The following is a 57,671-nucleotide window of genomic DNA, read 5'->3' as shown; positions in this document are numbered from 1 at the left end:
GAGACTTTTGAAGCCGTGCAGCAATTGGTAGACCAAGGGAAGGTGCGCTATGTGGGGGTATGTAATTATAATGCGGCTCAAATGGCGGAAGCGGAGAAAACCATTGCTTTGGTTTCCAATCAGATTCCTTACAGTATGGTGAATCGGGGAATAGAAGAGGAAACCTTACCCTATTGCATCAAACATGAACATGCTATCCTGGCCTACAGTCCTTTAGAGCGGGGTTTGTTGACGGGTAAAATCCATCCGGGCTATACCTTTCAGGAAGGCGATCACCGGGCGTCTCATGCACATTTCCAGCCTGATTTTATCGAGAAAACGAATAATCTGTTGGAGCGTATTAAGCCATTGGCGGACGATAAAAATGCAAGTTTAAGCCAATTGGTATTGCGATGGACCCTAGCACGGCCTGGTATTACAATTGCGCTAGCCGGTGCTAGAAATGCCGAGCAGGCGATACAGAACGCCAAGGCTATGGATATTCAATTAAATGCTGATGAATTGGAATTTGTGAACGCCGTAGTTGATGCTTTTTAAGGAGCAGGCTAACTGATGTCGAGCAGTTTCTCGATTTTATAATCCGTATTGAAGGTGAAAATGGACTTGCCCTGCAGGTTTATCTTTTCACCTTTTTTAATGGATCCTGGAAAGTCGATCGCCAGCGTTGCTTCGTAATCGATATCTATTTCCACGTAATCTTCTTGAAGTTTTATGGCCTTTATGGTTTGCTTTCGCTGAGAAAAGAAATCCTTGGCTTGTTCCGCTTGTTCCCGAAAGGCCTCTTTTCCGGTTAAGGAATCTGTGGTTACCTGATTTTGAATATTCTCAAATATAATATCCTCGGTAAAGTCGGCTAACATGCCTTCCACATCAAAGTTGTTGTAGGCCTTTATATAATTGCGGATGATTGCTTCTCTTTTTTCCATAGCCATCGAATATACGAAAGATCTGTAATATGTTGATAGGGGATGGTATGCATCAAAAAAAGCGGCTTTTTGGAGCCGCTTTCACTTAACTAAACAATGAAACTATTTACTTGCTCAACCAGGAGTTGATAAGTTCTTTTAATTTCGGATTTGATGGTCTAGGGCTGTCAGCAGCGATAATATTTCCTTGTTTATCGATTAAGATGTAACGAGGAATACCGGTTACTTTATAGGCCGTAGAAAGCATGTTATCTGGGCCAGCATGTAATTGTAAGCCTTTTAGGGCTTTTGTTTTTACATACTCTTCCCATTTGTCTTTTTCCTGATCGACAGAAACTCCTACAAAGGCAACATCTTTCCCTTTGTACTCTTCATTTAATTTTTCCCAATGCGGTTCTTCCGCACGACAAGGGCCACACCAGGTTGCCCACATATCTACAAGGACTACTTTTCCGCGCAGGTCTTTTAAGCTTGTTGTTTTTCCGTTGATATCGTTGTATGCAAAGTTTACCGCTGGGGCTCCACCTTTTGTTTCGGCAAGTTTTGCCTCTACTGCGGCTACACGTTCAATTTGTTCCGGTAAAGTAATGTACTTCTGGTACATGTCTTTGGCTACCAATAGCTCTTCCATCGAGCGAATGCGCTCCATTTTAGCTACCACATATTGTCCTTTAAGTTTGTCGGAAGGAATGCTAGCTACAACTACATCTTCTTTAGGGAAACCACTTTTACCCATGTTTTTGTTAATCACCAGGTTGTTTAAAAAGCGATCGCCGTAAGGTAAGTGAAGCAACTCCTCCGTCATGAACTGGTCGGCATTAAACTGTTGGTAATATGGGCTCATTTCATCGGCATCTGGATGTGCAGAACGTGGCATCAAGTTGTAGGAGATTGCATAATACGCGAAATCATAATCTACCAAGGTTGGGAATTTCGCATCGAATACTTTATTTCCTGTTTTTACGCCTTTTTTCAACGCCGGCAATTGTTGGTAAAGGCTTTCTACCTGCGGGAAGAAATCTACATAGGTTGACTGTGTTCCTGGGGAAGTTGATTTTAAGGCAATTTCTGCGCTGGCCTTGTTCCATTTGTCTAAAGCCTTATTTTCTGGGCTATTGCTGCTGATCAATTCACAAGAGTTACGTCCTAATTTAATGGTCAGTTCTTCATTTCCTTTGAAATAGAATTTATATTTATTCATCCCTGTTAAAGGGCTGCCTATTCCAACCACATAAAACCCTTCGTATTCGGGTGTGAAACGGAATGCGAATCGTCCCTCAGCATCGGGGCGACTGGTTGCTACTTCTTGTAAGCGTCCGTTCAGGACTTTATATAGGGATACATTTTCGATAAAGACTTTATCGGCTGTACCGGTAATATTACTGGCTTGTGCAAAAGCTGCAACAGCCGTAAATAGGGTCATCAATAAACTGAAGAATTTTTTCATGCTTGTTTTTCGTTAAAATGTTTAGATGCTGATCGCTTGATTATCGTTGAATTTTATTTCTAGTTTTTCTGTTTTTGCCTGTTCGATGAGGGCAGGGATCAATTTTGGATTCTTGCTGAGTTCTGCTGCTTTTTTGCCATTGATGGAATCAATACCCTTTCCTTTATAGGCGATGGCTGCCATATCTATACTGCTAAGTAGGGTTAACTGACCTTGGTTATTCCAACCTATCAATTGTTCTTTCAGCATAAAATCTTCGGGCAGTTTGCTTAAGGCATTGGGCTGTAAGCTGATTTCGTTTTCGGCAAGGTTGATCCGGATATTATAGCGACTCAATAAGCGGACGCCAATGGAACCATCGGCTCCTGGATCCCAGTTTTTATTGGTATTGTTTCCCCCCATAAGGGTGACCAACATATTTTCCAAGGCTGGCAAGCCTGTCAGTTGGAACGATTTGCTGTAGCCTGTAAACGTAGGGCTCGCCATGCCAAGGCTTACCGTACTTCCCTGTGATTCGGGTTTAAATCCGGAGACCAACAGTTTGTGTTGTTTCACAAAGGGACGGAAGCAGATGAGGCTATAGGCTGCACCTGTATCAAAAATAAATTCGCCTTCGTTGTTTCCTTCATTTGCTACCTGCAAATTGCCTTTGAAATGGGCGACGCCGGAAGGGAAGGTGAAGTCTATTACCTTGGCGTCTTTCGGGTGGTCTAAGGGCCCAAAATCGTAAAGGCGGAGCAGGTTATTGTCGTAGTCTATTTCTGTGATGTAACGGCGAAATAAGGTGTTTCCTAAGATACCATCGCTATAGTCATCACTGCGATTGGGAAAGATGGCGATGCCCATATCCTTCAATTCCAGCTCTTGGATCTTGATGGTATTGTTGTCGGATACTTTAATTTGTTGGGAGCCACCAACCACCGATGCTTTATTCTCGCGAGTAACTTGCAGGCCTATGGCATCCGCTAGCTCTTGGCTAACCGCCATACCATCGGCACCGGTATCAAATAGCATGCGCAATGGCTTTTCATAGGCATTGATCTTGAGTTCCAAAATGATGGAACCATGCTGGTTTTCAAAAGGAATAGTTGCCCGAAGGTTTGCTTTTTCCTTGCGTTGCATGCCGTAGAACTTATCGAATAAGCTGATGTAGCGAATTTTTCCTGCTTCGTTTAATTGGATATAAGCGGTATCTCTATTGTCTTTTTCGTCTTCAAAAAGAACTGCAATTTTGTTTTTATCTTTTGATTGGCCTTCAATGGCGTTTATGTGTTTTGCCGGATAGCGCTGTACGATTTGCTGTAAGCAGAAGGCCGCATTTTTTCCGGTTTGTCCGGCAATGGCAAAGTTATCGGCCAAGATAGGGTTGAGGATGGCCGTGTCTCTTTTTTTGAAGGTTTCTTGAAGCAATCGGAGCTGTTCCTGCGCGCTTGTAGGCTGTATGCAGGAAAGCAAGCCAATGGCTAAGCAAGAGGAAAATAATCCTTTTCTCATTGATTTTGTTAATAGCGTCGTGTAAAGCGTATAGTTAATTGCATAATTAACTATACGCATATTTGGTGAACTAGGCGTTATCTATATAGACAGCGTCTACAATTTTCCCCATGCCCTCGAAAGGTTTAAAGGATTCTTTTAATGGTCCCATTAACGGACTTACGCGTAATACTTCCAGTTTACCTGAATTTGTAGGTGCGCTCTCCGTATTGGATCCTACCAGGATGCTAAATAAGATTGGCTCTAACCGTTCTTGGTATTTGGTAAAGGTCGGCGTGCCTGGTTTTAAAGCAGCCTGATGAGGAGCTTTAAGCAGGGTGATTTTTCTACCGGCATAATCCTTGGCCAATTTTAACACCTTAGCATCTAGGTCATATTGATAGAGTTTATTGTCGGTTGCATAGAAAAAGTACCCATACAGATTATCAACTGCAAAATGTTTAGCCTGATTAATATCGGTAAATGTAGCGTCCAGTTCGGTTAATGATTCCACGCGAAACACCGCATTGGCAGTGTAGGTCATGCGCAATAGGAATAATTTGCCGGCTTTATCTTTCATCACGGCGATAGCTTGTCCATCAAAAGCTAAGGTATGGCCCATCCAAACCAAATCCATTTGTGTATCGGTTACATCGATAGCTTGTCCTTCCGAACTTAAGGCTGCGGCACGTGCAGAGCCATGTTTGTAAGTCATGAATCTTTTTGCTTCACTGTCGAAAAGCAGGATATTACCACCTCCGTTACCCATAGGCAGAGCTACAAAAGGAGAGAGTTTATAGGTTTTTCCAGAAGCTTCGTTATTAACAGGGACGTTATAATAGGTCTGCATTGTATATTGCATGCTGTATAAATCTCCGTTTTTCATGGCCATGGCACTTCCCGCTGTAAAAACAAACTCCCTGTCTGCCGAGGTCGGATTACCGGATGCTGTTTCATTGAGGAAGGTATATTTTGATGGGTTGTATAACATACCATCCGAAACGTTAATAAGGGTTGTGCCCTCACTTGTATTGATATACAAGTAGTTTTTAGCGGCTCTAACGACTGCATTCATGTTGGTATGATTCACCAAGGACTTTGGTTTCCCGTTAATTGCTAAAGGTGAACCATCCAGCTCACTGAAGAGGACGTTTTGGAAATCATGGTACGTTTTCGGATAGGAATTCCATTTTTCTGGATTATCTTCAATGAACGATAAATGGCCTTTGTCTGCAATGTCTGACAAAACAAACCAACCATATTTCTGATAGGCTCCTTTAATATTTAAGGTAAAAGGATAGGTCCAGATGCTACCGGTTTCATTATCAGTAATAGAAAGGTAAACAGGATAAGTTCCTATCGTTAATACCGGTAATACGTCAATATCTTTTTTCGTGCTTAATATTTTACGTTTTTGGCTAGCTTCTACTTGTGATTTATCATAAGCAACCCATTCAAAAGATAAGTTTTCTTGATTGATTTGGTTTGTTTTCGATGCTAGGTTCGGTGTTATTTTTAAGTTTTCGCCGAGTTTAATATCAATGGTATCTTTCAAATTCGTAACCAGTAGCGAATCCGCTTCTATATAATCGTAATTTCCTAAATCTTTATTACAGCTACTAAATAGTGCAATAAAGAAACATAATATAAGTGTTGATGATGTTTTCATTGTTTTTAGTTTGCTGATAATCCCATGGTAATTTCTTTTCCGTTTTCGTCGTATTGCGTACGTCCTTCTGATTTTTCTTTGTTCAGCCAGTATTTCATATACGAGGAATAGCTAATTAATTTTGCAATACTTAAAGGCACATCCGGGTTATAGAAGAACTCGCGGTCAGCGTCTAAGACTTCGAAAAATAATTCCACCTTCCGTTGAGAATAGGGGCCAAAAAATCCGATTACGGTATTTTTTCCAGAGAATGTTGTCCATAAATAAGGAATAGGGAACTGATCTGATAAGGAAAAGGAATAATTCACAATATTTTGCTTCACGTTTAAATTAGTTTTGGTCAAAATATTTGTTTTGAAATATTCATTAGGCTGCAATTCCAGATTTACATAAACCGTTTTGTCGTAGATATCTGCTGTGCGAAAAAGCTGCACATACAGGGTATCGATGGTTCTATTGGCGCGGATCATGGGTGGCGTTTTAAATTTGAAGTGTACCCCCTCCTTCATCGTGGAGGTATCACTCGGTTTTACGCGAATTAAACGATCTTTGTTTATCGCACTTCCTGTAATAGCTACAGGAAGTTTAAGCAGACTATCTTTCTTGCCATCTTCAGCACGGCCGAAGGTGATGATTTGGATTAAGGAGTCCGCAAGTCTACGTTCGTATTTCTCTACAAAGTAAATATTGTTGCCTGCCTCTTCATCAGAATACATCAACAGTTTATCTTCTTTGCAGGCGTACATTAATGCCGTTGCAGCGAATAGTATACTTAGTATTTTAAAAGTTTTCATATTTTCTAATGCTTAGCGAGGTGTAGTTTCTACAAGAGGTAATTTAAACTGATAATGCGAAAGAGGAATGGTCATATTTCTCCAAGCATTGTTTGTTGTTGGAATGCTGGTCATTTTATTACGCTTGTAATAATACCAGAGCTGTCCTTCGCCGAAGAATTCTTTTTGATACTCTTTGGTTAATTCAGTTCTTAAGGAATTTGCATTCGTAATATCGACCATAATATTGCGGTGTTGCCTTACCGTATTTAAATAGCTTAAACCTTCTTTAGGATCTTCGGAAGACTCGGCCGCTATATAATACATTTCAGAAATACGCATGACAGGAACCATAAAGCGTGATAAGTTTTTAATGTCACTAAGTTCCAGGTATTTTGTGAAGGTGCGCATACCGGTTGTAGAAATAGGCCATAGATACACATATCGATAGTCAGAGGTGTTGTTTTCATACACTTTTTCTATGATATTATCTTTTGAGGTAGATAGAATCTCTGATTCTAATAAGTTCGGGTTAAAATAACGATTGTATAGGTCGTTTAATTTAGAGTTGAACACCGAAAATAAATTCTCGGAAAAGAATTTACGATCCGTATTTGGGCCTGAAATGGTAATGGCTGAATGACTAACCCAAGGGAATTTGTCTTGAGCTGCAATCACTTCTTGCGCTGCAGCCAAGGCCGCAGGCTTGTCATTGATCCATTGGTATACCCGTGCTTTTAAGGCTTTAACAGCATAGATGTTAAATCGGTTATTGTTGAAATTCTTCATGCTGCCTTCCGTTATAATAGGATCTTTAGCCAATAGTTTTTCAGCCTCAGCGATATCTTCCAGGATTTTAGCGGCAATTTGTTCGCTACTTTCAATCGGAGAAGCATCGGTAGTTAAATTCCGGTAGTAAGGAATTGCCGGTTCGGTTTTAGAAGTTTCATCATAAGGTTTGCCGAACATGCGAAGTAAATCGAAGTGAATAAACGCACGTAAGCCAATGGCCTCGCCGATATACTGGTTTTTTTGATCCTGGGTCATGCCGTTTTCTACGGTAGGTAAAATCCTAACCATATCATTTATGTTAGCAATGACGTTATACATTTGTGTCCATACTGACGCAATCCCGTTTTCTACAACTCTTTCAGCAAAGCTGAAGTTGTTGTAATAATAATAAGGGTGTTTGTCGGAGGAAATGCGATAGCGTTGCGCCAATACGTCTAACATGGTAGAGGAGAGGTTGGAGCCATATAAGGCATCTGTTCCAAGCTTTACATAAAATCCATTGACGATTTCTGCAACTCCTTGTGGGGTGCTATAAAGATGCTCCTCTAAGAATTTATCTTCAGGTTTTACATCGAGCCATTTCGAACAAGAGGAAAGGCCTCCCAACAAAATGAAAGCAAGCAGGATATATAAGTTTTTGTTAGATTTTAATGATTTCATTTGTTTAGAATTTTGCATTTACACTAATCGAATACATTTTGGCGTATGGGTAATCAATACCACGCTCACGTTTTACGGTAGACCAGCGGAACACTTCATTCGTTAACCCGGTTACCCTTAAGCTTGATAGTCCCATTTTGCTGATCCATGGTTTATCCCTGAAGTCATAGCCTAAAGAGATAGATTCTAATGAAACGGTGTTCTCTTGTTGGATAAACCGAGAAGAAATTGGCGTGTTATCCGTGATACTGATTGCGCGGAATTGGGAAACATCACCAGGGTTTTTCCAGCGCTCGTACAAGGCACGTTTATCTTGGTTGTAGTTGGTAATGTCTTGTTTCGAGATGTTTTCCACTTTGTTGAATAGTGCGGAGTTTAGCACATCTTGATCCCAGATATAACGCATGTAGGCAGCAAAAGTAAATCCTTTATAATTCAGGTTTGTACTTAAAATACCTTGTAAGGTTGGGTTACCATTTCCTATTGCAACAATGTCTTGCACATTGTAGTCAAAAGTTTGTTGGCCATTCTTTTTCAGGAATACTTCGCGACCAGTTGTTGGATCGATTCCGTTTGATACCACCGCCCACAATGTATTTGGTGAATAACCATCGCGATAACGGATTAATGAATTTGAATTTTGAAGGCTTTTATTTAAGCCGGCAAGCAAATCATTAAAGTTCTCATAGATCTGATTGCTTCTTGCTCCGGTTAAACCGATATTCCAAACAATTTGATCATGCGGTCTGTGAATGACATTGTATTTTGCGGTTAATTCAACACCTCTTACATTTAAGTCGCCGGCATTGAACGGATAGGCTAATAATCCTGTTGAAGCAGGAAGGTCAACGGCTACCGCTAAGTCATTGGTGATTTTTTGGTAGGCATTTAAGGTTAAATTCAAGCGGTTCTCAAAGAGGGTCGCATCAATACCTGTACTCCATTGATTGGTTTTTTGCCAGCGTAAATTTTCGTTGGCAAAGGTGGCTAAAGCAACACCTTGTCCGCCATAATTGTAAGCCGACAAGTACTGGTAAGTTGAAATAGAAGTACTGGAGTTGAAGTTTTGATTTCCTGTAACCCCGTAGTTAGCACGAAGACGTAATAAATTAACGGTTGGATTCCCTTTCAAGAAGGCTTCGTTGTGAATATTCCAGCTGGCACCTAAGGCAAAGAAAGGAGAATATAGGTTTTGGCGACCAAAAGAAGTCGATCCATCGTAGTTAAAGGAAGCATCGACGTTATAACGGTTGTCATAACTATAGTTGGCCGTAGAAATTAAAGAGTTTCTACGACGAATAGATTTAGATGCGGACGGTTTTCCGTCTTTCTCATAGCCGAAGGCAAAGCTTGGTGATCCGTTGCTCGAGGTTGGGAAGCCGACGGATATAAAGCCGTTGGAGGTAAAACTTTCTTCCGAAAACTCGATTCGCGCATTAGCATTGAAGGAGTGCTTGTCGATCACTTTGGTGTAACCAACCATAGCATTCGCGGTATACGACATCAGATCTTGTGATTTGGCCGTATAGCGACCTTTTAATAAAGGGTTCTGATCGATAAATTGCGAATGTAATGGTGAAACAAAGGCATTTCCTGAAATGGATTCCCGATTTACTTGCATCGACGATTGTACACGCCATTCTTTATTGATGTCAAAAATCAATTGCAAGTTATTGGTTATTCCCCAGCTTTTTGTGTAATCAAAACTGTTTAAACGGGTGTTGTAAAGTGGATTACGCACCACAACTTGTGTTCTAGAGCCTTCGTCTAAGAAGTTCTCGAGGTAAACAGATTGATCACGGTCTTTCTGGTAATAAGGTTTCATATTAGCCCAAGTAGCAAAAGAACCGTAAATAGATTGATCGGCATCATAGCCATGGATCGTCAAGTTATTATTGACGTTTAATCTATTTTTACGATAGGTAAGATTGGCACGCGCACCCCAGTCTTCACGGCCTGAGCCTTTCATTACGGCACTGTTATTCTTGTAATTACCGCCTACATTGAAGATGAAGTTTTCAGATCCTCCTTCTGCATATAGGGCATGGCGATGTGCAAAACCTGTCTTAATGGGTTCCTTCAACCAGTAGGTATCAATACCACTCAATACGCGCTGCTTACGCATATTGTATAATGGATCGTAAAAAGAATGCTGCGTTTCTGGGCTACCAACCGGAGCTGTATATAAGCCGGAAAGACGTTCGAATTCTAAGATCTCAGCCGCATTCATCATGTTGTAGCTTCCTAAATCGGCAATCTCCAAGTTTAAGTCGGCCGAGTAACTTAAGAGTACTTCGCCCGGTTTTGGTTTGATTGTTTCAACAACAACCACCCCATTGGATGCGCGGGAACCGTAGATAGCAGTTGAGGCCGCATCTTTATGGATACTGATGGACGCAATACGGTTCATGTCCAAATCCATAATGGTTCTTAAGGAAGTTTGAAAACCATCCAAAATAAAGAGTGGTTGGTTTGGATCATTGGTGAATTCGTCTCTCAAGTTATCACTCGTGATACTGGTTTGACCACGTAGTTCAATGGTTGGTAACACGTTCGGATTGGCACCCGCTAAGTTATTCTCCATCACTAAGAAGGATGGATCCAAGGATTTTATAGCTTGAATAACGTTGGTATTTGCTACTTGTTTTAGTTCTTCTTGTTCAAATCTTACCGTTGCACCGGAGAATGTTTCCTTCTTAAAGGTCATCATACCCGTTACCACGACTTCGTCTACCGTATTGTTTTGTTTCGTCAATACGATGCGCATATCTTTTTGATTTAAACTGGCTTTCACTTCGCGGCTTTCAAACCCTAGGTAACTAATCACTAAGATTTCGTTTAAGGAGGTAATCGGTAGCACAAATTCCCCGTTTTGTGAACTGCTTACCGCATTTTTAGGGTTGGATTTAAGCCGGATGGAAGCACCTACGATGCCGTTTCCATCTTCATCGAGAATGACACCACGTACCATTTGCTGCTGAACGATTTGTTGAGTCAGCACCGGGGTTTTAACGGGTTTATCATTAATAATTTTATCTGCTTTCTTGATAACAATTGTTTTATCAAAGAAATCAAAGACTAAGGGCTGTCCTTTTAAAACTTCTGTTAATACATTTCTCAAGGGTTCAGCGTCTGCATGAATAGAAATCTTGCGGTTGGTATTCACCTCGCTTCTGTTGTAGAAAAAGGTGTATCCTGACTGTTTTTCAAGATCTTTCAATATAGACTCTAAACTGCTGTTCTTTTTGTTCAAGCTTACTTCTTGCGCCAAAGAACGGGCATTAGCCTGGGATAAAAGTATCCCCAATACGAGTATCACGATGTTTAACTTCATGAATAAGTTGGCAATAGTTCTTGAAGATGCTGCCGGGAAGTTTTGCCAATCAATAGGTTGTATTGATTTTTTCGAACGGGTAGATGCCGAAGAAATTTCCCCTCCATTCTTCAAGAATGGAAATAAATAAAAATTCATTAAATTAGATGTTGGGTTGTTAATGATTAAAAACTGATAACTTTTCTCTAATTCAGCCCGCTATTTAACGGATCCTGCGCCAACAGGGTTCGTTTTTTTATGGGCTATCCGTTGCTTTACGGGATGTTGTCTGTTTGTTTCATAAGGTCATTTGTTTGGTTAAGATATATGTAATTTAATTCGGTTATTTTTTACTACCCTCGCTTCAACGGTTAACTCGGCATATTTCAGCAAGTCTATGAGTTTATCTAAAGGCAGGTTTCTAGGAATTTTACCTAAATACTGATCTATTTTTAGGCTCTGTTGGTATTCGATTTCAATATCATACCAACGCCCTATTTCTTTGAAGGTATCGTGGTTATTGTCGCCGTCGAAAATAAATTGGCCATTGGTCCAGCCTAATACTTTCTCTACATCGACTGTTTTTACAGAAAACTCCGCTCCTTTTTGTTGGAATGCTTGTTGGCCCGGTTTTAAAATACCTTCTTTTAAGCTTTCTTTATTGCGAACTTTCACCGATCCTTCGGCCAAGGTGCTGAAATTCTCATCATCAAAATCAAAAGCTTTGATATTAAACTTGGTGCCCAGCACTTCGATTTCCTGAAGGTCGGTTTCCACAATAAATTGTTTATGATCGGCTGTTTTTTGGATCTCAAAATAAGCTTCCCCTTCTAATTTCACTTTGCGAACCTGCCCCTCAAACTGGCTAGGGTAAGACAGCTTTGACTCGGAGTTTAAGGTTACTTTACTGCCATCACTAAGGGCTAGGGTATAAATTGAGGCTTTCGGTACGCGAATGCTGTTCATTTGCGGTTCACCAGTTTTGCTGTTGATATAGGATACCTGGCCTTTGCTATCTTTGATAATGATGATATCGCCTACATGCACCTGCTCGTTAATCGCTAATTGGTCCAAGTCGATTTCTTGTCCATTCTCTAGCGTAATAATTGCACGTTCCTGTGCTGGCTTAATAGCAGCCAGTTGTGTAGCACTTGCAAGTTGAGGTATTTCTTCCTTTTGGTATTGCAGCCAGCCAAAATAACCCACAATAAGAAGAACAGCTGCCGCAGCAATTCGAAGCCAATAGTTGTTTAACACGCGCTTCGGCTTTTCATTGATGCTATTCATCAGTTTTTTCTTCGCTCTTTTTTTAGTCTTAGCAACAGTATTTTGCGCGATAGGGGCATTCGTCGATAGATCGTCATACCAATGAATAATCCCTGCTTTCTCGGCATCAGATTCTTTATTAGCTAAAAACTTAATTGTTTCCTTTGGTAACTGGTTTTTCTGCATTAGGATTTAGTTCTGGTCATCCATTATAATACAAGTGATGTAAAATGACTGCAGCTTCTACTCGGAAATGAAAAAAAATTAAAAAATTAAGGTGAAGGCCTTGGAGGCGATGCGTAATCGACTGATAGCCTTATTGATATGCTTTTCTACCGTAGATTCAGAAATTTGTAGTTTTTCTGCGATTTCCTTATTGGAAAGGAATTCAAAGCGACTCATACGGAATACTTCCCGACATTTTTCAGGGAGTTTCTCAATCTCATTGGCAATAAGATCTAAGGTGTAGCGGTAATACAGCCTGTCCTCAATGGTGATTTCCTCATCAATAACATCGAGGTTGGTCAAGTCTAAGGACTGAATGTTTTCTTGCTGCTGTTTCCGGTAATAAGCTAAAATGAGGTATCGACAGGAGGAGTATAAATAGGCCGGCACCGATTGGATTTGCGGGAGCCGTTCCCTGTTCTTCCAAAGCGAGAGAAATAAATCATGGAGTATGTCTTCCGCGATTTGCTGATCTTGAACTTTGGAAAGAATATGCTTAATGAGGTCGCTGGCAAAAATATCGTAAAATGTAGAAAAAGCACGCTCATCACCATGACTGATGGCGTCTAATAATTGAAGGTATGAATGAGCTTCCTTGTTCTGCATTTTTAATATTGGTAAAAATAGGGATAAATAGTTTCCGATTTCATAGGGTAACCCAAAAAATACAAGCAATCTCTCAATTTGATGCTTATATAAATGGTAGATTTTGAATAGAAATGATACTTTTTGCCCTAATATTTCCTCTTGTATATATATTGTAGATAACTGGTTTCGGGAAAAAAACGATGGTTTTATTACTTTTATAGAACACACGACTACATGTACGAAAGTACTATAATTTAATTAATTATTTAAATAGATAAGTTGTTATGAAAAACATCCTAAAGTATCTAAGCCTGATCCTATTCGTAAATCTACTGTTTGCTTGTTCTGGAGAAAGTCCTGATAAAGTTCTCCAGCGTGCCACCTTGAATGCTAATAACGCCTCTACAGCTTATCGCCCGATCTATTTCCGGGAAATCATAGAGCAGAAATCCCGTGGAGCACTTAACGAGAGTGCCGAGGATTATGTTAAAAGCCGTACAATTAAAACCATCGATGAGGCCATTGAGAAAGTGAAATCCTTGAAGAAAACAACGGATAATACCGATTTAATTGATGCTTCACTGTCTTATTTGGAAGCCAGTCAACAAGTATTCGAAAAGGATTACTTGGATATTGCCAGAATGATAGACAAGGGAGCTCCCGGTGAGGAAGTGGAGATTGCGATTGACCAACTATTTGAACGGACGGAATCTTCATTGCTAGACAAACAAGAGAAATTGACCTCGGCTAGTAAAGCCTATGCTGAAAAACATAACATCGACTTCCGTGTAATGTAGCATAAACCGTCCCCATTGCCTGAATACAATTATAATTGCTATTTTAGGCCAAGGAGATCCGGCATGAGCAATATAACCCTAAAAGAATTGGCTAGGAAGCTAGGTATTTCAGTATCTACTGTTTCCAAGGCTTTAAACGATAGTTTTGAGATAAGTGATGAGACCAAGCAGCGTGTTCGGGAAATGGCGGATGCGCATCAGTACCGTCCTAATATCTTAGCCAAGAGTCTGAAAACGGGCCGTAGCAATACCTTAGCGGTGCTGATTCCTTACCTTTCCAATCCTTTTCAATCCCAGGTGTTGGAGGGAGCCCATCAGGCGGCATTCGAGCGGAACTACAAATTGGTCTTTATGCAGAGCAGGGAAAATGAACAGTTGGAACAGGAGTCGCTGAACGTGCTACAGCAACAGAATGTGGATGGCGTTATTATCAGCCCTTCTGCAAACAGTGACCTTAAATTCCTGAAGCAATTTCATCAGCAGTGCCCTTTGGTGCTGGTCGATCGGATAGACTTTGAACTGGACACCTTTAAAATCGGCGTGAGTAATGAGAAGGGGGCATTCGATGCGACTCAGCATTTAATTGATACCGGGCGTAAGGATATCTTTCTGTTGGTGGGGCGTAATATTGGGGTGAACCAAAAGCGTATTGCTGGTTATAAAAAGGCCCTGATGGCGAATTATATTGATGTTAAAGAAAGCAATATCATCCAGGTGGAATATGGGCAATCTCGCGAGGTGTTGGTTAAAAACCTGTCGCTCATTCTCAAAGAACGGATAGGAAAAGATGCACATAATGTGGGATTATTAGGAACGACTGATACATTGACTGTTAGTAGTCTGGGTATTTTATCAAACCTTGGAATCGCTGTTCCAGAGCAGGTTGCGGTCATTGGTTTTGCCAATACCGAGGCTGCTGAATCGCTCAATCCATCGCTTTCTACCATTGTGCAGCCAGCCTATGATATGGGCTATCAAGCCGTGGAGAAATTGATCAGTCTACTCCAATCGAAAAACAGATTCGATATGGAGTTCGATACCACGATACTTGATAGCAAGATGATCCTTCGGAATTCGACTAGAGTTTAACCGGCTTCATTTTAGGTACTAACAACTTCATGATGAACCATGCCAGTAAATAAGCTACTGCACAGAAGCTAAACACAATCATATAGCCTTTATCGATTCCATTGACAATAGTAGCCCCGTTGTTGGCCAATTGCTTCAGGAATTCTTCAATATTGGCAACGCCATGTTGCTCAAAGAAGGCGGCTTTAGTGGCCGGGTTTGCAATTTCAGGGTATTTCGTCAATAAAGATTCCCCATCCACAAGGCTCCAGTTTTTTTCCGAATAATCGAATAACTTTCCAGAATAGATATTGATAAAGAAGGAACCCAATCCGCCTGCTAAACCGCCAATACCTGTCACGGTAGCAATTGCTTTTTTAGGGAACATATCGCCTACGGTAGAGAAGATATTCGCAGACCAAGATTGATGGGCTGCTGCACCTATACCGATTAATATTGTCGGTACCCAGAAGGAGATGTGGCCAAGCGGTTGTGCTAGTAATACTAATAAGGGGAAAAAGGCGAAGATCAGCATGGCACGCATGCGGCCAGCATAGGCATTCATGCCTTTATTAATAAAATAGCTTGGTAACCAACCCCCAATAATGGAAAGTAAGGTGATGGCATACAAAACGAAGAGGGCTAACTGACCATTCAAGTCGGATGATTTAATACCATATACAGAACTTAAATAGGCTGGCATCCAGAACAGGAAGAACCACCAAACGCCATCAGTCATAAACTTACCAACGGCAAAGGCCCAGGTTTGATTATACTTTAAGCAGTTCATAATCGTCACTTTCCCTTCAGGTTGTATGGCATTCGGATCCGCTTGCTGCGCCTCGAGAATATCATCTTGTTGAATATAAAGTAGTTCCGCTTCATTCACCTTCGGATGAACCTCTGGTTTGTCATAGAGGAAAATCCAGAATCCCATCCAAACGAAACCTAAGGCTCCGATAATAATAAAGGACATTTCCCAGCCCCACCATTTAGCAATCACCGGAATGGTTAAAGGTGCCGCTAAGGCTCCGATTGTAGAGCCAGCATTGAATATACTGGTGGCTAAGGCCCGATCTTTCTTCGGGAAGTATTCGGCGGTCGTTTTAATGGCTGCAGGGAAGTTACCGGCTTCACCAATAGCCAACACGAAGCGGGCGAAAATAAACAGGACAACAGAAACATTGACCACCCTGGCAACATCGTGCACTTTTGCAATGGCCTCTTTGGCTCCTTCAAAGCCTACAAACCATTCTCCTGCTAAAATACCTGAGGTGGCAATCCCACAGAATGCATGCAGTACCGCACCGATAGACCAAATACCGATTGCCCAAAGGAACCCCTTTTTGGTATCCATGATATCGATAAAGCGCCCTGCGAATAGCATGCCCACGGCATAGAATATGGAGAATAAGGCTGTAATTAAGCCGTAATCATTGTTTGTCCAATGGAATTCAGGGGAGATAAAGTCTTTCCAGGTAAGCGATAAAACCTGTCTATCCAGGTAATTTACAGTGGTTGCGAAAAACAACAAGGCACAAATGGTCCATCTAAATTTTCCTGCTTTTTGTTCGATCATTAGTTTTATGCTATTGGTTAAGTATTCCTGGTAGTTTAGCTAAGTTCCTTTTGGTTATAGGGTTTTAGGTAGATTTAACTAGCTTACCTCCACTACTTAGGGTTTATAATATCCCAATTTTATTAAATATCTCTGGAAATAAAAAGCAATAGTTACGCTATCGTTTTCGGAGTGTTCAGGACGTGCTGAAAAAGGGCAAAAGCATTCCGCATGTAAAACTCATAGGGCTTCCTGTCTGACAGTCTCTGAAAGGAGCTATCAGCCGGATTATGCGCAATCGATTTCGAAGATTAAAGGTCTTTATCAGGACAAGTAGTGTTAACTTAAGCCAAATAAAATGCATGATATTATGGAAATTACCTTTGAGAGCAGGTATGCTATCGGACCCAATGAAACCAAATCATTAGACAGCCAAGGCCTTCGGGACAACTTTTTAATCGATCAGCTGTTCTGGGAGAATCGGATCCATTTTGTTTATAGCCATTTCGACCGCTATATGGCTGGAGGCGCCATGCCTGTAACAGAGAAAGTGAAATTAGAAACCATTGACGCCTTGTTGAAGGAGGAAACCTTCCTGAGCCGACGCGAACTAGGGATGATTAATGTTGGTGGCCCCGGACAGGTAGAAGTGGATGGTGAAGTGTATGACCTAGAATATAAAGAGGCTTTATATATTGGTAAAGGAGCAAAGGAGGTTTATTTCTCCAGTAAGGATGCGCAAAATCCGGCGAAGTTTTATCTGAACTCTACCCCGGCGCATCATAGCTATCCGACCAAGAAAGTAACCAAAGCCGAAGCTAAGAAGATTGAGCTAGGTTCATTGGAAACAGCGAATCATCGGGTCATCAATCAGATGTTATTGCATACGGTGATCCAAACCTGTCAGCTCCAAATGGGGATGACCGAATTGAAACCAGGATCCGTTTGGAATACCATGCCAGCGCATACCCACGACCGTCGGATGGAAGTTTATTTCTACTTCGACTTACCAGAAGGCCAATCTGTTTCCCATTTTATGGGGCCGGTTGATGAGACCCGCCATATATGGATGCAAAATGAGCAGGCTGTTATTTCGCCACCTTGGTCTATCCATGCGGGTGCCGGAACCAGCAACTATACCTTTATCTGGGGAATGGCCGGTGAGAACATGGATTACGATGATATGGATAAATGTCCGATAACTGAATTACGATAAGATGAAAAAGTTATTCCTTGCAGGTTTTCTGTTGTTAGGAACTGCATCCTTAAGTCTTGCGCAGCAGATCCGCGTCAGCAACCCGACGAATCATGCCCGCACAGAATTGATTGCTATTCCGTATGCGAAGTTTAATGCCCATTTTAAAATGGACAGCTTATTTACGGTGAAAGATGCATCGGGACAAGTATTGCCGGTTCAATTGGAAAAGCTTGGACAGGCAAATCCGGTAAATGTATTGATTCAGGTGGCTGTGCCAGCAAAAGGACAGCTAGCTCTGCAGGTAGAAAAAGGAAGGGCAGCAGCTATTCCATCGAAAACCTATGCCCGCTATGTACCGGAGCGCTACGATGACTTTGCTTGGGAAAACGATGTGGTGGCTTTCCGAATGTATGGCAAAGCCTTGGAAGGCAGACCAGACGATGCCCAAGGAATAGATGTGTGGGCAAAACGCACAGATCAACTCGTAATTAACCGCTGGTACAAAACCGACGATTACCATAAGGACCATGGCGAAGGTTTAGACTATTATTCTGTCGGCCAGACCTTGGGCGCCGGTGATATGGGCTATTATTTCCAGGACGACTTACAGTTCGGAAAGCATTATCGCCGCTATCAAGTACTGGATAACGGACCATTACGTACCAGCTTTCGCCTTGATTTCGATCCGGAAACCATAGCAGGACATGAAGTTCAACTTAGCAAGACCATCAGCATAGATGCGGGCAGTCATTTTAATAGAATCCAGTTGGATTTAAACAATTCGAAGGCCGCTACAACGCCTATTGCCATTGGCATTGTCAAGCGCAAAGAGGCTAGCCCACAACTCAGCGTAGGCAAGGGAAATAATAGCCTTGCTTATTGGGAGCCTGAGATTAACCAAAGCGGACACACGGCTGTAGCTGTGCTATTGCCAAAGCATAAGGTGTCTTATCGCAATGATAAACCTGAACAAGCCTTGTTAATCAGCAGCGTAAAGAATGGCAAACCCTTTGTCTATTACAATGGTGCTGCTTGGGATAGGGCAGGACAGGTGAAGGATGCTGCGACTTGGAACAAGCTGGTAGAAGAAGAAAAAGAGAATATTCATAAGCCACTGAAGGTGGTGTTAAAATAAAAGAGCATGTCAGTATTAGGATCATTTGATTTAAAAGGAAAAGTAGCACTGGTAACAGGCTGTAAGCGGGGGATAGGTAAGGCGATGGCTGAAGGATTAGCGGAAGCAGGTGCCGATATCATCGGGGTATCTGCCAGTTTGGAAACAGCAGATTCGGATGTAGCCAAAGCTGTAGAGGCATTGGGAAGAAAATTCTCTGCTTATCAATGTGATTTCTCCGATCGGAAAGCGCTGTATGCTTTTATAGCAGAAGTGAAAAAGGATCATCCACAAATCGATATCCTTTTCAATAATGCGGGCAATATTCTGCGCAAGCCAGCGGCAGAACATCCGGATGAATATTGGGATGAGATAATTGAAATCAATCAGAATGCCCAGTTTATTTTAACGCGTGAGCTAGGTAAGGAAATGATTGCCCGCGGAAGTGGGAAGATTGTTTTTACCGCTTCCTTGCTATCCTTTCAGGGCGGCATCAATGTACCAGGCTATGCCGCATCAAAGGGCGCTATCGCATCCTTAACCAAGGCATTCGCGAATGAATGGGCTAGCAAAGGAGTAAACGTCAATGCGATTGCTCCGGGCTATATTGCCACCGACAATACGGAAGCCTTACGCAACGATGCGGGTCGCTCGGCCTCCATTTTAGACCGTATTCCTGCAGGAAGGTGGGGGGAAGCCGAAGACTTTAAAGGTCCGGCGGTCTTCTTGGCCTCGGCAGCATCCGATTATGTGCATGGCACCATATTAACGGTCGATGGCGGTTGGATGGGTCGCTAAAAAAGAGCTTTATTAAAACGTTTATAATACCAAACGCAGCATCATGATTGATTGCTGCGTTTTTTATTAGCCTATTGCAGGCTATTTCTTTAGCCAGTCTGTTAATAATAACTTAATATGTGATATTTTCCATTTTACTTTTTTATCCTTGCGAATAGCCCTATTTTTACGCCTTCATAAATTATTATCCTAGGGAAAACAATAGCCAGGCTACTGGCAGTATCCCCCATTTTATTATCATATGAATACCCTGCTAAAGCTGCTTTTAGTTTTGTTATGCAGTTTCATCTTCCACGCACAGGCTGCAGAATCCTGGTCGCCCGCGGAATTGAAACGCGAAATCTCCAAATTGAACGATCAACATGCGTATGAGAAGTCCATTGTGCTGTTGGAGGATATCCTGAACAATCCTAAGGCTACAGCTTATGAGCGGGCGCATGCCTATCTGCAAAAATCCTTAACCTACAAGCGGCTATACAATTATGCTGTTGCCTTAAAGAACTTGGATCTTGCCTTAGCAGAGGCGAAGCGCAGCGGAAAGCAATTTGAAGAAATGGAAAGCTTGGTGATGATGCAACGGATGTTTATCAATTTTGATCTGCAACGTTTTGAAGAGTTTGAGGAACTCTTTAAGCAGATTGATGAACGTCGCTTAAGATATGTTGATACGGAAACCAAAGCCGTTTATACCTCAACTTTAGGCATTCTGGCTATGAATAAGAAAGCCTATGCGCAGGCGGATACCTACCTCGATCAAGCGATTGCCCTGTTGTTATTAGATAATCCGAAGCACTTACCCAATGTGTATCGCGTCAAAGTATTATTATACGGTGAGCAGGGCGCGATGGATAAAGCGATGGAAGCCTTTCACAAAGGCTTAGCCTATGCCGATCAATATAAGATGGATATTTACCGCATTATCATGTATGAAACCATGACCAAATTATATAAAGATCGGGGGGATTATAAAAACGCTTTTGCCTATCAAATGCAGGTGAGTGATGCCCGAACGAAATATAATGCGAATAATGTGAGTGGTACCTTGACCGAGTTGGAGAAAGAATTGTTATTCAACCGGAAGGCGCAGGAAGTAGGGAAGGAAAAGCAGCAAAAGATTTACTTGAGCATCATTTCTGTTATTCTTTTACTCTTGTTAGGTACTTTTGCGCGCCTGTTTGTCGTTAGCCGGCAGAAAAGGGAGCTCATGGAAAAAGAAAACAGCTATATCCGCCAAGAGGTGGAGGTGCTAACCCATGAACTTAGCCAATTAGGGCCGTCAAAGATAGACTTGAAATCATTTTCTTTAACAAGTCGACAGTTAGATATTATTCGTTTGGTACAGGAAGGGAAAACCAACAAGCAGATTGGTGAGTTCTTGTTTATTTCGGAGAATACCGTAAAATATCACCTCAAACAAATCTATGAGACGCTAGGTGTGGTCAGCCGAACCGAATTGAGGAGTCAGTGCAGCTCAAGTTTGAACGTGTGAAAGGCCTTCAAGTCAATCTTTCGATTCCACATAAACAAGAAGGCCAGGAATTCAATTCCCCTATTTCACGTTCTCAAAGGTAGAAGGGTCCTCATTCTTAATTTTGGCAGGACGCCTATGTCTTGGGACTTCACACGATCCCGAAGCACAGGTGCTGATATTCAATAACGGTAAAACAACAAACAAAGCGCCTAAGGCAACAATAAGCCAATGCCCTGCTTGAATTCCCTGTACCGTAATGATGATCCCCATGACCAATCTTAAAATCCGGACCACATTCCAATTTTTTAAATACTGCATCATATCCTTTTCTCTCTTTTATATTTTATGCTTAATTAAATTATAATAGGGTAGAAGGGCATACATAATCGCTAACCTGGAACTTTCCAGCAGCTTTTATGGCTTTAAACCCACCTTGCACATCAATCAGGTTTCTATACCCACGTGCCCGTAAAATGGAAATGAAAATCATCGAGCGGTAGCCGCCTGCGCAATGCACGTAGTAGGTTTTATCTTTATCCACTTCCGCAAGCCGCTCGTTGATGTAATCCAAAGGGATATTCTCCGCAGCAATTACATGCTCTGCATAATGCTCACTTCTCTTCCGCACATCCAATATACTTAAGTTGGGGTCTGCCGTTAAGCGTGTTGCAAGTTCGCCAACAGAAATAGACTCGATTTGGTCCACTTCCTTACCGGCTTGCTGCCAAGCTTCAAATCCACCTTTCAGATAGCCCATGCTTTGGTCATAACCTACGCGTGCTAATCTCGTCACCACTTCCTCTTCGCGTCCATCCTCCGTAATAAGGAGTATCGGCTGTTTAATATCCGGAATCAAGGCACCCACCCAAGGGGCAAAGCTGCCGTCAATACCGATGTTAATGGCATTTGGAACAAATCCTTTGGCAAATTCCTGCGGATCACGCGTATCCAGAATCAAAGCGTCGATATCATTGGCGGTAGCTTCAAACTCTTCCGGCGTTAGCGGCTGCATTCCTTGTAATAATACCTGGTCGATGCTCTCGTATCCTTTGATGTTCATCAATACGTTCTCCGGGAAATAAGTCGGTGGCGGCATTAATCCATCGAGTACCTGATCAATAAACTCCTGTCTTTCCATAGGCTGTAGGGCATAGTTTGTTCTTTTCTGGTTTCCCAAGGTATCGGATGTTTCTGCGCTCATGTTTTTACCACAAGCCGAGCCAGCACCATGTGCCGGATAGACAATGATATCATCGGATAGCGGCATAATCTTATCGCGCAAAGAGTCGTAAAGATGGGAGGCCAACTTTTCCTGGGTCAACTCCGCTATTACCTTTTGTGCCAAGTCGGGGCGCCCCACATCCCCAATAAACAGGGTGTCGCCCGTAAATAAAGCATGCGCTTTCCCTTGTTCATCTGTTAATAGGAAACAGCTGCTTTCCATGGTATGGCCTGGCGTATGAATCACCGTGATGCTGATATCACCTACTTGCAGCTTCTCCCCATCGCTAGCCACATGGGCCTCAAAACCCGGTTGGGCTGTAGGGCCATAGACTATCGTTGCGCCGGTCTTTTTGGCTAGATCCAAATGACCGCTGACAAAGTCAGCATGGAAATGCGTTTCCAAGATATACGTAATCTTCGCCTGATCTTTTTCTGCTCGGTTGATGTAGGGTTGAACTTCCCGTAAAGGATCAATAACGACTGCCTCGCCCTTGCTTTCTATATAATAAGCACCTTGCGCTAAACAGCCGGTATATATTTGTTCTATTTTCATGGTATATAATTTTAATGCCTTAATACAGTCAAAATTAACAAGCCTTTTCCAGCAGAACGGTAACATCTGTTACACGCCAAGGGCAGTCTATTAAAATTCAATTCCTTTCATCATTTTATTCCAATATAAATTGGGCAACAGATACTTCTTCAGTAGCCATAAGCGCCAATGTTCTTTGGCACTGTTAAATACCAGCAGCTGTTTTAGTTTCGGATCTGGGATAAACTCGTTTTTATAATTGAATTCCGCCAATACCATTTTTCCATAGCCGGTCACTAAAGGGCAGGATGAATAGCCCTCGTAGGTGTAATTATCGACCACTTCACCCGCCATTAGTTTCTGGATATTATCCAACATAACGGGCACCTGCTTGCGGATGGCGGCTCCTGTTTTGGCGGTAGGCAATGCCGCCGCATCGCCAATACCGAAGATGTTCGGGTATTTTGCATGCTGCATGCTGTTGATATCTACCTCCATCCAACCGTCAGCATTGGCCAGGCCTGAAGCTTTTATAAATGTTGGAGCCACCTGTGGCGGTGCCAGATGCAGTAAATCAAATTCCACCTCAATCAGTTCCTCGGCAGCAGCGCTGTCGGATGCTTCGTCCTCCTTAGGACGAATATTTTTGAAGTAAGCAATCTTCCGATCGGCATCTATCTTTACCGGATCATTGAAGGGTCTAAAATCTACCCCGTACTTATGAATAACCTGCATGAGGCTTTCAGCAATTACTTTCACCCCGAAAATAACCGATCCCGGCGTCGCAAATATGACCCGAGATTTATCCGCCAGGCCCGTTCTACGGAAATAATCCGCCGCCAGGTACATAATCTTTTGGGGCGCCCCACCGCATTTTATGGGCGTATTTGGCTGTGTAAACAGCGCTGTGCCTCCTTTAAACTCCTGTATACAATTCCAGGTATAGTTTGGATTCAGGTAATTACTACAGACCACGCCTTTGTCGATGGCTTCCTGCAAGCCCTCAATTAATGACAGGTCATATACCAAGCCAGGCGAAACAATGAGGTAGTCATAGCTCAGGTTGGTTCCATCGGCTAAAGTGACGCTAGAGGCGTCCGGATGTACATTCACAACCGCCTGTTTAATCCAATCGGCACCTGCAGGAATTAACTCCCGCATGGGCTTTTCCGTTTTTTTGAAATCATACGCGCCAGCCCCAACCAGGGTCCATGCGGGTTGATAATAATGTAAGTGCGCTGGGTCAATGATGGCAATGTCCTCCGTTATCTTTTTTTTCAAAAGGTGAGATGCAGCCATTATGCCACCGGTTCCAGCACCAATGATAATGATTTGATAATGAGCTCTCATAACACTAAGTTTATAGTTATAATTTAAATTTAATGCATATAGGTTACAAAGTGTGTAACAATTGTTACCAAAGCAGGGCTGATATCTAAGGGCTTGATATCCATTTCTATATAAATTTTTAATACATTTGGCCAACAAATAACCTTTACCAACTTGAGTACTTTCATATCTTACCTAACAGCCTTTATGCTGCTGTATTTACCATGTGCCTTGTATGCGCAGGATGCCCGAAAAGAAGTGGTGACCTTTGAAGATGCCTATAAGCGGAAATACCAGATTACAAAACTTAAAGAGCAACGTCCTCAAATCGATGGGAAGCTCGATGAAGCCATTTGGCAGCAAGAAGGGCAATGGTCGGAAAAGTTCTCGCAGGTTATTCCTTTTGAACGGGTGTATACCGGATCTTGGACGCGGGTGAAGTTATTTTATGATGATCAGAATATCTATGTAGGCGTCTATTGTAAAGACATCCATCCCGAAACCATGAATGCCTTTATCGGCAACCGCGATGATAATAGCAATGGCGATTTAATCAGTATCGCTTTTGATACCTACCACGATTACCGGGTTGCACCAGAGTTTAATATAAACCTTGGTGGAAATAAGACAGATTTGACGGTGACGGATAAGCTGTCGGTCAACCTGAGTTGGAATGCCGTTTGGGAGGGAAGGACCCATATCGATATGCAAGATTCCAGCTGGACGGCAGAACTGCGGATTCCCTTTAGCCAGCTGCGGTACAATCAAAATAATCCAGATGGTATTTGGGGTTTACATGTGCGCCGCATAATCCGACGCAACAATGAAGTTCAAAACTGGAGTTTAATTCCCATTAAAAACAATGGCCATGTTTTCTCCTTTGGGGAGATGCATGGGATGGATGATCTTCCGAAACCCCGCGGCATGGAAATCCTACCTTATGCCATGGGCAAGTATGTAAATGAACCTAAAATTCCCAACAGCCCCTTCCAGAAAGGCCATAAGTTCCAAGGCAACGCCGGCTTGGATGCCAAGTTTTCCCTCAGCGATTATACCCTGGATATGACCATCAACCCGGACTATGGCCAGGTAGAATTGGATCCCTCGGTGATGAATCTTACGGCCTATGAGGTGTTTTACGATGAAAAAAGACCCTTCTTCTTGGAAGGGAAGCATATTCTAGAATTCGATAACAATGAACGGGGGATGATGTTTTACTCCCGACGGATCGGCGCCCGACCGTCCTATACCCCACAGGGGATAGATAATGTGGCTAATTTTGCCAGTACGCCATCCTTTATCCCTATTATCGGTGCCATGAAACTTACCGGAACGAATAAGAACGGCCTGACGGTAGGCTTGATGGAAAGTGTGACCGCTCGAACCTTCGCCCAAACCGCCCGAGATGGCGCCCGGAGTGAGGAAATGACCGAGCCATTGACCAATTACACGGTGGCCCGCCTGCAGAAAAATTGGGATGGAAACACCTTGTTTGGAGGCATGCTAACCTCCGTAAACCGCCACCTATCTGAAGACCATTTAAAAGAGTCGCTGCTCTCCAATGCTTTTACTGCCGGTTTAGATTTTACCCAATATTTTTCCAAAAGACTATATTATATTGATGCTAAAGCCATGTATAGCCACTTGCAGGGCTCGGAAACGGCGATATTAAATAAGAAGCGGAATGCCACCCATTATTACCAGCGGGAATCAGGACGCGATTATTTAGACTTGGATCCCACCGCCACGAAAATGCAAGGAACAGGCGGCTATGTTAAGGTTGGAAAAAAAGGAAATGCCCAATGGAATTACTCGCAAACCTTTAACTGGTCTTCCCCGGGTTTTGACTTAAACGATGTAGGCTATAATAAAGAGTCGGATTACCTCTTGAATGAGTCGGAGATTGCCTTTCGCAAAACCGACCCTTGGGGGCCTTTTCGCTTTGCCGGCATCAACCTGACCCAGAAAAATATCTGGAACTTTGGCGGCCAAGCCGTAAACAATGACCTAGGTTTGCGCTGGCGCAGCTTAAGTACGGTTCATCGTTTTGAAATGGATGTAAAAGAAACCTTTAGCTGGAATACCGTCGATAGCCGACGCTTACGCGGAGGGCCCGATATGCGCTATGGCGAGAATTTTGAAACCAATGTAGACCTTAGTACCGATAGGGCCAAACGTGTCGTGTTTAAAATTCTCTACAACGGGCGACATTACCTGCATGAAAAAACCGGCTACAATGCCTTATATCCAAGCTTTATTTTCCGCCTCGGCAATCATGTCAAACTGACTACCCAGTTTAACTATGCTTCAAACCGCGATGAATTGCAATACGTCAATACCGTTATTCCGACCGGGCAAACCGCCGATAATCCACAATATATCTTAGGCAGAATGCAACAAAAGACCTACGGCATCACCCTGAATATGCAAGTTAATGTAACGCCAGACATCTCTATCCAGTATTATGGCTCTCCGTTTACATCGGTGGCCAAGTATGATCGATTTAAGGAGGCTACCTCCACCTTGTCCAAGCGTTACGAAGACCGCTTCTCGGCCTTTTCGCCTGAGGAAATAGTATTCGCCGGAGGGCGATATCATGTCGCTCGAGATGGGAATCAATTTAGCTTTAAAGATCCGAACTTCAGCTTTAATGAATTTCGATCCAACTTCGTGGCGCGTTGGGAATATAAACCCGGCTCTACCCTCTATTTAGTGTGGGAACATAATCGCTCCAAGCAAGATCTGCAGTATATGCCGGGTTGGGGTAACAACATCGATCGGATGTTTGGATTTGCTGGCGTAAACACCATTATGATGAAATTAAACTACTGGTTCAGCCTCTAGCAAGATAAATTTTCTGTTTACGGAAAGTAAATTTTTTATTAAAAGTGCTTCAATTATTTGCTAATCAACTCCTTAGTTGTTAAATTGTAGAGAAGGGTAGCCTATTCATTCCTGAATGATTGAATTCCCCATTTAAATTTCAGGTGAATTAACAGGCCTCCCTCCCAGCATTTTTTATTAAATAGGAGGATCATTATGGAAAGTTTAAAATTCGAAATTGCTTCGGCATCTCAAGCGCAACTACAACAAGTTAGGGAAGTATTAGCTACGCTTTCTTCCATTAATGAATGTCAGATTTCTCCCTATAGCAGTGGCTATCTGGTTTCACTGGAAGGGATCAATATGAAGATTCACCCCATTTTAACAAGCATCTCGTCTTTAGGGATCGAGGCCGAACGCTTGTTTGAAGAATAAGCGACCTTGCGCAACATGGCTTAGCCAGGTTTCTTACACTAGAGGCCTGGTTGGTGTTGTTGTGGGGATTGAATTAACTTCGTTTTGTTGTCTTTTTGTTGTCGTTTTGTCTCGTGCTTTCATCGTGAGGGGGTAAAATGTTTGCAAAATTTATTGGAAGGTGATGACATGAGAGGTCATAGCTTGTTAAGCTTTGCTTACTAACTGCGGCCCGCTTTATATTACGTGCCGGCAAGTATTGTCATCGTGAGCGGAGTCGAACGACTGGTACGTCAGTGCAATCAATTAAACCTAACACTAATATTAATAATAGTTTACAAGAACTGGTCAAGTAGATTGTCTTTGTTGGTTTCATTGCCCTATCAATACTTAGCCTCCGTAAAACATTTTGACATAAAGCTTTTGATAAGCAAGCTGATGCATTTGTTGATTGCAGTGACGTACCAATCGTTCGACCCCTCTAATCATGATGTGTTTATACAAAATGCTGTAAGTAAAGCGGTTATGTATTGACGTACCAGTCGTTCGACTCCGCTCACGATGACAAATCTCACAACACGCTCTAACTACTAACTACTCAATACTAACTACTAAGCTCCCTCCTTTTGCGCTCCCCCCTTTCTCCTCCCTTTCACTTCCCTTTCAAACCCCTTTCACTCCCCTTTGAAATGGGCTAATAAAGAGAAGTGAAAAGGCTAAGAAAAGGAAGTTTTAGGGCGATCATCCAATGTTGTTTTACATCCATCGTTTCAGTAGGTTGAATAATCTGTCTTTCCCCTGATACGGCGGGTAAATCAGTGTTGACAGGGAGAACCGAGTTTGTTTCATCATGGCTCTTTCATGGGAAAACGCTTTAAATCCATAGAAGCCATGGCAGCTTCCCAGTCCGCTATGATTTACGCCGCCAAAGGGGAGGTTAGGGTTAGAAACCTGTATCAGCACATCGTTGATACAGACTGACCCAGAGCTACAAGCCTGCGTCAACTGATTGATAAACTTGTTGTTTTTTGCGAAGATATACATAGCCAAGGGTTTGGGTTTGGCTTGGATATGTGTAATTACTTCTTTGAGATTCTTATAAGGGATGATGGGAAGGATAGGGCCGAAAATCTCTTCCTGCATCAATTTGCTATCAGGCGATAGCCCGGCAATTAAGCTTGGAGGCAGGCTGTCCTCTTCGTTTACTTTTCCTTCCCACAGAATGATGGCATTTCGTTGCTGCGCATCGAGCAATAATGCTTCGAGTCGGTTTTTATGTCGGCTATTAATAATTTTCGCATAGCGTTCCGGGTACATGATATCTGCTTGGGCGAACATGCGGTTGATTGCGGCTTGGTAGGCCTGGCAGAAGGCGAATATGGCATCCTCGGGTAGGTAGAGGTAGTCTGGTGCTATGCAGGTTTGTCCGGCATTGATCAGCTTGCCCCAAGCAATTTTTGTGGCTGCCTCATAAATATCGGCATCGGGGCCAATAACCACGGGCGATTTGCCGCCCAGTTCTAAGGTAATGTTGGCCAGGTGTTCTGCGCCGGCTTTCATCACCTGTTTACCTACTTCGGGGCTACCGGTAAAGAATATTTTATGAAAGGGTAGCTTAAGCAGTTCTATGGCCACTTCTTTTTCGCCCAAGAAGCAATCTACTTCTTCTTTAGGGAAGGTTTCCCGAATGAGGCGCTGCATCATGGCGGCTGTGCGCGGGCTATATTCCGAGGGTTTTAAGATGGCGGTACAACCGGCGGCGATGGCAGAAACCAAAGGGCTCATGCTCAATTGGAATGGGTAGTTCCATGGCGCAATGATTAAGGCATTGCCTAAAGGCTCATACTGGATCCAATTGCTGGAAAGAAAGCTAGTGAGCGTAAATGCTTTCCTTTTTTTGGCCATCCAGGATTCCAGCTTATTGATAGCATGGTCTATTTCACTATAAATAAAATATACTTCCGTTAGGGCAGCCTCCTGTTTATTTTTTCTTAAATCTTCCTGTAAGGCTTCAAATAAGCGATCCTCATATTGCGCAATAGCCTGTTTCAAGCGCCGCAATTTCGCGATGCGCTCCTTGGCATTCGTCATGCGCAGGGCATGCTGCCGCTCTTGCTGAGCAGCAAACACATGGGATAAGGAATGTTCCATGATGCGGTTTCTTAAAACAGGTAATTGAGTTTGTGTGTATTTATAATTGTTTTATCCATTCTTTAATCAGATCTACGCCTTCGGTATGAATCATGGACCGCGCCAGTTCAGGCATGGCTGTGCCAGGTTCGGTGCTGTGCATGCGATAATACAGGATGGATTGCTCCGGAGATCCGGGTACCAGATCATAATCCAAGCCCCCAGCGCCCGACCCAGCGGATACCGGCCCCTTATAATACCCGAGTCGCACGGTATCCGCTTCGGTATACTCCAAAAAGAGTCCGGTATTATAGGCGTCTCCGCCCCGACGATGGCAATGGCTGCAATTGATATCTAAATAGGCTCGTGCACGTTGGTTGATGTTGAAATTAGCTTTATCCAACCAATTCGGTAAGGCCTGCACCTCGCTTAGGTCAGGGAGATTGGCTAAATGCCCCTCCTTTGCCAATTGCAGCAATTGATTCTCGGCACGTCCGGCACGGGTATAATTCATATTACGGGCCTTTGGACCGATGGGCACTAATTTTGAATCTTTAATATGGCAGCGTTTGCAATCGTTGGTATTCGGCACCATGTAATTGGTTTTATGCAATACACCTTGATCGTCTTTTAAGCTAATGGGCAGTACCACGCCGCGGATAAATTTTTTCGCATCTTGCTGCTCCTCGTCCCAAAGGTAATTCATCACCTTCCAATTGTGATCGGCCGGATCTTTAACCAACAGGCGGGTTTCGATCATGATTTTTTGATCCTGACTGTTGCGGTACGCAAAGTTCTTGATGATGATGGTCGAGTCTGGAAAGTCCAGTTCTTCATTATTTACAAAGCTCATCTTTGTTCCCTCAGGCAGCACAATAAAGCGATCTTTAATGGCATAATCCGAAAATAGGGCACTGCTAAGGTCGTAAGAAATCAAGTGTTCATTCGGGTTTAATTCCGCCAGCTTTCCTTTGAAAAAACCATAATCAGAAAGCTTTTCCTTGAATTCAAAGGCAGCATGTGATGGCTGCTTTTTTTGCGGCTGCTGGCAAGCCCAAAGGCCCAACAGCAGCAGCATAAATCCGCAACTTACTTTTACTAGGTTGCTACTCATTATTTGCAAGCAAAAGGGTCCATATTCGTGTTCGGTTTCCAATTTGCAGGGTTCTTCACATTGGCAAAATCAGCATTGACAAACATATTCTCCCCCGGTTGGTTGATGCATAGTTTATCCGGGTTTGGATCGGTTCCCTGGCTCATGATATTACTGGTTACCCCATCGTACAAGATGGCCGGAATGCGTTTATTGGTTCTATCCGGATGCATGGCATTCAATTGTTGCTCGGTGGCAATAATCAATTGGCCAACGCGATGCTCGTAGGCTGGCTTCGGAAACTCCTTGCCCATACTGATGGTATTGCCATGAATTTTAATCTGGGTAGGGATAGGGGAGTAGTTCTCATTAATTTTCTCGGCGGCTTTATCGTCTACCGTAAATCCGGAGGCAATGGTGATGGCCGAGCTGTTGTTGTTTTCAATCTTGTTGTTATAAATTTCTACTTCCGATGTGGCTAAAATAATGACCCCACTACCCGGCGAGGCATTGCCTACGCCCCATGAGGTGCCAAAGCTTCCCGCCTTCGCGAAATTCTTGAAGTTATTATCATGAATATGGTTGTTATAGGCTTTTATGCGGCCACCACGTTGGGAAAGATCCGGTAAATCAAACACCAGGAATCCGGCGGTATTGTTGTAGAATTCGTTGTCATAGACCTCGGCATCGGTGGAGTTTTCAATTTCGCATCCGGCTACATTTTTAGCTGCTTTGCTATTTCTAACAATTGCGCCTTTGGTTTGCCCAACATAAATACCGGCATCGGAAGCCCCTTCCGCATAGCAGTTCTCAATCAATACGTTACTGCATAATACAGGGTAGATGCCATAGCCGCCACTGGTTGAATCGGCGGTGCTCCAGATGGCATGTAAATCGTTAATCACGATGTCTTTGCCATTGTTTATTTTCAGCAGATCGCCTTTGGAGTCTCTAATTTCGAGGCCTTGGATTTTGAAGTTGCTGACATCGGTTACCCGGATGCCTTCGCCACCTTGCTTTTGATCTTTAAAATCGAGGATGGTTTTTTTAGGGCCCGCGCCATGGATCAAGATGTGGTTTACCTGGGCAATACTGAGGTTTTGAAATTTGTAATTGCCTTCTTTCAAGTATATTTCGGTGCTATCTTTCAAGGAAAGGAAAGCTTCTTCAATTTTTTCTTCTTCGCCTGGTCCAAAGGTCAATTGCGTTGGATAGCTGCCCGATTTCTCCGTGCCGTTTTTACAGGCTACAGTAAGGGCGAAGCAGCATAGTGCCAGGATGGATAATCTTTTCATAGGTATTGTTTTTAGGTTCATCTTAAAAAATATTATAGGCATAACTAATGTAATACATGGCACCGATACGTGGGTTGGCAATACCGGTAGAGTAGTATTTATTGGTGATATTGGTGCCGCCAATCCGGATGCCGGAGCGCGCTTTTAAAATTTTATAGCTGATCTGGGCATCAATAACCGTAGACGCTGGCACTTCCCCTTCGCCTAAGCCACCGGCCACGGCATAATGATAGCCTGGTTTATAGCGTAAGGTGGTGTTGAAGGACCATACTTGTTTTTTACCAAATCCGCTATTTCCAAATTCCATGTTGACGTGGTAATTCGGTGTGTTGAAATTATTGATCTGGCTGTTGTTTTTGTTCTTCAGGAAGTCGGAATAATAATTCACCTTGCCCGTAAAATTCTTGCCCAAATCTACCCGTACACTGGCTGCATAGCCGTAGGTATTCACTGTTTCGCCACCATTGAAGGCAATATTGTAAACCATGTATTTGCTTTGATCTTTAAAGGCATTGACGTCGTCGGTTCCCGGGCTATTTGCTACGTTGGCATAGCCTATGAAGTTTTCCCAGGTAGAATAATAACCCAACACATCAACCATCACGCGTTTCGCAATAAGTGCGGCATAACCTAATTCAAAGGAGTTAACCGTTTGTGGCTTGATATCATCGTAAACAAATTTCTTCAAGACCGAAGGGTCGTTTGTGTTCTGAAACTCTTGTACACTGGCTAGCGTGTATGGTGGGAACTCGTTGAAATGATAATGATCGTTCAGCAATAGGTTGGAGCCGCCTGAAGAAAAGCTGTTATAGCCATTCATGGTGTTTTGCAAAGCCTGGATGTTGGAAGGAAAACTATAGGCGTTCTGATACGAGAAGCGTAGGTAGTTTTGTACGGCTGTTTGTAATACGGCCGATGCCCTGGACGTTAACTTTGGATCGCCAAATAAGGTGTTTTTATCTAAACGGAAGGAGGTGTTTAACGTTAAACGATCTTCCAACAGGCGTTTACCCAAAGAGAGGTATCCACTGTATTCATTCACCCGAATTGGCTTTTCTTTATCCGGGAATAGGGTGTTTTTAGAATCCAGGTTATACAAGCGCCAGTTTAATCCGGCGATGACATCCAGGAAGGGAATCAGGTTTCTAAAATTATATTGAAATTCGGTGTTGTACAATTTGGAGCGATCTAAGAAGAGTGTTCCACCCTCGGATATTGGGGTTTGGGAGATTTGTTTTTTCAGTTCGTTAAATTCCGCAGAACCCTCTACCAAGCGACCCTGATCGGCAAATTGGCGGGCTAGTAAATGCGCTTGTTGTTGGTTGGAACCCGTTGCTAAGGCGCCTATAAAGGCTTCGGTGTATTCCGGATACCAACCGCCTACTTGTCCATCGTAACTTACCTTCCAAGCTTCGTTGATTAATTGCGCGGTAGGGCCTGCAATGAGGGTGTTTCCGGAATTTTCGCGGGTGGTATAGGTTCTAACGAACCAATCGTCGCTTTTCAGTTCCAAGCGGTATTGGCCTACTTTAAAATCGTTGATTTGATAGCGGGTATCGTTGGTATATACGATGTTTCCGGTTCCGAAGGTGCCCGACGCAATGGCCTCTAAGTTGGAGGTGAAACGATAGCGTAGTTCCGCATTTACCTTGAAGATATTGGCGTTATTGTCGAGGTAGCCGTATTCCGGATAGCCGGTTCTGGCCACGTAATTTGGCTTGGCCAATAGGGGCTCGATAAGTGGCGCTAAATCTTGGTTTCCCATCATGGCGGCATAGAGGAAGGGGTTGATATCCGTGCTCGTCGCGCCACCATACATATTGATACCGTTGTAATTCGGGTCGACATCAGGGCCGCCCGGTCCATTTTTATTCTGTGTATCATTGGCTACCCAATCTTTTGCCTGCGTGTATTGCGCGTTGATTTTGTAGGCAAATTTATCATTGATGGCATTGGCGTAACGAATGGCCCAATCGTAAACCGGAGAGGATGATACAGGGTCGTTATTTTTCTTGTTGTTGATATGGTTTACGCCTTGGGTTACCAAAACGCTAAGGCCTTTGTATTTAAACGGGTCTTTGCCTGTCATCACCATGGTTCCATTTAATCCCCGAGAGCCATAGAGGGCAGAAGAAGCACCCGAGAGTAATTCAATATTGTCTACATCGAGTTGCGATAGGCCAATCACGGAGCCCAAGGGAAAGTTTAAACCCGGAGCTTGATTGTCCATCCCATCTACAATCTGGGTGAAGTTGGTGTTTCCGCTGGTGTTGAAGCCGCGGGTGGTAACCGAGGTAAAGCCTAAGCTGGAAACCGTCACATCGACCCCACGGAGCCCTTGCACCATATCCATGTAATTGATCTGCGGTGAGTTTTGAACTTCCTTGGCACTGATCTGTTCGATCGTAACGGGCGAGGAAAGCTTGGTCTGTACCGATCTACTGGCCGATATCACCACTTCCTCTGCCATAGTGGAGGCTGGGTTTAATTGGATTTGTAGGGCTTGCTGGCTGTTTTGAACGACAATTTCTTGTTTTTCATAACCGATAGCCGAAATCAATAGGGTAACGGGAAAGGCTTTGCTAAATCGTAATTGGAAATTTCCTTTGTCGTCGGTAAACGTACCGGCACGATCATCCTTAACACGAATGGAAATAGCCGTGGCTGGCTCTTGGGTTAATTGGTTCTTAATGTTCCCGTGCAGGATCTGTTGGGAGAATCCGGCAAAAGGCGTAAGCATGCAAATCACCAACATCAAATAGGCAATGTTTCTCATGGTTATTAGGTTAGTTTATAATTAGGTACAATTACAAACAAGCCATATTACTCAACTGCCTTGGGGATCTGCAAAATCTACTTTATTCCTTCAAAAATTAATGTCACGAGGGTCTTAATGTCTTTAAGGCTCTGAGTATAGTCTATATTGGTTTCTCTTTTGAGAATAGCTTGTTGCTCTACATTATGCTTTAGGGCATCGGTGAAATTGATGAGAACGGAAGCGACCTCCTTGGGGTCTTTCATTCTTATTTTTTTATCCTTAACGGCTTTTTCTAATAAGGCGGTTAAGAATTCTTTTTCCCGATGCATCAAGGCATCATACAATTCAAAAAAGCGCGGAAGCAGTTTATGTAACGTGTCAACAGATACGCGGTTCATATTCAAAACCTGGGTATAATAATTAAATCTGGATTCCAGATAAAATGCGACACAGTCTTCGATTTCACTTTGTTGAGCCGTGGCATCTTGGAGGGTTTTAATGTATTTTTCACCTTCCCGTAATGCGACCTCAATAAAGATGTCTTCCTTCTTTTTATAATAATAATATAACGATGTTTTATTCAGGCCTACGGCCTTGGCTATATCATCTAAAGTGGTCTTATCCAGACCATAGCGTTCGAAACATTCCATCGCGGCCTGCTCGATCCGACTCTTTACCTGTTCTCTTTTATTCATCGCTTGATTAAAGTTAGATAATAGTTTTTCAATTTTCAAACATTTTGTTAAAATATTTGAAAAATAAATGTTGTATGATTCTTCTAGTCTTAAAATACGGGGTTTTAATCCGTATTGGCAATATATTGGCCTACGGTTTTGCCGGTGAAAATACAGCCTCCTAAAAAGGTGCCTTCTAGGGCATTGTAGCCGTGCATGCCACCACCTCCGAATCCGGCAGCCTCGCCAACGGCAAATAAATTAGGGATCAATTCTCCGGATTGTAAAAACGCCTGGCCATTTAAGTTGGTTTCTATGCCTCCTAATGTTTTTCGGGTAAGAATTTGAAGACGAACTGCTATGAGGGGGCCATGCTTGGGATCTAATATCTTATGGGGTTTGGCGGTTCTTGCGATTTTATCGCCCAAGTAGCGGCGGGTGTTCTGCAAGTAACTGACCTGAAAATCCTTCGTGAATTTATTGTCCATTTCCCGATCGCGGGCTTCGATGATGGCTTTGACGTTTTCGAATTGAAGTAACCCTTCGCCACTTAAGGCATTCATTCCTTGTACCAACTCTTCCAGGTTTGATGCCACGATAAAGTCTTCACCATGCGCTTTGAAGGCCTCAACCGGCGCAGTTGCCTTTTTTCCGAAGAGCCGCTTCAGAATCAGGCTATAGTCTTTGTTGGTAAGGTCGGGGTTTTGTTCGGAACCAGATAAGGCGAATTCTTTTTTGATGATGCTTTGGTTTAAAATAAACCAGGAGTATGATTTTCCACTGTTTTGGATATGTTGAAGGGTGGCTAGGGTATCAAATCCCGGGAAGAGGGGCGCAGGAAGCCGGTTGCCAAAGGCATCGAGCCAAATGGAAGAGGGCCCTGGCAATATCCGGATGCCATGGTTTGGCCAAATAGGATCCCAGTTGGTTAGCCCTTCGGTATAATGCCACATGCGGTCTTTATTGATCAAGCGTACTTGTGCATCTTCTGCCGCCTGCAGCATCTTGCCATCTACATAGGCGGGTACACCGCATACCATATGCTCTGGTGGGGTTCCTAAGCGTGCCGGCCATTGCTTCTTGACCATGGCTATGTTGGCACCAATGCCGCCGCTGGCAATGATGACACGTGCTGCCTTGAGCGTAAAGCTGTCTACGATTTCTCGGTTACTCGCTTTGCCACGTGCGGCATCATCTTCGGCTAAGCGATTTCCAGATAGCAGGATGCTGCCATTGGCCTCCAGCTGCAGCTTACTGACCTGATGCCTGAATTTAAACTCGAGCAGGCCTTGTTTTTCCATCGCCAAGGCATGGTCTACAAAGGGTTTGACAACGCCAGGGCCGGTGCCCCAGGTGATGTGAAAGCGGGGGACTGAATTGCCATGGCCTTGCGCCTTGCCGCCGCCACGTTCGGCCCATCCTACAATGGGGAAGAACCGCATGCCTAGGGATTTTACATACTCGTACTTTTGGGTATGGGCAAATTGCAGGTAGGCCTCCGCCCATTGCTTTGGCCAATAGTCTTCCTCGCGATCAAAGGCTGCGCTGCCCATCCAATCTTGGCAGGCCAAGGCGAAGGAATCTTTCACCGCCAAGCGCCGTTGCTGTGGCGAATTGATAAAGAATAAACCACCAAAAGACCAAAAGGCTTGTCCACCTAGATTGTTCCTATTCTCTTGTTCCAGCAGGATTACTTTCTTTCCGGCTTTAGTGATTTCATAGGCAGCAACTAAACCAGATAGTCCAGTACCTATGATGAGGGTAGGGGCTTGGTTCATAATTGATTTTTTTAAGAAAGATAGGAAAAAATTGGATAGGGTGAAGGAAGGGAGGATTTTTTTTAGACTGCTGTATACGGTTTTTAAAGCACGGCGTTAGAAGCAGGCTTCTTTTTTAATTTGTATTAAAAAGTTTGTTTTGGTTAAATATTTTAAATTAAAGTATAAATTCATTACCTTGTGGTAATACGAGTAATTTAATTGTTTTTAGCTAATTCTTTAACTATGAAGCCGCAAATTGCATTGTCGAAAATGGGGGATTATGTGTTAATTGGTCATTTAAGACAACAAGAAGAGCAGGTTTTTAATGAACTGTTTGATCGTTATTTTAAGCGATTATTTAGCTTTGCCCATAATTTATTGGGTGATGTGGAGGTGGCCAAAGAGCTGGCCATGGACGTTATGCTGAGGCTATGGCAAAAGCGAGAAAACCTCTCCCTAAATGAAGGGGAAACTTTATTACCCTATCTATTTAGGTCGATTCGCAACGCCGTCATCAATCATATGCGGAAGGCTACTATTCTGACCTTCCCCATCTCCTCGCAAGAGGATCTCGATATCTTATCCAGCCAATCTGCCGATAGTAATTTATACCTGCAAGAGTTGGAGCAAGCCTATGAGCAGGCCTTAGCTGCCTTGCCCACCCAGCGTCGCAAAATATTTCTCATGAGTAGGGAGGAGTACCTCACCTATGCCGAGATTGCCGAGCGCTTAGGGATCTCCATCCATACCGTCCGTAATCAGATGAGTGCTTCCATTGATTTTTTAAGACGCAGGATTTTGGAAAATCCACGTGAATTCGATCCTATCCTTACCCTGATTTTTATCTGTGGTGGATATGTCGCCTAGCGGAAATTATCCCAAATCCTGCGCTTATTGTATCTATCGGTCTATAATATATCGTCCGGGGATAATGGATAGCCTGTAAAGTAGATATTGGGTCTTTCAATACTTGTCATTTGTGCTAAAAAGGCAGTCCCCACCTCAAAAGTTGTCAAGCTGAATTGATCCGTTTTTACTAAGGCCAATACGGGTTCCATGTGGGCTTTGATTATATTTGCATTGCCTTGAACGACAATCAGTGGGTTTAACGGCAATGCCGTAAATTTATATACACCGTCCTTTGTTTTTGTATAACTGTGGGGATAGGATCCTTGATAAACATTGCCGCTCAAAGAAAAAAGGACATTTAGCGACATCTGTTGGGTTTCTATATTGAAAGCAAAGCTAAGCATCAAAAAGCCGGCGCCTATGGTCGATAATTTCTGACTGGACTCCTCAAAGATAGCTCCGAAATCTGTTGACCAATTTGGTAAGGCTTGGATGAGTTTGGGTGAAGGTAAGGAAACATAAGGGGCTAATCCGTTGCCGAGTAAAAGGTGGAGAGGTACGGTAGGACTGTTGGTTCCTCGAAGATCCAGATTAGCTCCGTTACTTAGCACGGCGTAAGTTTTCTGCGTTGGATTATACGAAAACCCCTTTATCAGATGGCTGCCGATACGAGTCGGATATTTTAATAGCACCTGGTTAATTCCATAATAGAATTGGTTGGTCTCCATTTTAGGCAGGCCATTGACGCCATAGAAGAAGAATGCTGTCCGGTTGGCGGAATCGATCGATAACTCGATATCGCCTACCCCCGAAAGATGGAAAGAATGAAAATTCTTCTGCTCCATATATTCAGATAAAGAAGTCAGGGAATGACTTAAAAGGCCACTCTCATAGCTTTGAATTTGAGCCGCCGGAATATTGACTAATTTCAGTTCATCGCCATTGCGATTTCCTAATAATACGATGGTGTCGGCGCTAGCATACCGGAAGCTGTAACTAGTATCGGCAGACATGGTTCGAAAGCCTTCCTTATGGGTGATAACATCCAAATAGGTGCCTTCAGAAAAACTCAGCACCGCTTGATTGGCCGTCGCTGTCAGGGTATAACTTCCTTCTTTCGCTTTTTTTGCTGAATTATCATCCAAATCGATCATATTGAGTAGCTTTCCGCTGGGGTCTAACTTAAAAAATAGGCTGTAGATGCCGCCGGATTTCGGAATTAGGGTCGCATGCCAGCCGGAGGATCCTTTTTTAACGATGTTGGTAAACTGGGCTAACAGCGAATCGGGGTGAGGATGTACCTTTTCCACGGCATAGCTTTCCATTTTATCTCTTTTACATCCGTAGCCAAGGAAAAGAAAGAGAAGCCCGATCCCAAAAATATATCTAATTGTTTTCATTTCTTTAGTTTTTAATTAATCAAGCCGACAAAGCGGAAATTAGTAAGGCTTTTACTTTGTCCAAATGCCCGCAATTGCGGAGTAGTTAAATCGAAATCAAACTCCATCGCCCCATCGGTCAAGCCATCGATTATAGGCTTAAAACCCGGTTCAATTACCGTTGAATTCCCATCCATGGGCCCTTCATATTTAAGTTTAATGGCATTATCCTGCTCGGTATAAGAAAAGGCGAAATTAGCATTGAAACTATAGGGAGTTTGTCTAATAATCTGGTTCACTACCACCAGCTTTTCCGATTTATTAATCGCAATGCGCATCTCCGGGAAAGTTGTGCCGGCCCTTAATAAAGCTCTCATGGCTGTAAGTGCGGCCGTTCTGCGTAAATCAAAGTCAGATTTATTCCCTTGCGAAGTAGTTTCTATAGGAACACGGATAAGCTGATAGCTGCTGCCCCACATCAAAAAGAATGGAAATAAGGGGTTTTCAGTTTTCTGAATTTCCATGGTTTCTTTCGCCAATGCTGCTTTTATGACGGGTGCTCCAGCGACTTCTGTGCGAATAAATCGATCGATATGGATACCGCCCTTTATAAAAGGTTCAGAAAGGATAAGGTCGTTCTCGCCAGAGAAAGCAAAACCCAGTAAGGCTGTTTCCATCGTTTGACCTACGGAATAGTTAAAGGCCACTGTTTTCTGACTGATATTCATATTCACACTGTAGACCGTGTTGGCATTATCTTTTAAAAACAAAAAGGAGCTGGTTTGGAAAAAACGAGTGGCGTCTGCCCGTAAGGCATTGAGGTTTCCACGTTGATATGCTGCTTTTTCTGCGGCACTTGCTTTGACTAATTGGAGCTTGCTGTTGTTGAGATTTCCTGTCAAAAGGATGGTATCCCCTTTAACCTCACGGAAGGAAAACTCGAAATCGGATAATAGCCCCCAACCGGCTGTTCCTCCATTAACCCTATTATCCGGATCGGCCAGTTCATGGAGATAGGAATAGGTGTCGAAATAAAGTGCCGGCAGAAGCGTAGCCTTTAATCGATAAGAACTCTGGGCTGCTTGATTTCCGGATTCTGTCCGAAAGTCTGCAAACATGCTGACCTTGTTTTCTTTGTTAAACTCAAACCAAAATCCGTAGCCTCCGACGGAGCCGGTAAATAAATGTGCTTTCCAGCCGTGCGGGGCTTCCGTTAATAGGATACTATAGCTTTCGAGAGCTGCTGTCAATTTCTGGTCGGGTCTTTCCCCTTTAAAATCATCCTTGGAACAGCTGCTGATGCCAAGTAGCAGAAGTCCACTAAGTAGGATGCCAGGTATTGCTATTTTATTTTTCATGATGATCTTCATTTCATAATGCCATTACTGGCTATAAGTTAATATTAGGCTAATTGGTCGGGCTTTTATAGTTGTTAATAGCCTCTTGGGTTGCCGCCTGCAATGCATTGAAGTCGATTTTATACTTGCTGGCAAAATACTCGATAATCATTTGTTGTTTTCTGCGAAAGATGTTTTTGGAAGCTTCCGGCACATCGTCTTTCGCAATCACATTATCGTAATATTCTTGGCCAAACACCAATAAAAAGGAAACCGTTTCCACGAAGTCCTCATCGGCATTGGATTTCGCATAGGCGGAAATTAAACCCTGCCGATGGGCATCGTCATCAGTATTATTAAACCATGTTGCAGTATACCATTGGGGGTTTAGGAATTTCCATTCCAAGGGGTATAGCACATTTTGGTGTAGGATATGTGCAAACTCATGGTGAATGGTGTGCAACAGCTCCTGGAGTGCTTCTTTATTCGCTGGATTGAAATCATTCAAGCGTAGCAGTACAATCTTTCGTCCGCCTTCCGCCTGTCCGAGCACAATGGTACCATTGGTATTGTATTCCGCACTTCCTGCCAACACAAACTGGCGGGGCGCAAAGGTTTTAATGAAGGTTTGGCCGGCAACTTTTTCATAAGGCAGCAACCATATCTGTTTTACAGCGTTTATGACTTTAATAACCTGATCTTCCTTAATGGGCACCAGATTGCGTAAGTAGTTTAATTCGTAGGGATCCCATTTGTATTTAATTTCAATGTTATAGGGGGTCAATAATTCCTTATCTATCCACTGGTCAATGGGACCGGTTGTCCACACATCGCCACCTAACCCAACAATTGGGGTTTCTGGAAGAGGATCATCATTGTTACAGCTTAAAAGGCTAAACAAGGCTATCCCAAAACAGCAATATTTGATTATCTTTTTCATCTTAGTTAAGTTCTTCCTGCTTCAGTCGAGAAGACGAAGCAATTGTTTCTAAATTAGTTTAACAGCTTACCTCGGGTTCAATTCAATACCGGAGCTTTGGGCTTCTTGAGGGATTTGGAAAATCCGCATCGGATCATTAGGTCCTAAGGTGAGAACCTTGCCATCCGTGGTTCGGTGCACCACTTTCAATTTGTGGCGAATGATATCAAACCAACGCATGCCTTCGTGCATAAAATTGAATCGCTTCAGATCTAATACGCATTGCACAAGGGCATACTGCAAGTCGGAAGTTTCATAAAAGTTTAAGAGCTTATTGCGGCTGAGCAGGAGTGCTGCGGAGAACACCGGATTCTGCTGACTAACAACCATGCGTGTAGCGACATAATGATTAAGGTCGACAAGGGCAGCGTCAAAATTTCCAAGCATACTGTTTGCCTCTGCTCTGTTAAAGAGAACTTCCTCCATCGTAAATAAAGGGATCATATTATAGGGAATCCCCGTTTCGGCATGTAAATCTTGCCGCACAAAGTGCTCTCTGAACTTAGGTATATTTAGTGTAACATCGTTTCCATAGATATTATATCCCCAAGATCCTCCACTCACGTTGGAGCCAAATAGGCTTTGAAATGTCGGATAATCAAAACTATAGCGATAGCGCGGATAACTTCGCCCCCAAATCGAGGGTGCTTCCACCAGAAGGATATTGGCGGCGTTTTCGGCACGCGTATACTGGGCCTCTAATTCATAATATTGTAAACTACGATAGGTAGCACTATTAACCTGACGTAATAATGATTTTGGATCTCCCGATCCTAACACCAGATTCGAATGCTCAATTACTTTAGCATAATTCTTTTTGAAGAGGTAAAACCGACTGGCAAAGGCATGCGCAGCATTGGTGGTGAAATGGTATTTTGGCGATTTATAAATCCGGTCGTCGAGTAAAGGTAAGCCGGCCAGGAGGTCCTTTTCAATGGCTTCATATACTTGGCCAACTGTTCCACGTTCGTATTTTTTAACAACCACATCCTCTACACTGGTTACATAAGGGATTCCGGGTTTTCCTGCGTTTTCCTTTGGATCATCGCCCCAGGCGAAAAGCTTCACCAGCATAAAGTGTGCATAGGCACGTGCCACTAAAGCTTCCCCTTTAAAGGCATTTAATGTAGCGCCTTTACCTTGTTTTTCAATCGCTTGCAAAGCATGGTTTGCCGCGGCTATAGCCTTGTATGCAGCGTTCCAATAGTAGGTCGGCGAATCGGAATAGATGTCTGCCACATCCTGGAAGAGGAATGGGGCTGAATTTACTTGTGATACCGTTCCAGAACCTTTATCGCCGGCATTATCCGAGATGGCTTCCGTAAATGGAATGTAATTGGCCTGCGGATAGGCTGTAGCTAATAACTCGCCAATGTTTTCGTTTTTTTCGAGGTCAGCGCGTTGATCAGGAGTTACATCCAGGAATTTATTGCAACTCGTACATGCTAAACTTAGCAGGAAGAGCGCGAGTAGATAATTCGTTTTTGTTTTCATGATATGTGTTCTAATACTCATAGCCCTAATTTTAATGATAGTGTATACTGCTTAGGTAATGGCATGGCCACACCCCCGGAGCCAAAGAACTCAGGATCTTGACCGTTTAAGTCCTTATCAGCATAGAGAAGCCAAATATTATTTCCTACCAAGCTGATAGTTGCACTTTTGGCTTTAAACCGTTGTAAGAATTGCTGCGGCAGGCTGTACGAAAGCATAACTTGTTTTAGTCTTATAAAATCACCGTGAGCCGTCCTTTGGGTCGAGTAATTGTAATTATTGTATGGGTAGGAGGCCTCAAAGCGTAGTTTATCATACTCACGTTTATCGAGGATTGAAGGTGCCGCCTGCTCGCCATAGAGTAGCCAACGGTTTAAAAACTCTTCGCCAGTGGCATCCAGCTCAGAATAAGAGCTGTTAAATACCGGACGCAAGCGAACCACATTGCCACTACTGAAGGTAAATAGCGCCGATAGGCGGAAATTGCCATAATTCACGCTATTGAAAAAGCCTCCGGTAAATACCGGGTCTATGGGGCCTTCATATATTAAATGGTTTGTATTTAAATCTTGAAGATATACGGCACTGCTGATTTCTCCTTTCTCGTTAATAAATTGCGGGATTCCTTTCTCCGCATCTAAGTTTTGGTAATTCAAGGAGAACAAACCACGTTGCGCATAGCCTACCTTCGGACCACCATCGGTATTGATTAAGGACCAGATGTTAGGCTCATTGAGCAGGTGGGTAATCTTCGATTTATTATGGCCAAAGTTTAGATTGGTATTCCATTTCCACTTGTCCCGATTGATAAACTGCATACCGATGGTCGCTTCAATCCCTTTGGCCTCCATATCGGCATAGTTGGCAAGTTTTACGGCTTCACCGCCGATACCGCCAGTGCGCACCCTGCCAATTAGATCGTAACTTTCATGTGCATAATAATCCACGGTTAAGTTTAATCTACGTTGCAATAAACTAAGGTCTATACCCACATTGGTTTTATACATTTTCTCCCAGGTCAGTTGCGAGTTTTCTAGGTTTTCTAGCGAAATTACCGACTCACGCTCCGAAAGATAGGGGCGGTTTGCGGATGCATTGCGTAAGACGATGCTGGAGTTAGTGGCAGGCCCACTGCTGGCAGTCAGACCGTAACTGGCGCGCAGCTTAGCCGAATGGAAGACATCTTGCTTATTGAAGAAATCTTCGGCATCGATGTTCCAGGAACCACTGATGTTCCAGGTGGGTAACCATCGTGCTGTATTCGATTTACCCATTAAGTTCGAACCATCATAGCGTAAGGTTGCCGCAAAGTTGTAGCGATCCTTAAAGGTATAACCCGCATTTAAACCGTAGGCTAGAAAACGATCGTAGCGCTTGGTCATGGAATAATAATCCTGATTGGCTTCTACCATCATTTTTAAGAAGTTCGGATCCACATAAGGCGTTCCGCCCTTATCAAATTGATAACCATAGCCATTAAAAGTTTTAAACTGTCGGTCGGCATAGCGCATTTCCATAAAACCGTAGGCCCTCAAATCGTGTATTTCGTTGAACCTCTGGCTGAAGTCCAGGGAATTACGGACGTTATAGCTCTTCAAGTACGAGTCGTTGGTGAAGTAAAATCCGCCATAAGGCAATACTGAAATAGGCTCGGCTTCCGGATTATCGGGGTTTCTGTAGAGAAAACGATTGATACTTCGGATCGTTGCATCCCCATCGGCCCGATAAGCCTGTGGCATATTTGAGTTTTCATAAACGTTATGTTCTTGGTTGGTTTTTGCATAGCGGTAGGCACCTTCAAAGGAGAACTTCAAGTTTTTTAAGAATTGATAGCGCAAATCACCCTGCACCTTAAAGTCCATAAAACTCAGGTCTATAGTATTCTGGTTTAGTTCATGCAGAATATTGAAGGGGGCAAAATTGCGACGGAAGTATTCCAGGTCGCCCGCTTCATCATAGGCTGTCAGTGCCCTACTGGTATTCATGGCGTAATTGAAGGGGTTAATGTCGAAGTCGCGATTAAACATCCCACTGACTGGGTTGCTGGTACGTCCTAGGGTTCCCGGGGCATTCTGATTCCGAATGGATCCTTGGGTAATCAAGCCATAGCTAAATTTCGGGTTCGGATTAAAGGTGGCCCGTAGGTTTCCGGTAAAGCGCTCTACCTGATCGCTGATGCTCCAACCATTATCGTTTAGATAACTAGTGGAGGCATATAATTGTGATTTTTCCGTACCTGTTGACATACTTACGGTATGTTCCTGCATCAGGGAATTGTTGAACAGCAGGTCGAACCAATCGGTATTGGAATAGGCATAGCGTTCTAAGAATTTACGCCTACTGGGGGCATCGTTTCGAAGGCCATAACTGCCATCCGATTCGTTATATTGGAGAATCAGGTCGGCCATTTTACTATAAATACCCCCATTGATCGATCGGGCGGTGGTACCATAATTCAACCAGCCTTTCCGCTCCAGCTCCGCATACATAGACATTTGATCGTAGGAATTAAGGATGTCAAATTGCTGATAGCTAGGTTTAAGGTAGGTGGTGAAATTACCATTATACGAAACCATAGGTTCGCCAATACGTCCTTTTTTGGTGGTCACTACCACCACGCCGTTCATGGCACGAGCTCCGTAGAGGGATGTGGCTGCCGCATCTTTCAGAATTTCAATACTCTCGATGTCGTTGGGATTGATGCCGGCAACAGAAGATCCTATTAAGGTATTGGGGTCACCGGTAGACAGCTGCTCGTTGGAAATATTGATGATATCCTCGAGGATAATCCCATCGACCACCCATAGCGGTTTATTATCGCCGTTGATGGAACTGACGCCGCGGACCCGGATTTTAGGTGCCGCCCCAAACGTACCGGATACGTTTTGAACGGAAACCCCGGCCACCTGCCCCTCCAGCATGCGGGAGATATCCGGAACCCCATCGCGTAATACATCCTCGGCTTTAAGTTTGGTTGAAGCTCCTGTAAATTGGCGCTTACTCAAGGTCTGGTATCCCGTTACCACCACGTCTTCAATAACTCGGGTTACTTCGGTCAGGGTAACCTCTATCGTTGTTTTCCCTTGCAGGGGCAGCTCTTGTTTATGATAGCCTAGAAGTTGAACGACCAGGGTGGCATTGCTGGCTGCGTTGAGACTAAATGTTCCATCGGCTCCCGTACTTGTCCCAACGGTTGTACCCTTGACCTGAATGGAGACATTCGCAAGCCCTCGGCCGCTCGCATTTACCACGCGTCCGCTAATGCGCTGTTGTTGTACAAAAGTACTCAAGCTATCGCGCTCATTCGCTGTGGTAGGGTATGGCAGCAAGGGTATTAAAAAATAAGCCAAAAAACTTGCTTTGATTAAATAGCGTTTCATAACTGTTTGTTTAATATGTGTTTGCCCTTAAAGGGCATTGGTTTGTTAGATAATATTTTATCTTTTTTAATCTTTAGGCTAGGAGGAGATCAATGATCCACGAAACAACAAGATCTGCTTTTATGTACAGGTGCCATTTCTTCTTCCACCAATCGCCAGAATAAGGATTTGTAATCCGCCAATTCCTCCAGGTTCAATTCCTCTTCCTGCTGCAAATTCCATTTCATTTTTAAAAAGAGGAAGAGGTGCCTTTTGCCTGCAGAGCCTTGGATGTACGTATTGACAACCTGGTTTTCCTGTGGAGAACAGTAGCCCCCAAAGAATCGCTGGAGTAGTTTGCTGTCAATGTGAATGCTCATAATTAATTGGGTTGGTGATTTACTTATTTTAATTTTTCTTAAACTAAAGGTTAAAATAAGGCTAACTATATAGGTATACAGTGAATTCGATGGGGAGTACTATTGGTAGGTAGGTAAATTTGGGAAAGCTGGTTAAAAGGGGGAATCGTTACATTTAAGTCGATCTTTCTTGATAGATTTAAAAATAAACTGCAAATTCAAGCTAAGCTGGTATAACTTATTTAAAAAAATTGTTAAAATTGTATATCAACTGGCGCCTCATTAATAGCCATTGGGAACCTAATATCTATGAGTAAACAACAACATATCGATAATCAAACGATTATAGATCTTCAACAGGGGGATACTATGGCCCTTGCGAAGCTATATGCTGTTTATGCTACAGATGTATATCAAATTGCTTTTACCTTATTGAAAGATACCGGTTGGAGTGAAGATTTAGTACAGGAGGTTTTTATTAAGCTTTGGAATAATAAATCCCAATTACTGGCTGATAGCCCTGTATGGCCATTTCTTTACACCCTTGTCAAGCGGGAAGCATTAAATAAGTTACGTAGTATCAAGCGATCTCAGGAAGCTTTTGAGCGTTTGTTACATTATGTTCAAGGATTTAGCCCTGCTGCCGATGAACAGCTATTAAACCAGGAATTGGCCAATAAATTACAAACCTGTTTTGATGGTTTACCCCTACAACAGGAACGAGCGATTATGATGAGTAAAGTGGATGGGATGTCGTATAAAGAAATTGCTGAGGAATTGAAGATATCCCCCAATACCGTCAAAAACCATATTGTTCAAGCCTTAAAATCCTTACGGAATTCTGAAATCAGTAAAGATATGTTACAGCTGTTGTTCCTGATGTACCTGCTGGAAAAATAAATTTTTCCATTCAACTAGTCCATTTCTTTTTTTGTGGTGTATTGTTAATAGATCAGGGGAAATTTCCTGTATAACCTAATTGACAATAACCTTTTTATGAACAATCAAAGATTACTAAATCTTTTTGATCAATATCTATCTAATCAACTTTCTAGAAAGGAGCTTGAAGAGTTTCTTCGCATGCTGGATGAATGCGAGGATGCTGAATTTAACCGTATGGTCGATCAGCACCTCGATCGCGCGGAACTTCGATCACAGCTGGCACCCCAATTTAATAAGGGGGGAATTTTGCATCACATATTGAATGAAATTGAAGATCAGGAAATAACTTCCCAAAGGATCAAACGATTAGCGCTTTATAAATGGTTGGGCTTTGCTGCCGCATCGCTCTTGTTGATTGCTGGGGGCTACTACCACAGCATGAAGCATTCAGCAGAGTCAGCAGTGTCTGGAAAAATCCTGACTAATGATATTGAATTGATGGAAGACGGGGTACCCGTTATTCAGCGTACCGATGGGAAAGAGTTTCACCTTGCCCAGCAAAGTGAGAATAGTATGCTTGAAGAAGGGATTACGGTTGCTATCGATGCGAAAGGAAATAAACTGTTTAAAATCTCTACCCCCACTACGGCGTTGGGTGAGTCCAGAACTTTTATATCGCCGAAGGGCTCATCCCTGCAATTAGAATTGGAGGATGGAACCCATGTATGGTTGAATTCGGGTGCTGCAGTCACGTATCCAGCCCTGTTTGCTGCAAATGAACGAGAAATAGCCATCACTGGAGAGGTGTTTTTAGAAGTTGAACCCGATAAAAATAGACCCTTTATTGTTCGTACGAATCAAACCCGAATCAAGGTGCTGGGAACAAAGTTTAATGTCTCAAGCGAGCGCCAAGCCGATAAAGTCGTAACCACACTGGTAGAGGGCAAAGTGGAAGTCCAAGTGGCCGGACAATCGAAAGTGTTAAACCCAGGCTTTAAATCCACTTCAACCGATCAAAATCAAGAAATAGCCATTGAAAAGGCCGATATCAAAACCATATTGGCCTGGAAAGAAGGATATTTTAGGTTTCAAGAAGATCGTATAGAGACGGTCATCGCAAAAATTAGGGAATGGTATGACATTGAGCAGGTTTCTTATTTAAGAAAGGCCGATGATAAATTCTCAGGCATGATCCGTAGAACCAAAAGTCTGAACGAATTACTCCGTCAAATGGAAAAAATATCATCTTTTAAATTTAAAATTCAGGATGGGAGGGTCCTTATTATGTAAGGTATATACCCTATAAAAACGTATCGGAAGTGCGACCAACACTCCCGATGATGTTTAGTGCATTTATTGACCAATTTATCGATTTACCAATTACACCAAACACTACAAATGTATAAAACGATTGAAGAACTTTGTCTATGCAGACAAAAAATCTTGATTAAAATATTAATTAGGATGAAACTAACAATTATGATCCTCATCGTGACCCTGCTTCATGTGCATGCTTCTAGTTTTGGACAAAAGATTACCCTCAATGTTAAAAACGAAACATTGATGAATATTTTGGATGAAGTTCAGAAGCAATCGGGTTATGATTTTCTGTACAGCAGTAAAAGATTAAACCATGGGAAACGAGTAAGCTTACGGGTTGCCAATAAGGACCTGAAAGAGGTTTTGGAGTTACTTTTGGACAATCAAAACCTACAATATGAAATTGATCGAAATACGGTTTTAATTAAACCGCGAACTGCCGTGCCGGTCCTTGAAACACGTGTGATAGAACGGGCTTCCCAGCAACAACAAACCATTTCAGGAACCGTCAAAAACAAGGAAGGTCTGCCTTTAGATGGGGTAACAGTGCAAGTGAAAGGAACTTCGGTCGGTACCGCCACAGATGCTCAAGGAAGGTATAGTTTAACGGTAAACAGTACGGTAAGAACTATTGTGTTCACCTTGGTGGGCTATAAACCCTTGGAGTTTGTTTTAAAGGGCTCTAATACCGTCAATGTTGAACTGGAAGCTGATGTTAGTGCGCTGGAAGAAGCTGTTGTTGTAGCCTATGGAACGCAACGCAAAGCAAGTATTGTTGGTGCCATTACAACGGTGAAAACGGACGATTTGAAAGTGCCGGTATCTAAAATATCAACCAGCTTGGCGGGTCAAATGGCCGGGGTTGTTTCCGTACAGGGTTCTGGAGAGCCCGGTTCTGGTGCCTCCTTCTGGATTCGAGGCGTGGGTAGTTTCGGCGCAAATAATAGCCCCTTAATCTTGGTGGATGGTATTGAACGTCCCTTAGATCTGGTCGATCCTGAAGATGTAGAATCTTTTTCCATTTTAAAAGATGCCACAGCAACAGCCGTGTATGGGGTTCGTGGTGCAAATGGTATTGTATTGATTACGACCAAAAGAGGTCGTCAGCTCGATAAGCCCATTATTAATACGCGACTTGAAAAGGGGATTTTAAGCCCTACAAGCCTACCAAAACTTGCCAATGCTTCCCAATGGATAGATTATTATAATGATATCAATTTTGAGGGATCAAATCGATATGCATATCCACAGGAATTAAAGGATTTGTATGTGAATAAGGTCGATCCGGATCTTTATCCGAACGTAGATTGGATGCATGAAATATTTAAAGAGAGAACCACGATGGATCGTTTAAATATAAACGTAACAGGGGGTGGTGAAAAAATCACGTATTTCGTGTCTGGATCCTATATTGCTGAAAACGGTATTTTTAAGCCTCAAAAGTCACCAAATTATGACCCTTCGGTTAATTACGATAAGGTGAATTTTCGTTCCAATGTGGATATCAAACTTACTCCTTCCACCGATTTAGGATTAAGCTTATCCAATCAATATGAAACGAAAAATAGATTGGGTGTAGATATGGGAACAATGTATGAAATGGTGCTTCATACTACGCCTATTGCCATTCCAACGGTCTATTCTGATGGCACCCATGCGCAACCCTTGGTAGGTCAAAACCCCTATTATGCGTTAAATAGCCGTGGATTTTCCCAAGATTTTTGGAACAATGCACAATCCTTAGTGAATCTGACGCAAGATTTTAGCAACCTTCTTTTGCAAGGGCTGAAAGCAAATGCCAAATTCTCTTGGGATGCCTTTAATGGTTCGACGCTGGATAAACGTAAGAATCCGGCCACCTATTACGCAACAGGACGTGACAGCGAAGGAAACCTCATCTTGCATAAAAATGCCGACGGTTCAGATTACCTATCCCTAGCACGTTCCAATCGTGGCGAGCGGGCCATCAATTTTGAATCATCCTTAATGTATGATAACCTCTTTGCCGACAAACATCGAGTAGGGGCTTTATTCCTATTCAGTATGCGGGAAAGAACCAATAACTTCCCCGGCGATTATATTGCTGCATTTCCGTACAGGAATATGGGTATCGCTTCGCGTGTAACCTATAATTACGCCGATAAATACTTTATTGAAGGAAACTTTGGCTATAACGGATCTGAAAACTTTGCGCCAGGCCATCGTTTTGGATTTTTCCCTTCCCTAGCTATCGGTTATATGCTTTCCGAGGAGGAGTTTTTCAAAAATGCACTTCCATCCGTGAATTTATTAAAGCTACGTGGCTCGATGGGTGAAATTGGAAATGATCAAATTGGCGGTAACAGAAGGTTTGCCTATAACTCAGAAATGGCTTGGACCGGAGGCTATCATTTTGGCAGTACAGGACAGCAATGGGTTGGCGGTATTGCTACAGGTCACCCTGGAAACCCAACCGTATCCTGGGAAAGCGCCATTAAAAAGAATATAGGTTTTGAACTGGGCATGTGGAGTAAGTTAAACATCATTGCAGATTATTTCTTCGAGCGTAGAGATGGCATTTATATTCTGCAAGAAAGCGTGCCTTCGGTGGTGGGAATTAATGTGAAGCAGTATGTGAACTTAGGAAAGATGCAAAACCAAGGGGTGGATGCTTCCTTAGAATATAGCCATAATACTGAAAATGTGACCATGCGTGTTCGTGGTAATTTTACCTATAACCGAAATAAGAAACTTTACGATGACCGGCCAACCCCAATCTGGGCTTATCAAACGGAAGTAGACCAACGCCTTTACCAACAGCGAGGTTTAGTCGCGATGGGCCTATTTCAATCAGAAGATGAAATTGCCAGCAGTCCTGCCCAAAAGTTTTCTACGGTAAAACCTGGAGATATCAAATACAAGGATATTAACGGTGATGGTGTCATCGACTCCTATGATTATATCGCGATAGGTGATACCCATATTCCCGAAGTAAATTACGGTTTTGGTGCCAGTGTAGGCTATAAAGGGTTCGACCTTTCTGTATTCTTTCACGGGGTAGATAATGTTACGCGCATCATTGGTGGAGGACCACTATACGGACAAAGCGGAAATATTCTTGTCTACGGTCAGATTTATTCTGATGTAGCCGATAAGCGCTGGTCCATTCGGAATCCAGACCCTAATGCCGAGTATCCGCGCCTGTCTATGGTTGAAAACAGAAATAATACCCAATCATCAACCTACTGGCAACGCGATATGAGTTTCTTACGCTTAAAAAACCTGGAGTTTGGTTATAACCTGCCAAGTAAATGGACAGACCCGATTAAAATGTCGTCTATCCGCTTGTATATCCAAGGACAAAACGTGTTTACATTCAGCAAGTTTAAACTTTGGGATCCTGAACTTGGAACATCCTATGGCGGCATCTATCCACAAATGCGTGTGTTTAATTTTGGTTTGAACGTGATTTTATAAGGAAAGCAACATGAAAAAGATTTTATATGTAACGGTGAGTCTATTGGTATTATCCTTCTTTACAGGTTGTGATAAGTATTTGGAAGTGGAACTTCAAAACCAGATGACTATGGATGAAGTTTTCAACAAAAGACAAACCACAGAAGCCTATTTAGCCCAGGTTTATGGTTTTTTACCCAATGAAAATGATATGGTAGGTGGGGAAGGGGGCATGGTGCCTTTGAGTGACGAGGCCTTATTTTCCTGGTTAGCCTGGGTACCTTGGATCAATATTAACTCAGGCTCTTGGGGGCCTACAACCGGAGATTATCAGATTTGGGGACATAATTATCGAGGTATTAATCAGGCCACCATTTTTATGAATAATGTCGATAAGAATGTGGAAATCAATCAGGGTACCAAGGATATTATGAAAGCGGAAGCTCGTTTCTTGCGTGCTTATTTCTACTTCTGTCTTTTACGTCGATATGGTCCCGTGTATATCTGGGGCGATCAAGATGCTGATATTTTGACCAAAGGGGAAGATGTAGATCGTCATACCTTGGCGCATAATGTTGATTTTATTCTCTCGGAGTATGAAAAGGCTATTGCCGTTCTTCCAGTACGGATTACCGATCAAGCCTGGTTGGGAAGATTGACCAAAGGTGCCGCCATGGCTGCCAAAGCAGAATTATTGCTTTATATGGCCAGACCGCTGTTCAATGGCGCGCAGTTTTTAAAGGGAATGAAGAACAAAGAAGGTGAAAATATCTTTCCGCAAACTGCTGATCCGAACAAATGGGAAGCTGCAGCCAAAGCCGCAAAAGATATCATCGATTTGAATCAATATGCCCTTTACGAGGATAAAACAGAATCCGATCCCTTCAAGAAGGCTATTAAATCCTATGCCGGTATTTACTTTGAAGAATGGAACTCAGAAATTATCTGGGGAAGATGGATAAGTTCAGGCTTTGCATACAATGTGCGGGCAGCTCCTCCGCGTGTGGTAAAAGAAGGATATGGTGGTTTCTCCCCATCCTTAAAATTGGTAGATACCTATCCAATGGCCAGCTCCGGAAGATTCCCTGTAACAGGGTACCAATCCAATGGAACACCTATTATTGATGCCCAATCAGGTTATCAAGAAACCGGTTTTACAGAGAACTTTATCCATCCGATCGAAAATTACGCGCCTATCAAAGCACATAATTCCATTGTGGGGCGCGATGCGCGGTTCTATGCTTCCATTCTTGCCAACGGGATGCGTTGGATCAATACCTTTCACGGCCAAAAACTAGTGACCTTTTTCACCGGCGGTACTTCTTCTTATACGCAAACCGGAGACTGTGTGAAAACCGGCTATTTATGGCGACGCATGAGCGACCCAACAAATGATATTGAGGAAGGTAAATGGGGGCAATTCTCTTGGCCATTTTTCCGCTTAGGTGAAATTTACCTAGACTATGCCGAAGCGTGTAATGAGAAGCCAAATCGGGATGAAGCCGAAGCCTTAAAATATGTCAATCTTATCCGCAAGCGTTCCGGTCTAAATAACTTGGAAGTTGCTTATCCGGAAGTGAAAGGCAATAAAGACCTGCTACGCGAATTAATGCGCAAAGAAAGAATGGTAGAATTGGCCTTTGAAAATCACCGCTATCATGATGTACGCACTTGGATGATTGCTGAAAAGGAAATGAATGAGCCTTATTTCACCAGAAACTTAGCCTCAACAACCTATGAAGGATCTTGGACTAGAACAACATCCATCTTCCCGGGTAGACGCTTGTTTCAGCCGAAGCATTATTTCTTCCCGATTCATCAGGAACAGTTGAGTGAGATGAGCAATTTGACCCAAAATTATGGCTGGTAATCTTTAACCTAAAGACGATGAAAAAAGTTATAAATCAATACTTGTTTTTGTTGAGTATGTTGATCTCCATAAACCTCATGAGTTCATGTGAAGACACCATGCTCAACAACATGGTTGATGACCATGTATACCTATTAAATCCAGGAATCAATGAAGCCCAGGTATTTAATTTTGAGAAAGCAATTGCCGAAGTTATCGTAGTAAAATCTGGCGTTGGACAACGTGCTTCAAAACTGAAATTAGAGGTCGTTCCGGCACTATTAACGCAGTATAACCAGGCCAATTCAACTGCTTATAAGGAATTGCCGGCAAGCGTTTACAGCCTTTCCAATAGCTCCTTAGACCTTCCTACAGATAGCTATAAAGCTTCCTTCGATTTTGTTATTGATGTGCAAAAATTCAATGCCGAGCAAGCCAAAAATCCGGATGCTACTTTTGTAATTCCCTGTGAGGTGACCAATTTAAACCCGGGGATAGAGGATTCGGTAAAAATGCAATCTTTTATGATTCCCAGAATTGTAGAACCTTATATCTCCTTTACTAAAGCTGGATTTTTGACCGATATTATTAATATCACTTCCAAATCTCAGGATAAAGTTTATTTCGATAATAAGATTGAAATTAACTTCCCAGCCAGTGGCGATGTGAATTATACCATCCAAATTGCGAAAAATAGCGCACAATTAATCAATCAGTATAATACAGAAAACGGTACAACCTATGTTCAATTACCGGCTGAGGCCTTGGATTTACAAGCTAATGGTAAGATTTTGAAAGGGGTAAATTATGCAGACTATACTTACCAAGTGTTAAAAACTAAGCTCGTGGATGCAGGGAACAAACCAAAGTATGGAAAGTATTTGCTGCCTTTAGCTATTGAGCAGGTTTCGCAAGGAAAAGTGCACCCAAGCAATAGTGTTGTCCTAATCCCTTTTAATTATCATGAATAGAAGAACCTTTATCAATAACTTAGCCGTCGGAGGGACGGCCTTGTCCCTCAGTCCGACAATGAGGAGTTTTGCAGCCCAAAAACAAGAAAACTTACGCCTTGCCCTTATCGGCAAAGGAGGCATGGGAACCGCCGATTGTAATACGGCCTTACGGGTGCCTGGCGTAGCATTGGTTGCCGTTTGCGATGTGTATAAACCCCGTTTGGAAGATGCTAAAAAACAATGGGGGAACCACCTGAAGCTAGAACGTGATTATCGGAATATTTTAAACGACCCCCAAATTGATGCAGTCATTATCGCAACGCCCGATCATTGGCATCAAAAGATTGCTGTTGAAGCATTGAAAAAAGGGAAACATGTTTATTGTGAGAAACCAATTATCCATAAACGCTCGGAAGCAAAAGCCCTTATCAAAGCGCAACAGGAGAGTGGAAAAGTGTTCCAGATGGGAACCCAGGGGGTTTCTGCTGTAGGCATGCAGTTGGCCAAAGCGCTATTGCAAGAAGGAGTAATCGGCGATTTAAACTTTGTTGATGCTCGTTTCTCGGCTTCTCCAGGTGCCTTAAACAGTTTCCATGCCCCTGCAGAAGCAACCGAGGCTAATTTATGGTGGGATCAGTTCTTGGGTGAAGCACCCAAGAAACCTTTTACGCCTCAACGATTCTTTGCCTGGCGAAATTGGAGCGATTATGGAACCGGATTAGCCGGTGATTTATTCGTCCATGTCTTGGCCAGTATTCATTATATCACCGGTTGTAATAAACCACTCAAAGTATACTCCGATGGTGATATCTTGTATTATAAAGATGGGAGTCGGGACACCCCGGATCTGATCTATTCCTTGTTCGACTATGCGATGCCTCAGGGTGCCAATCATTTTAAAATGTCATTAGGTGCCAATGTATTAGATGGTATTTCGAATAGCTGGGGAAGTACAGATTTTAATATGGTGGGGCTTAAAGGTGCCATGCGCGTAAATTGGGATGCTGTTCAGGTAAAAACAACAGCGGCAACCGCTGTAGCCGGATTAGAGCAGAAGTTGCAGGCGATTCCTGGCTTTGGTGGCATCACAAAAATTAGCGACAATGAGTATCGGTTTACCGCAAAGGCTGGATATCCGGATGCCCACTTCCTACACTTTCAGAATTTCTTTGATGCCGCAAGGAATGGAACGAAGAATATTGCTCCTGTAGAATTTGGTGTCAATGCCTCTGCTGCGGCTTTGATGAGTTTTGAAAGTCAAATGAAAAATCAAATTATCTAAATATATGCTATACCTTAAAAAATTAATGAAAAGACTGCCCCTCCTAATTTTATTCTTGAGTTTCGGCAGCCTAGCTGTCCATGGTCAACACAAAATAGAAAAAGGGTTTACCATGCTTTTTGATGGCCGTAATATGGATGCCTGGACTGGGAATACAACAGAATATGTGTTGGAAGATGATTGTATAGTGATGAAGCCCACTCAAGAAATGGGTGGAAATTTATACAGCAAACAAGCGTTTTCAGATTTTATCCTTCGCTTTGATTTTTACCTTACTCCCGGCGCCAATAATGGCCTAGGCATTCGCCACGATATCGTACCAAACGATAAAGGCTATGCAGGGATGGAGCTGCAGATTCTTGATAATGAGGATCCACAATACAAAGATTTAAAGCCTTACCAATACCATGGCTCGGTCTATGGCATTGCCGCTGCAAAACGTGGATTTCTCAAAAAACCTGGACAGTGGAACAGTCAGGAAGTGATTGCCAAAGGAGATCATATTACCGTAAAAGTAAATGGAAAAGTGATCTTAAATACCAACTTAAAAGAGGCGCTTAAGGATAAAGAAGCCGGAAGCTATATGAAAGAGGTTTTAAATAAATCTGGACATATTGCTTTTTTAGGACATGGCACTGTGGTAAAATTTAAAAATATCCGCATCAAAGAATTGAAATAGGTACTTAGCCTAAACCTCATGCGAATTAATAAAAAGAGGGAGCTTCAGTGAGCTCCCTCTTTTTTGTAGATAGGTGATACATGCGTTTGGTGTGGTTGTTATCTTTCCTTTTATACGTGCCTATTTCTTCCCTTGTTGTGCCCTTTGCAAAGGGGATTGATACGGGTGAGAAAGGGAAGTGAAAGGGAAGTGAAAGGGGTGAGAAAAGGGTTTGAGCTGGAGGTGTCTTATACTGAAATAGGTTTACAAAAAGCGAACTGATTACTAAATTAGGTTTACGCCTTATTTTTTATACTAAATAGGGTTGTCTTTGTTTTTGTTTTTGGATTTCATTGTTTTTTTCTGAT

At 42.9% G+C, this 57,671-nt stretch carries 42 protein-coding genes (1 of these 42 running past the window's edge); 17 read left to right on the top strand and 25 right to left on the bottom strand.

Annotated elements, in window-relative coordinates:
* On the top strand, positions 1-537 hold the 3' portion of the coding sequence (locus tag GQF63_RS15580; protein WP_160370164.1) for an aldo/keto reductase. It extends 447 nt beyond the left edge of the window; 537 of the gene's 984 nt are visible here — the last part of the coding sequence; the start codon falls outside the window, past its left edge; its stop codon occupies positions 535-537.
* An 8-nt stretch (positions 538-545) separates the two neighbouring features.
* Here the strand turns inward: GQF63_RS15580 and GQF63_RS15575 are convergent, their stop codons facing one another.
* The 9 genes from GQF63_RS15575 to GQF63_RS15535 form a co-directional block, all read right to left on the bottom strand.
* Entirely contained in the window at positions 546-926 is a 381-nt protein-coding gene (locus tag GQF63_RS15575) for a nuclear transport factor 2 family protein (RefSeq protein ID WP_160370163.1), read from the bottom strand.
* A 106-nt stretch (positions 927-1,032) separates the two neighbouring features.
* Positions 1,033-2,373 (bottom strand): TlpA family protein disulfide reductase, encoded by a 1,341-nt coding sequence (locus tag GQF63_RS15570; RefSeq protein ID WP_246163576.1) that lies wholly within the window; start codon positions 2,371-2,373, stop codon positions 1,033-1,035.
* Between the two features lie 21 nt (positions 2,374-2,394).
* Positions 2,395-3,867, bottom strand: a complete 1,473-nt coding sequence (locus tag GQF63_RS15565) for a retropepsin-like aspartic protease (protein ID WP_160370162.1) — start codon at positions 3,865-3,867, stop codon at positions 2,395-2,397.
* Between the two features lie 70 nt (positions 3,868-3,937).
* Positions 3,938-5,515 carry a PKD-like family lipoprotein gene (locus GQF63_RS15560; protein WP_160370161.1) on the bottom strand — a complete coding sequence of 526 codons (1,578 nt, stop codon included), beginning with the start codon at positions 5,513-5,515 and terminating at the stop codon, positions 3,938-3,940.
* A 5-nt stretch (positions 5,516-5,520) separates the two neighbouring features.
* A complete protein-coding gene (locus tag GQF63_RS15555) occupies positions 5,521-6,309 on the bottom strand; it encodes a DUF4843 domain-containing protein (protein ID WP_160370160.1) in 789 nt (262 codons plus the stop codon).
* A gap of 12 nt (positions 6,310-6,321) precedes the next feature.
* Positions 6,322-7,740, bottom strand: a complete 1,419-nt coding sequence (locus tag GQF63_RS15550) for a RagB/SusD family nutrient uptake outer membrane protein (protein ID WP_160370159.1) — start codon at positions 7,738-7,740, stop codon at positions 6,322-6,324.
* A gap of 4 nt (positions 7,741-7,744) precedes the next feature.
* The gene (locus GQF63_RS15545; protein ID WP_160370158.1) at positions 7,745-11,212 is read right to left on the bottom strand and encodes a SusC/RagA family TonB-linked outer membrane protein; all 3,468 of its coding nucleotides are present in this window, start codon (positions 11,210-11,212) and stop codon (positions 7,745-7,747) included.
* A gap of 159 nt (positions 11,213-11,371) precedes the next feature.
* Entirely contained in the window at positions 11,372-12,505 is a 1,134-nt protein-coding gene (locus tag GQF63_RS15540) for a FecR family protein (RefSeq protein WP_160370157.1), read from the bottom strand.
* A 78-nt stretch (positions 12,506-12,583) separates the two neighbouring features.
* Positions 12,584-13,150: an RNA polymerase sigma factor gene (locus GQF63_RS15535; protein WP_160370156.1), complete on the bottom strand. Its 567-nt coding sequence runs from the start codon at positions 13,148-13,150 to the stop codon at positions 12,584-12,586.
* A gap of 266 nt (positions 13,151-13,416) precedes the next feature.
* On the opposite strand from GQF63_RS15535, the gene GQF63_RS15530 reads away from it, so the two are divergent.
* Positions 13,417-13,929, top strand: coding sequence for an LIC11966 family surface protein (locus GQF63_RS15530; protein WP_160370155.1), 513 nt, complete (start codon positions 13,417-13,419; stop codon positions 13,927-13,929).
* Positions 13,930-13,992: 63 nt separating this feature from the next.
* Positions 13,993-15,018 (top strand): LacI family DNA-binding transcriptional regulator, encoded by a 1,026-nt coding sequence (locus tag GQF63_RS15525; protein WP_160370154.1) that lies wholly within the window; start codon positions 13,993-13,995, stop codon positions 15,016-15,018.
* On the opposite strand, the gene GQF63_RS15520 is transcribed toward GQF63_RS15525, so the two are convergent.
* Positions 15,008-16,576, bottom strand: a complete 1,569-nt coding sequence (locus tag GQF63_RS15520) for an MFS transporter (protein WP_160370153.1) — start codon at positions 16,574-16,576, stop codon at positions 15,008-15,010. The genes GQF63_RS15525 and GQF63_RS15520 overlap by 11 nt on opposite strands.
* Before the next feature lie 349 nt (positions 16,577-16,925).
* Between GQF63_RS15520 and kduI the strand changes: the two genes are divergently transcribed.
* The 4 genes from kduI to GQF63_RS19890 all read left to right on the top strand — a co-directional run bounded on the left by kduI (position 16,926) and on the right by GQF63_RS19890 (position 21,154).
* The gene (kduI, locus tag GQF63_RS15515; RefSeq protein ID WP_160370152.1) at positions 16,926-17,771 is read left to right on the top strand and encodes a 5-dehydro-4-deoxy-D-glucuronate isomerase; all 846 of its coding nucleotides are present in this window, start codon (positions 16,926-16,928) and stop codon (positions 17,769-17,771) included.
* 1 nt (position 17,772) lies between these two features.
* Positions 17,773-18,888, top strand: a complete 1,116-nt coding sequence (locus tag GQF63_RS15510) for a DUF4861 family protein (RefSeq protein ID WP_160370151.1) — start codon at positions 17,773-17,775, stop codon at positions 18,886-18,888.
* A gap of 6 nt (positions 18,889-18,894) precedes the next feature.
* Positions 18,895-19,665 (top strand): 2-dehydro-3-deoxy-D-gluconate 5-dehydrogenase KduD, encoded by a 771-nt coding sequence (gene kduD / locus GQF63_RS15505; protein ID WP_160370150.1) that lies wholly within the window; start codon positions 18,895-18,897, stop codon positions 19,663-19,665.
* Between the two features lie 241 nt (positions 19,666-19,906).
* A complete protein-coding gene (locus tag GQF63_RS19890) occupies positions 19,907-21,154 on the top strand; it encodes a LuxR C-terminal-related transcriptional regulator (RefSeq protein ID WP_281346847.1) in 1,248 nt (415 codons plus the stop codon).
* Positions 21,155-21,214: 60 nt separating this feature from the next.
* Here GQF63_RS19890 and GQF63_RS15495 read toward each other — a convergent pair whose 3' ends face one another.
* The 3 genes from GQF63_RS15495 to GQF63_RS15485 all read right to left on the bottom strand — a co-directional run bounded on the left by GQF63_RS15495 (position 21,215) and on the right by GQF63_RS15485 (position 24,242).
* Positions 21,215-21,457, bottom strand: coding sequence for a hypothetical protein (locus tag GQF63_RS15495; RefSeq protein WP_160370149.1), 243 nt, complete (start codon positions 21,455-21,457; stop codon positions 21,215-21,217).
* 37 nt (positions 21,458-21,494) lie between these two features.
* Positions 21,495-22,913, bottom strand: a complete 1,419-nt coding sequence (locus GQF63_RS15490; protein ID WP_160370148.1) for an MBL fold metallo-hydrolase — start codon at positions 22,911-22,913, stop codon at positions 21,495-21,497.
* Positions 22,914-23,003: 90 nt separating this feature from the next.
* Positions 23,004-24,242: an NAD(P)/FAD-dependent oxidoreductase gene (locus GQF63_RS15485; RefSeq protein ID WP_160370147.1), complete on the bottom strand. Its 1,239-nt coding sequence runs from the start codon at positions 24,240-24,242 to the stop codon at positions 23,004-23,006.
* Between the two features lie 153 nt (positions 24,243-24,395).
* Between GQF63_RS15485 and GQF63_RS15480 the strand changes: the two genes are divergently transcribed.
* Both GQF63_RS15480 and GQF63_RS15475 read left to right on the top strand, forming a co-directional pair.
* Complete coding sequence (locus GQF63_RS15480; RefSeq protein ID WP_212592606.1) at positions 24,396-27,065, top strand: DUF5916 domain-containing protein; 2,670 nt, start codon at positions 24,396-24,398, stop codon at positions 27,063-27,065.
* 195 nt (positions 27,066-27,260) lie between these two features.
* On the top strand, positions 27,261-27,479 hold the full coding sequence (locus GQF63_RS15475; RefSeq protein WP_160370146.1) for a hypothetical protein: 219 nt from the start codon (positions 27,261-27,263) through the stop codon (positions 27,477-27,479).
* A 735-nt stretch (positions 27,480-28,214) separates the two neighbouring features.
* Here GQF63_RS15475 and GQF63_RS15470 read toward each other — a convergent pair.
* The 6 genes from GQF63_RS15470 to GQF63_RS15445 all read right to left on the bottom strand — a co-directional run bounded on the left by GQF63_RS15470 (position 28,215) and on the right by GQF63_RS15445 (position 37,186).
* Positions 28,215-29,609, bottom strand: a complete 1,395-nt coding sequence (locus GQF63_RS15470; RefSeq protein ID WP_160370145.1) for an aldehyde dehydrogenase family protein — start codon at positions 29,607-29,609, stop codon at positions 28,215-28,217.
* Between the two features lie 40 nt (positions 29,610-29,649).
* Positions 29,650-30,702 carry an SO2930 family diheme c-type cytochrome gene (locus GQF63_RS15465; protein ID WP_160370144.1) on the bottom strand — a complete coding sequence of 351 codons (1,053 nt, stop codon included), beginning with the start codon at positions 30,700-30,702 and terminating at the stop codon, positions 29,650-29,652.
* Positions 30,702-31,976: a parallel beta-helix domain-containing protein gene (locus tag GQF63_RS15460; protein WP_160370143.1), complete on the bottom strand. Its 1,275-nt coding sequence runs from the start codon at positions 31,974-31,976 to the stop codon at positions 30,702-30,704. The genes GQF63_RS15465 and GQF63_RS15460 overlap by 1 nt, the downstream gene beginning before the upstream one ends.
* A 22-nt stretch (positions 31,977-31,998) precedes the next feature.
* Positions 31,999-34,752, bottom strand: coding sequence for a TonB-dependent receptor (locus GQF63_RS15455; protein WP_160370142.1), 2,754 nt, complete (start codon positions 34,750-34,752; stop codon positions 31,999-32,001).
* Positions 34,753-34,829: 77 nt separating this feature from the next.
* Positions 34,830-35,429, bottom strand: a complete 600-nt coding sequence (locus GQF63_RS15450; protein ID WP_160370141.1) for a TetR/AcrR family transcriptional regulator — start codon at positions 35,427-35,429, stop codon at positions 34,830-34,832.
* A gap of 104 nt (positions 35,430-35,533) precedes the next feature.
* On the bottom strand, positions 35,534-37,186 hold the full coding sequence (locus GQF63_RS15445) for an FAD-binding dehydrogenase (protein ID WP_160370140.1): 1,653 nt from the start codon (positions 37,184-37,186) through the stop codon (positions 35,534-35,536).
* Between the two features lie 225 nt (positions 37,187-37,411).
* Between GQF63_RS15445 and GQF63_RS15440 the strand changes: the two genes are divergently transcribed.
* Entirely contained in the window at positions 37,412-38,035 is a 624-nt protein-coding gene (locus tag GQF63_RS15440; RefSeq protein ID WP_160370139.1) for an RNA polymerase sigma-70 factor, read from the top strand.
* A 41-nt stretch (positions 38,036-38,076) separates the two neighbouring features.
* Here GQF63_RS15440 and GQF63_RS15435 read toward each other — a convergent pair whose 3' ends face one another.
* The 6 genes from GQF63_RS15435 to GQF63_RS15410 form a co-directional block, all read right to left on the bottom strand.
* Positions 38,077-39,417: a DUF4302 domain-containing protein gene (locus GQF63_RS15435; RefSeq protein ID WP_160370138.1), complete on the bottom strand. Its 1,341-nt coding sequence runs from the start codon at positions 39,415-39,417 to the stop codon at positions 38,077-38,079.
* A gap of 11 nt (positions 39,418-39,428) precedes the next feature.
* Positions 39,429-40,754 (bottom strand): DUF4302 domain-containing protein, encoded by a 1,326-nt coding sequence (locus tag GQF63_RS15430; protein WP_160370137.1) that lies wholly within the window; start codon positions 40,752-40,754, stop codon positions 39,429-39,431.
* A gap of 49 nt (positions 40,755-40,803) precedes the next feature.
* Positions 40,804-41,673, bottom strand: a complete 870-nt coding sequence (locus GQF63_RS15425; RefSeq protein ID WP_160370136.1) for a zinc-binding metallopeptidase — start codon at positions 41,671-41,673, stop codon at positions 40,804-40,806.
* A gap of 66 nt (positions 41,674-41,739) precedes the next feature.
* A complete protein-coding gene (locus tag GQF63_RS15420; protein ID WP_246163574.1) occupies positions 41,740-43,227 on the bottom strand; it encodes a RagB/SusD family nutrient uptake outer membrane protein in 1,488 nt (495 codons plus the stop codon).
* Positions 43,224-46,586, bottom strand: coding sequence for a SusC/RagA family TonB-linked outer membrane protein (locus GQF63_RS15415; protein WP_160370135.1), 3,363 nt, complete (start codon positions 46,584-46,586; stop codon positions 43,224-43,226). Before GQF63_RS15415 ends, GQF63_RS15420 begins: the two co-directional genes overlap by 4 nt.
* Before the next feature lie 89 nt (positions 46,587-46,675).
* Entirely contained in the window at positions 46,676-46,945 is a 270-nt protein-coding gene (locus GQF63_RS15410) for a hypothetical protein (RefSeq protein ID WP_160370134.1), read from the bottom strand.
* A gap of 288 nt (positions 46,946-47,233) precedes the next feature.
* Between GQF63_RS15410 and GQF63_RS15405 the strand changes: the two genes are divergently transcribed.
* The 7 genes from GQF63_RS15405 (at position 47,234) to GQF63_RS15375 (ending at position 57,324) form a co-directional block, all read left to right on the top strand.
* The gene (locus tag GQF63_RS15405; protein WP_160370133.1) at positions 47,234-47,824 is read left to right on the top strand and encodes an RNA polymerase sigma factor; all 591 of its coding nucleotides are present in this window, start codon (positions 47,234-47,236) and stop codon (positions 47,822-47,824) included.
* A 96-nt stretch (positions 47,825-47,920) separates the two neighbouring features.
* Positions 47,921-49,096 (top strand): FecR family protein, encoded by a 1,176-nt coding sequence (locus GQF63_RS15400; RefSeq protein WP_160370132.1) that lies wholly within the window; start codon positions 47,921-47,923, stop codon positions 49,094-49,096.
* Positions 49,097-49,270: 174 nt separating this feature from the next.
* Positions 49,271-52,582 (top strand): TonB-dependent receptor, encoded by a 3,312-nt coding sequence (locus tag GQF63_RS15395; protein WP_212592605.1) that lies wholly within the window; start codon positions 49,271-49,273, stop codon positions 52,580-52,582.
* 10 nt (positions 52,583-52,592) lie between these two features.
* Positions 52,593-54,431, top strand: a complete 1,839-nt coding sequence (locus GQF63_RS15390) for a RagB/SusD family nutrient uptake outer membrane protein (RefSeq protein ID WP_160370131.1) — start codon at positions 52,593-52,595, stop codon at positions 54,429-54,431.
* A 17-nt stretch (positions 54,432-54,448) separates the two neighbouring features.
* Complete coding sequence (locus GQF63_RS15385) at positions 54,449-55,381, top strand: DUF1735 domain-containing protein (protein WP_160370130.1); 933 nt, start codon at positions 54,449-54,451, stop codon at positions 55,379-55,381.
* Complete coding sequence (locus GQF63_RS15380; RefSeq protein ID WP_212592604.1) at positions 55,374-56,645, top strand: Gfo/Idh/MocA family protein; 1,272 nt, start codon at positions 55,374-55,376, stop codon at positions 56,643-56,645. Before GQF63_RS15385 ends, GQF63_RS15380 begins: the two co-directional genes overlap by 8 nt.
* Before the next feature lie 25 nt (positions 56,646-56,670).
* On the top strand, positions 56,671-57,324 hold the full coding sequence (locus tag GQF63_RS15375) for a 3-keto-disaccharide hydrolase (protein ID WP_160370129.1): 654 nt from the start codon (positions 56,671-56,673) through the stop codon (positions 57,322-57,324).
* Positions 57,325-57,671 lie beyond the last annotated feature (347 nt).

It is taken from the genome of Sphingobacterium humi, from assembly GCF_009768885.1.
GTDB classification, from domain to species: Bacteria; Bacteroidota; Bacteroidia; order Sphingobacteriales; family Sphingobacteriaceae; genus Sphingobacterium; species Sphingobacterium humi.
This window is presented reverse-complemented; position numbering and strand designations above follow the sequence as displayed.

Bases quoted from the DNA above. Each gene is read 5' to 3' on its own strand.
- GQF63_RS15530 (WP_160370155.1), top strand. From the start codon at position 13,417: ATGAAAAACATCCTAAAGTATCTAAGCCTGATCCTATTCGTAAATCTA.
- GQF63_RS15430 (WP_160370137.1), bottom strand. From the start codon at position 40,754: ATGAAAAATAAAATAGCAATACCTGGCATCCTACTTAGTGGACTTCTG.
- GQF63_RS15550 (WP_160370159.1), bottom strand. From the start codon at position 7,740: ATGAAATCATTAAAATCTAACAAAAACTTATATATCCTGCTTGCTTTC.
- GQF63_RS19890 (WP_281346847.1), top strand. From the start codon at position 19,907: ATGAATACCCTGCTAAAGCTGCTTTTAGTTTTGTTATGCAGTTTCATC.
- GQF63_RS15450 (WP_160370141.1), bottom strand. From the start codon at position 35,429: ATGAATAAAAGAGAACAGGTAAAGAGTCGGATCGAGCAGGCCGCGATG.
- GQF63_RS15540 (WP_160370157.1), bottom strand. From the start codon at position 12,505: ATGCAGAAAAACCAGTTACCAAAGGAAACAATTAAGTTTTTAGCTAAT.
- GQF63_RS15565 (WP_160370162.1), bottom strand. From the start codon at position 3,867: ATGAGAAAAGGATTATTTTCCTCTTGCTTAGCCATTGGCTTGCTTTCC.
- GQF63_RS15490 (WP_160370148.1), bottom strand. From the start codon at position 22,913: ATGAAAATAGAACAAATATATACCGGCTGTTTAGCGCAAGGTGCTTAT.
- GQF63_RS15385 (WP_160370130.1), top strand. From the start codon at position 54,449: ATGAAAAAAGTTATAAATCAATACTTGTTTTTGTTGAGTATGTTGATC.
- GQF63_RS15375 (WP_160370129.1), top strand. From the start codon at position 56,671: ATGAAAAGACTGCCCCTCCTAATTTTATTCTTGAGTTTCGGCAGCCTA.
- GQF63_RS15545 (WP_160370158.1), bottom strand. From the start codon at position 11,212: ATGAATTTTTATTTATTTCCATTCTTGAAGAATGGAGGGGAAATTTCT.
- GQF63_RS15555 (WP_160370160.1), bottom strand. From the start codon at position 6,309: ATGAAAACTTTTAAAATACTAAGTATACTATTCGCTGCAACGGCATTA.
- kduD (WP_160370150.1), top strand. From the start codon at position 18,895: ATGTCAGTATTAGGATCATTTGATTTAAAAGGAAAAGTAGCACTGGTA.
- GQF63_RS15400 (WP_160370132.1), top strand. From the start codon at position 47,921: ATGAACAATCAAAGATTACTAAATCTTTTTGATCAATATCTATCTAAT.
- GQF63_RS15465 (WP_160370144.1), bottom strand. From the start codon at position 30,702: ATGAGTAGCAACCTAGTAAAAGTAAGTTGCGGATTTATGCTGCTGCTG.
- GQF63_RS15405 (WP_160370133.1), top strand. From the start codon at position 47,234: ATGAGTAAACAACAACATATCGATAATCAAACGATTATAGATCTTCAA.
- GQF63_RS15395 (WP_212592605.1), top strand. From the start codon at position 49,271: ATGAAACTAACAATTATGATCCTCATCGTGACCCTGCTTCATGTGCAT.
- GQF63_RS15575 (WP_160370163.1), bottom strand. From the start codon at position 926: ATGGAAAAAAGAGAAGCAATCATCCGCAATTATATAAAGGCCTACAAC.
- GQF63_RS15440 (WP_160370139.1), top strand. From the start codon at position 37,412: ATGAAGCCGCAAATTGCATTGTCGAAAATGGGGGATTATGTGTTAATT.
- GQF63_RS15410 (WP_160370134.1), bottom strand. From the start codon at position 46,945: ATGAGCATTCACATTGACAGCAAACTACTCCAGCGATTCTTTGGGGGC.
- GQF63_RS15495 (WP_160370149.1), bottom strand. From the start codon at position 21,457: ATGATGCAGTATTTAAAAAATTGGAATGTGGTCCGGATTTTAAGATTG.
- GQF63_RS15560 (WP_160370161.1), bottom strand. From the start codon at position 5,515: ATGAAAACATCATCAACACTTATATTATGTTTCTTTATTGCACTATTT.
- GQF63_RS15415 (WP_160370135.1), bottom strand. From the start codon at position 46,586: ATGAAACGCTATTTAATCAAAGCAAGTTTTTTGGCTTATTTTTTAATA.
- GQF63_RS15425 (WP_160370136.1), bottom strand. From the start codon at position 41,673: ATGAAAAAGATAATCAAATATTGCTGTTTTGGGATAGCCTTGTTTAGC.
- GQF63_RS15520 (WP_160370153.1), bottom strand. From the start codon at position 16,576: ATGATCGAACAAAAAGCAGGAAAATTTAGATGGACCATTTGTGCCTTG.
- GQF63_RS15435 (WP_160370138.1), bottom strand. From the start codon at position 39,417: ATGAAAACAATTAGATATATTTTTGGGATCGGGCTTCTCTTTCTTTTC.
- GQF63_RS15470 (WP_160370145.1), bottom strand. From the start codon at position 29,609: ATGGAACATTCCTTATCCCATGTGTTTGCTGCTCAGCAAGAGCGGCAG.
- GQF63_RS15380 (WP_212592604.1), top strand. From the start codon at position 55,374: ATGAATAGAAGAACCTTTATCAATAACTTAGCCGTCGGAGGGACGGCC.
- kduI (WP_160370152.1), top strand. From the start codon at position 16,926: ATGGAAATTACCTTTGAGAGCAGGTATGCTATCGGACCCAATGAAACC.
- GQF63_RS15570 (WP_246163576.1), bottom strand. From the start codon at position 2,373: ATGAAAAAATTCTTCAGTTTATTGATGACCCTATTTACGGCTGTTGCA.
- GQF63_RS15485 (WP_160370147.1), bottom strand. From the start codon at position 24,242: ATGAGAGCTCATTATCAAATCATTATCATTGGTGCTGGAACCGGTGGC.
- GQF63_RS15455 (WP_160370142.1), bottom strand. From the start codon at position 34,752: ATGAGAAACATTGCCTATTTGATGTTGGTGATTTGCATGCTTACGCCT.
- GQF63_RS15445 (WP_160370140.1), bottom strand. From the start codon at position 37,186: ATGAACCAAGCCCCTACCCTCATCATAGGTACTGGACTATCTGGTTTA.
- GQF63_RS15460 (WP_160370143.1), bottom strand. From the start codon at position 31,976: ATGAAAAGATTATCCATCCTGGCACTATGCTGCTTCGCCCTTACTGTA.
- GQF63_RS15420 (WP_246163574.1), bottom strand. From the start codon at position 43,227: ATGAGTATTAGAACACATATCATGAAAACAAAAACGAATTATCTACTC.
- GQF63_RS15510 (WP_160370151.1), top strand. From the start codon at position 17,773: ATGAAAAAGTTATTCCTTGCAGGTTTTCTGTTGTTAGGAACTGCATCC.
- GQF63_RS15475 (WP_160370146.1), top strand. From the start codon at position 27,261: ATGGAAAGTTTAAAATTCGAAATTGCTTCGGCATCTCAAGCGCAACTA.
- GQF63_RS15390 (WP_160370131.1), top strand. From the start codon at position 52,593: ATGAAAAAGATTTTATATGTAACGGTGAGTCTATTGGTATTATCCTTC.
- GQF63_RS15525 (WP_160370154.1), top strand. From the start codon at position 13,993: ATGAGCAATATAACCCTAAAAGAATTGGCTAGGAAGCTAGGTATTTCA.
- GQF63_RS15535 (WP_160370156.1), bottom strand. From the start codon at position 13,150: ATGCAGAACAAGGAAGCTCATTCATACCTTCAATTATTAGACGCCATC.